This is a genomic window from Sphingobium sp. TA15, from assembly GCF_037101235.1.
In the GTDB taxonomy this organism is placed as follows: domain Bacteria; phylum Pseudomonadota; class Alphaproteobacteria; order Sphingomonadales; family Sphingomonadaceae; genus Sphingobium; species Sphingobium indicum.
Map to the genome: position 1 here is coordinate 615635 of NZ_AP025355.1, position 55220 is coordinate 670854.

The window sequence follows — 55220 nt, forward strand, 5'->3', positions numbered from 1 at the left end:
CGCCAAGATATTTCCCGCCTGATTGTGGTAAAGCCGCATCAGAATGAACAGCGCGCGCTTGATCCGATCGCCCATAATCCGCTCTGCCTTCGCTTGCCCTGCATCCCCATTTCAGGCAGGGCACCCCCATGCCCGTCAGGGGCAATTGCCAGGATCACTATGCGGGTTGGGGTTAAAAAGCTGATAATTTCGACAAAATCCATTTCGTTCGATATAGGTGGATGGATAAGGTGAGCGACGATCTCGCCCCATTGCCGTCGCTGCTCAGCACCTATGCCGGCCCGGACGCGCCCCGTCATCGGTTGGTCTGGGCGCTCGATGCTCGCTTCTCGCGGCTCGTGGCGAGGACGAGCGAGCCTGTCATCGGGCAGATGCGCATGGCCTGGTGGAACGATGCCCTGACCGACGAAAGCGGCGTCAGGGGGCGGGGCGAACCCTTGATCGATGCGATGCGGGAGATAAAGGGCCTGCCGCCCTGCGGGCTTTCGCAATGGCTTGACGGCTGGGAAGCGTTGATCGGGGAGGTGGACCTTCCCGGCTATGCGGAGGGGCGGGGCGGCGGGCTGTTCCGCGCTCTGGCGGGGCGGGAGGATATGCCGCCATGGCTCGACCGGGCGGGAGCGGCCTGGGCCTTGTGGGATCTGTCAGGACATTGTGCGGACCGGCAGGTTGCGGAAAAGGCAATCGATCTGGCGCGGGGATATATAACCGGCGGCGGCGGGTTGCCCTGGCCGAAGGAATGGCGCCCGTTGCGGATCGCCTGTCAGCTTGCGCGTCACGACATCGAAAAGGGCCGCTGCGCGCCGGCGGGATTGACCCCGGCGCTATATTGGCGATTGGTGCGCGTCGCGCTGCTGGGGCGATAGGGGGATAGTGTGGAGCGAGTTCTGGGGGGTGCGATAGCGGCATTGCTGCTCGCGGCGGGCGGACTGTTCTGGTGGCAGGGACAGGCGAACAATGAACCCGTGCCCCAGCCTTTGGTCGGATCGCCCCCGCCGCCCGCTGTCGACGCCCTGCCGGAAGGCGATCCGGACGCTTCGGGGGAGGCGCCGCCCATGCCCGGCGAAGCGTCGCCGCAAAGCCGCGAGCAGAAGCGATTTGCCCGTTACGACCGCAATCGCGACGGCGTCATCTCGCGGGTCGAGATGATGGGCAGCCGCGTCAGGGCGTTCAAGGCGCTGGACCGCGACAATGACAATCTCCTCTCCTTCGAGGAGTGGGCGGTGACGACGTCGGACCGCTTCGCCAGGGCGGACGCCAATGGCGACGGCAGGCTGACACCCGCCGAATTCGCGACGACCGCCCCGAAACGCGCGGCCGCGCCGAAATGCCGATGCTGACGCGTCAGGCCGGCTGAAGTTCGCCCAGCCAGGCGCCCAGCGCGGCGCGGGCGCGGGCGGTCATCGCTTCCTTGCGCTGTTTCTTCTTCACATCCTGCAGCGGCGGGAAGAGGCCGAAATTGACGTTCATCGGCTGATAATCCGCCGTCTCGACATTGCCGGTCACATGGCCGAGCAGCGCGCCCAGCGCCGTTTCGGGCGGCAGCGGGGCGAGCGGCCTGCCCAATATCTCGGCCGCGGCGAAGCGTCCGGCGAGCAGCCCGATGGCCGCGCTCTCGACATAGCCTTCGCAGCCCGTCACTTGGCCTGCAAAGCGGATATGCGGCGCGCTTTTCAGGCGCAGCGTGCCATCCAGCAGCTTGGGGCTCTGGATGAAGGTGTTGCGGTGAAGCCCGCCGAGCCGGGCGAACTCCGCCTTCTCCAGACCCGGAATGGTGCGGAACAATTCGACCTGCGCGCCATGCTTCAGCTTGGTCTGGAAGCCGACCATGTTCCACAGCGTGCCCGAAGCATTGTCCTGCCGCAACTGCACCACGGCATAGGGCCAGCGGCCGGTGCGCGGATCGTCCAGGCCCATCGGCTTCATCGGCCCGTGACGCAGCGTTTCCGGGCCGCGTGACGCCATCACCTCGATCGGCATGCAGCCTTCGAAATAGGGCGTGTCCTTTTCCCACTCCTTGAAGTCGGTCTTTTCGCCGTCCAGCAGTCCCTGGACGAAGGCCTGATACTGATCCCTGTTCATGGGGCAGTTGATGTAATCCTTGCCCTCGCCGCCGCCGGGGCCGATCTTGTCCCAGCGATTGGCCATCCAGCATTTGTCCATGTCGATGCTGTCATGATGCACGACCGGCGCGATGGCGTCGAAAAAGGCGAGATGGTCGATCCCCGCCGCCTGCCCGATGCTGGCGGCCAGCGCGGGAGCGGTCAGCGGGCCGGTGGCGACGATGGTCATGCCCTCTGTGGGCAACGCGTCGATGCGTTCCCGCACGATCTCCACATTGGGATGGCTGGCCAGCGCGCGGGTGACGCCGTCGGAGAAAATATGCCGGTCCACCGCCAGCGCCGATCCTGCGGGCACCTTGGCCGGTTCCGCCTGCGCCATGATCAGCGATCCCAGCCGCCGCATCTCCTGATGCAGCAGGCCCACGGCATTCTTGTCCGCATCGTCGGATCGGAAGCTGTTGGAGCAGACCAGTTCGGCCAGCCCATCCGTCTGGTGCGCGGGGGTCATGTCGCCGCTTCCGCGCATTTCCGACAGGCGGACCTTCACGCCCGCCTGCGCCAATTGCCATGCCGCTTCCGTGCCCGCGAGTCCGCCGCCGATGATATGAACCTGATGCATGGGGCGACCCATGGTCCCCCGCGGCGCGCAGGTCAACCGCTGTCAGGCGACGGCCAGATCCGCTTTGCCCTGATAGGCGGCCTCGTCCAATATCCCCTCCCGCTTGGCGACGATGGTGGCGACCAGCACCTGCCCCGCGACATTGACGGCGGTGCGCCCCATGTCGAGGATCGGGTCTATGGCCAGCAGCAGGCCCGCGCCCTCCAGCGGCAGGCCGAGCGTGGAAAGCGTCAGGGTCAGCATCACGATGGCGCCGGTCAGGCCAGCCGTCGCGGCCGATCCCACCACGGATACGAAGGCGATCAGCGCATAGTCCGCCGCATGAAGGGGTATGCCGTAGAAACCGGCGACGAATATCGCGGCCAGCGCCGGATAGATGGACGCGCAACCGTCCATCTTCGTGGTCGATGCCAGCGGAATGGCGAAGGCGGCATAGCCCTTTTCCACCCCCATCCGCTCGGTCACGGTTTCGGTGACGGGCAGGGTGCCGACCGAGGATCGCGACACGAAGCCAAGCTGGATGGCGGGCCATGCCTTGGCGAAGAAGGGCAGGGGGCTAAGGCCGTTGGCGGCGAGCAGCAGCGGATAGACCACCAGCAGCACCAATGCGAGACCCAGATACACCGCCCCCGCAAAGCCGCCGAGCTGGGCCAGCGCGCTCCAGCCATAGGTCGCGACGGCGCTGCCGATCAGGGCGGCCGAACCGATGGGCGTCAGGCGGATGATCCAGCCCAATATCGCCCGCACCACGGCGAGCAGCGAACGGACGAAGGCCAGGAAAGGTTCGGCTTTCTCCCCGACCTTCAGCGTCGCAAGGCCGATGGCGATGGAAACGACCAGCAATTGCAGGATGTTGAAGGACAGGCTGGTGGTCGCCCCCGTATCCGTGACCTTGGTGCTGGCGGACAGGGCGAAGCTGTTGCCGGGGACCAGGCCTTTCAGGAAATCGAGCCAGCCGCCCACGGAATCCGGCTTGGCAGTTGCCAGCGCCTGTCCGTGGAGGCCGGAACCCGGCTGGACGATCAACCCGATGGCCAGGCCGATGACGACCGCTATCAGCGCCGTGATCGCGAACCAGAGCAGCGTCTGCCCCGCCAGCCGGGCGGCGTTATCTAGAGCGCGCAGATTGGCGATGGAGGCGATGATGGCCGCGAACACCAGCGGCGGCACCACGGCCTTGAGCAACGAGACGAAGATCGATCCCGTCGTCTTGAGCGCGGTCGCCAGCCAGTTGAGATCGCCGTTCGGTCCCGAACCCATGGATCGCGCCAGCAGGCCAAGCGCGAGGCCGACAACCATGCCGACCAGAACCTGAAATCCGAAACTGCGATAGTTGAGGGCCATGGGCATTTCCTTCGGGCGACCGGCGCGCGATATGGGGAGCTGCTCCGCCAGATGCGCGCAAGCAATTCTTTATGGGGGTGAATGCGGATAAGGACGCCCTCTTTCCGCGGCTTGACGGCCAAACGAATTGGCGGCCGCGATCCGCTATGCCACAGAATGGACCGAAATCCAGCAGGAGATGCGATTTGACGAATTGGTGGGCGGTTCCGATGGCCCTGATCCTGCCCGCGCTAATCCTGCCCCGCGCCGCGCAGGCCGCCGGCGATCCGGCACTGGCCAAGGATGTGCTCGTCCGATCCATCGCCTTTCGCACGGTGGAGGGGCAGGGGCAGGTGCCCCGTCTGGCCGCTTATTATGCGTCGGTGCTGCGGCAGGCGGGCTTTGCGGCCGCGGAGGTCGAGATCATGCCGATGGGCGAAACGGCCAGCCTGGCCGCGACCATCCGGGGCAGCGATCCGCGGCTCAAGCCCCTGCTGCTGATCGGCCATATGGACGTGGTGGCGGCCAATCCGGCGGACTGGACGCGCGATCCCTTCGTGCCGGTGGAGGAGGGCGGTTATATTTTCGGGCGCGGCGCGGAGGACAATAAATATGACGTCGCCATGATGGTGGCGATGCTTGCGGGCCTGCGCAAAGAGGGCTGGCGACCCCGGCGGACCGTCACGCTGCTGCTGTCGGGCGATGAGGAAACCCATATGCGCACCGGCAGGGCGCTGGCGGAGAAATACAGGGATGCAGAATTGCTGCTGAACGGCGACGGCGGCGGCGGGCTGCTGGACGAGGGCGGGCGGGCCGTGCTGTACCAGTTGCAGGCGGGCGAAAAGACCTATGCGGATTTCGAGATCGCCTTCACCGATGCGGGCGGCCACAGCAGCGCGCCGACGCCGGGCAATCCCATCCATCGCATGGCGCGGGCCATCGGCCGGATCGCGGCCTATCGCTTCGCGCCGATGCGCAATGAACTGACGAGGGCATCCCTGCTGCTGTCGGCCGATCGGATCGGCGGCGCGGCGGGCGCGGCGATGCGGCGCTATGCGGAGACGGGGGACAGGAAATCGGCCGATCTTCTGTCCGACTATCCCGAATTCGTGGGACAGGTGCGGACGACCTGCGTCGCCACCATGGCGCAGGCGGGCCATGCGCTCAACGCCTTGCCGCAGAGCGCGAAGGTCGACGTCAACTGCCGCATCTTTCCCGGCGTCGCCATCGATGCGGTGAAGGCGGAACTCGCGCAGGTGATCGACGATCCGGGCGCGAAGATCGCCACGCTGGACGATCCGCAGGCCAGCAGCGCCTCCCCCCTGCGCAAGGACGTGGTGGATGCGGTGAGGGCGGCCGTGGCGGCGCGCCATCCGGATATTCCGGTGATCCCCTCCATGTCGGCGGGGGCGACGGACAGCCTTCATTTCCGGGCGCTGGGGGTGCCGAGCTATGGCGTGTCCAGCCTGTTCCAGCGGGGCGAGGACGGCTTTGCCCATGGGCTGGACGAGCGGGTGCCGGTGGCGGGAATTCCGGCGGCGCTCGACCAGTGGGAAAGGGTGGTGAAGGCTTTGGCGGGATAATCGCCCCAATGCGCGACGTGCTCCTGCGCAGGCAGGAGCCCAGTCCAAACGGCGAAACTGGGCTCCTGCCTGCGCAGGAGCACGTCGCTATTTCACCGCCCCGCCGCGATGCTGTTCGCGGCGGAGAGGACCGCCTGGACCGAGGCGGTCGCGACGTCGGTGTCGGTGCCGATGCCGAAGATGGTCCGGCCATCGGGCGTGCGGCATTCGACATAGGCGGCGGCCGCGACGTCCGTGCCCGCGCCGATGGCATGTTCGCTATAGTCCGCGACCTCCAGATCGACGCCCAGTTCGTCGCGCAGCGCGGCCAGCACCGAGGAGATGAGGCCGTTGCCGCGCCCAGAAATGCTCCGTTCGCCGCCCTTGTGCGTGATCTTGCCGGTGAAGATGCGGTCGCCCGCCGCGCCGCTCTCATGATAGTCGATCAGGCTGTAGGGCTGCTCGCCCGCCAGGCGATAATGGGTCTCGAACGCGGCCCATATGTCGGCGGCGTTGAGTTCGCGGCTGCTTTCGTCGGCCAGCGCCTGCACCACCTTGGAGAAATCGGCCTGCATCCGCTTGGGCAGTTTCAGCCCCTTGTCCTGTTGCAGCACCCAGGCGACGCCGCCCTTGCCGGACTGGCTGTTCACGCGGATCACGGCCTCATAGTCGCGGCCCAGATCCTTGGGGTCGATGGGCAGATAGGGCACGTCCCAGATCTGGTCGTTGCGCGCTTCCTGCGCGGCGAAGCCCTTTTTGATCGCATCCTGATGGCTGCCGGAAAAGGCGGTGAACACCAGTTCGCCCGCATAGGGATGGCGCGGGTGGACGGGCAACTGGTTGCAATATTCGACGGTCTGGATGACCTCGTCGATGTCGCTGAAATCCAGCCCCGGATTGATGCCCTGCGTGTACATGTTGAGCGCCACCGTCACCAGGTCGCAATTGCCGGTGCGCTCGCCATTGCCGAACAGGCAGCCTTCGATGCGGTCCGCGCCCGCCATCAGGCCCAGTTCCGCCGCCGCGACGCCGGTTCCCCGGTCATTATGGGTGTGCAGCGAGATCACCACGCTGTCGCGCCGGGAGATGTTGCGGCAGATCCATTCGATCTGGTCAGCGTAGATATTGGGCGTCGCGCATTCGACCGTGGCCGGCAGGTTCAGGATCAGCGGCTTTTCCGGGGTCGGCTGCAATATGTCGATCACCGCCTCGCAGCATTCCAGGCTGAAATCCAGTTCCGCGGTGGAGAAGGTTTCCGGGCTATATTCGAAATGCCAGTCGGTGTCGGGTTGCTTCGCCGCATTGTCGCGCAGCAGCTTGGCGGCGGTGACGGCGATTTCCCGGATCTGCGGCCGGTCCATCTGGAAGACGATGTTGCGCCATGCCGGGGATACGGCGTTGTAGACGTGGACGATGGCCTTCTTCGCGCCGCGCAGGGATTCGAAGGTGGTGGCGATCAGGTCTTCGCGGGCCTGCGTCAGCACCTGCGGGAAGACGTCGTCGGGGATCGCGCCGTCGCGGACCAGGCCGGAAATGAAGTCGAACTCGGTCGCGCCCGCGCTGGGGAAGCCGACCTCGATCTCCTTGACGCCGACCTTCAGCAGCAGGTCGAAGAAGCGGCGCTTCTTTTCCGCGTTCATCGGGTCGATCAGCGACTGGTTGCCGTCGCGCATGTCGGTCGACAGCCAGCGCGGCGGCGCGGTGATGACCCGCGACGGCCATTGCCGATTCGGCAGGTCCACCTGAGGGAAGGGGCGGTATTTCAGCGAGGGATCGTTCAGCATCATGACGAAAATGGCTTCTCTGCATACGGGCGAGCCAGTTGGCGCCTGCCCGGTGGTACGACTATCTGCTTGATTATGCCCTTAGGCGGATTGCCGCGTCGTTCAAGCGAAGAGCAGCACAAAAACCACGCCTAAGGGCGTGTAAGTCGTAGCAGGGGAAGAAGCGCGCGCTGCATGATGGGCCGCTTTACCCGGAGTTGGGGGAAAGCGCAAGGTTGGCGTCGTTTGCGGATGGGTGGGGGAGCAGGCCGGGCCATTCCTTCTCCCTTGAGGGAGAAGGATACGGAGCCTTGCTGAGCGGCGCGAAGCTAGGCGCAGTTGGATGAGGGGGAGCGGGCCTGTGGCCCGGGCGATCCGAAGGATCGCAACCCCCTCACCCAGCTACGACTAGGCAGCAAGCTGCCAAGTCTGCGCAGCCTCGGCCAGAGGCACGTGACTCTGGCCGACCCTCAAGGGAGAGGGATATTGGGAGCACTTACTTCTGGAACGCCGCGACGATCTTCAGTTCCACCGCGTCGCCGACCATCGGGACGCCATAGCCCATGCCGAAATCGCTGCGCTTGATCGTGGTCGTCGCGACGAAGCCGACATTTTCCTTGCCGCCCATCATCGCCGGAGCCTTGCCCGCGCCGTAGAATTCGGTGTCCAGCGTCACCGGCTTGGTGATGCCCTTGATGGTCAGGTTGCCGCTGATCTCCGCCTGGGTGCCCTGCACCTTCACGCCGGTCGACACGAAGGTCGCCTTGGGGAATTTGGCGGAATCGAAGAATTCCGGCTTCATCAGATGCTCGTCCAGCTTGGCGATGCCGGTCTTGAGGTTGGCGATCGGAACCTCGACCGAGACCTTGGCGGCGGAGGGGTTTTTCGGGTCGAGCGTCAGCGTGCCGGTCGATTCGGACAGGACGCCCAGATTGTTGGAAAAGCCCATATGATCATAGGCGAAGAGAATCTGGGTGTGGCCGGGGTCGATGGTATAGGCGCCGCCGGTGACGCGCGCGGCGTCCTTCGCGCCGGGCGCGGCGGGCATTTGCTGGGCGATGACGGCGCTGCCGCCGGCCAGGGCGATCAGGGCGGCGGCGGGGATCAGATATTTGCGCATGGGGATGCTCTCTCCGAAACGTTCAAGGGACGCCGCCACGATAGGCGACGTCCCTCGATTGTTCCAGAGCCGTAACCGGAAACAATGGGTTACCGTTACGCTATGTCGGCGTGGCCGTCAGTTCCTGTCCTTGTCGACCAGCTTGTTCGCGCCGATCCAGGGCATCATGGCGCGCAGCTTGGCGCCGGTTTCCTCGATCGGGTGGCGCTGGGCGGCGATGCGGCTGGCCTTCAATTCCGGCTGGCCGGCGCGGTTGTCGAGCACGAAGTCCTTGACGAAGCGGCCCGACTGGATGTCGGCCAGAACGCGCTTCATTTCCTTCTTCGTTTCTTCGGTGATGATGCGCGGGCCGGTCTTGATATCGCCATATTCGGCGGTGTTCGAGATCGAATAGCGCATGTTGGCGATGCCGCCTTCATACATCAGGTCGACGATCAGCTTCAGTTCGTGCAGGCATTCGAAATAGGCCATTTCGGGGGCGTAGCCCGCCTCGACCAGCGTTTCGAAGCCCGCTTGGACCAGCGCGGTCGCGCCGCCGCACAGCACGGCCTGCTCGCCGAACAGGTCGGTTTCGCATTCCTCGCGGAAATTGGTTTCGATGATGCCGCTGCGGCCGCCGCCGACGCCCGAAGCGTAGGACAGGGCGATGTCATGCGCGTTGCCGGTCGCGTCCTGATGAACGGCGATCAGGCAGGGCACGCCGCCGCCCTTCACATATTCGCCGCGAACGGTGTGGCCCGGACCCTTGGGCGCGATCATGATGACGTCGACATCCTTGCGCGGCTCGATCAGGCCGAAATGGACGTTGAGGCCGTGCGCGAAGGCCAGCGCCGCGCCGGGGCGCAGATTGGCGTGGATGTCGGCGGCGTAGATGGCGGCCTGATGCTCGTCGGGCGCCAGGATCATCAGCACGTCGGCCCATGCGGCGGCTTCCGCGTTCGGCAGCACCTTGAAGCCCGCGCCTTCGGCCTTCTTGGCGCTGGGCGAGCCGGGGCGCAGCGCGATGGCGACTTCGGCGACGCCGCTGTCGCGCAGATTCTGCGCATGGGCGTGACCCTGCGAACCGTAACCGAGGATGGCGACCTTCTTGCCCTTGATCAGGCCGATGTCGGCGTCGCGGTCGTAATAAACCTTCATTTGACGTTCCTTCTTTCAGTTCGGGTGGCGCCTTGCGGAGCCGAGATTGGCGGTGAGGGGGACCACCTGCGCGCGGGGGAGGGGCTGCTGGCCCTCACCCTCCCACCGCTGCGCGGCGGGCCCCTCCCTCTCCCACAAGGGGAGAGGGGTAATTTCTTCAGTTCGACTCCTTGCCGCGGATCAGGCCGACGACGCCGGTGCGGCCGACCTCGACCAGGCCGATCTGGCGCATCAGGCCGACGAAATTGTCGATCTTGTCCGTCGTGCCGGTGATCTCGAAGATGAAGCTCTCTATCGTGGTGTCCACCACCTTCGCCCGGAACACGTCGGCCAGGCGCAGCGCCTCTATCCGGTTCTCGCCCGTTCCTGCGACCTTGACCAGCGCCAGTTCGCGCTCGACGAAGGGGCCGTTGTCGGTCAGGTCCGTCACCTTGTGCACCGGCACCAGCCGTTCCAGTTGGGCGATGATCTGGTCGATCACCTTGGGCGGGCCGCTGGTGACGATGGTGATGCGGCTGATCGCATGGTCCGGGGTGATGTCGGCCACCGTCAGGCTGTCGATATTATAGCCGCGCGCGGTGAACAGGCCCGCGATGCGCGCCAATATGCCCGCCTCGTTCGAAACCGTCAGCGACAGGACGTGCCGCTCGCTAATCTCTTCCTGAATGTGCATCAGATCGTTCCGTTGTCCGCTTCTTCGCCGTCATGGCGTTGCGAGATCATGCCCGTGAAGGCGTAGTGCCAACTGCCGTCGTCGCGATGGGCGAGGCGCACGGGGAAGCCCGCGATGGCATCGAACATCCGCGCCAGATGCTCGCCCACATAGCGGGGGCTGACCAGCAGGCGGCCGATATGGCGTTCGTGAAAATCGAAGCCATGATCCAGATGCACTTCCCAGGCCTCATTCTCCGGATCGGCATGGTCCACGGTCCAGCCGGTCAGCTCGGCGGTGCCGGCCAGCCGTTCGAAATCGAAGGGTTCGCTCACATGGATGCGGAGCTTCAGATGTTGCGTCACGCTCCCATCCTTTACACCAGCGCCTTCGCTTCGTCCGACATGATGCCTTCGACCTGGCTGGGGTCGAGCAGCATGTCGGTATGCGCCGCGCCCGACGGGATCATCGGGAAGCAGTTGGTGAGCTTCGCCACGCGGCAATCGACCAGCACCGGGCCGGGCGTGTCGATCATCTGACGGATGCCGGCCTCCAGTTCCTGCGGCCCCTCGATGCGGATGCCGGTCCAGCCATAGGCCTCCGCCAGCTTCACGAAGTCGGGCAGGCTGTCCGAATAGCTGTTGGAATAGCGGCTTTCATAGGTCAGTTCCTGCCACTGGCGGACCATGCCCATATATTCATTGTTGAGGATGAAGATCTTGACCGGCAGGCGGTACTGGCTGGCCGTGCCCATTTCCTGGATGTTCATCTGGATCGACGCATCGCCCGCGACGCAGACGACCAGGCTGTCGGGATTGCCCAGTTGCGCGCCGATGGCGGCCGGGAAGCCGTAGCCCATGGTACCGAGGCCCCCGGAGGTCAGCCATTTATTGGGCGCGTCGAAGCCGAAATGCTGGGCCGCCCACATCTGGTGCTGGCCGACTTCGGTGGAGATGATGACGTCCTTGGCCGAGCGCGACGCCTTGTAAAGCTGGGCGATGGCCTCCTGCGGCATGATCTCTTCGCGGCTGTCGGGATAGGCGAGGCTGTTGCGCGCGCGCCAGCCGTCGATCCGCGCCCACCATTCGCCAAGGTCCGCCGCCTTGTGGCCGCGATCCTTCCAGAGCGCGATCATGTCCGCCAGCGCGCTGGCGACGTCCGCGATGACGGCCAAGTCGACGTCGACCGTCTTGTTGATCGAGCTGCGGTCGATGTCGATGTGGATCTTCTGCGAATCCGGCGAGAAGGCGTCCAGACGGCCGGTCACGCGATCGTCGAAGCGGGCGCCGACGCAGACGATCAGGTCCGCCTTGTTCATCGCCCAATTGGCTTCATAGGTGCCGTGCATGCCCAGCATGCCGACCCACTGATCGGAAGAAGCGGGGAAGGCGCCCAGGCCCATCAGCGTCGAGGTGACGGGCGCGCCGGTCAGCGCCGCGATCTCGCGCAGCAGGGCGGATGCTTCGGGGCCGGAGTTGATGACGCCGCCGCCGGTGTAGAAGATCGGGCGCTCGGCCGCCGCCAGCATCTCGACCGCGCTGGCGATGGCGGCAGGGTCCGCCTTCGTCTGGGGGCGGTAGCTGGCATGTTCGAACGCCTGCGGCTTGCTGTAGGGCGCGGTCGCGATCTGGACATTCTTCGGAATGTCGATGACGACCGGGCCGGGGCGGCCGGTGATGGCGATATGGAACGCCTCATGGACGACGCTGGCCAGCTTGTTCGGCGACTTCACCAGATAGTTGTGCTTGGTGCAGTGGCGGGTGATGCCGACCGTGTCCGCTTCCTGGAAGGCGTCGGTGCCGATCAGATGCGTGGGAACCTGGCCGGTGATGACGACCATCGGGATGGAATCCATCAGCGCGTCGGTGATGCCGGTGACGGCATTGGTCGCGCCGGGGCCGGAGGTGACGAGCACGACGCCGGGCTTGCCGGTGGAGCGGGCATAACCCTCCGCCATATGGGTCGCGCCCTGTTCGTGGCGGACCAGGACGTGGCGGATCTTCGGATGATTGAAGAGTGCGTCATAAATGGGCAGCACCGCGCCGCCCGGATAACCGAACACGACCTCGACCCCCAGGTCGATCAGGCACTCAACCAATATGTCCGCGCCGCTCTTTTCGGCCACGATGGATCCTTCCGTTGGATAATTGCTGCGCCCTCTGCTCCAGAAGCGGAGCGATGGCAAGGCGGCTGCGTCTATTGGACATAAAATGGCAAGTCAAGAGTTATTGTTGTAATTTTATTGCCAATTCGTCCAATATTTCAGCATCAATCTGTCTGTTCTCGCATGGCCATTCCGGGGGCGGCTGGCGCGAAAACCAGGTATATTGGCGTTTGGCATATTGGCGGGTGGCGATGCGGCCGCGTTTCAGCATCGTGTCGCGGTCGATCTGTCCCGCCAGCCAGGCGGCGATTTCGGGCACGCCGATGGCGCGCATGACGGGAAGGTCGGGGGAAAGGTTGCGGGCGAGCAGGGCCTCGACTTCCGCCGCGGCGCCGCCGTCCAGCATCTGCCCGAAGCGCAGGTCGCAGCGGGCGATCAGCCAGTCGCGGGGAGGGAGGAGGATCAGGGGCGAGAGGGCGATGCCGTCGGCGATGCCGCCGCTTTTATGCTGCTGCCATTGGGCGAGGGGCTTGCCGGTGGAGCGGACCACCTCCAGCGCGCGGGCGACGCGGGTGGTGTCGGCGGGGGCTAGGCGGGCGGCGGCTTCGGGGTCTTCTTTTGCGAGGGCGTCGTGGGCGTCGGCCACGGCAAGGGCGCGGACGGCGGCGCGGATGGCGGGGTCTATGTCCGGAACCGGGGCGATGCCGTCCAGCAGGGTGCGGAGATAGAGGCCGGTGCCGCCGACCAATATGGGCAGGCGGCCGGCCTTATGCGCCTTGTCGATTTCGGCTTTGGCTTCGGCGGCCCAGCGGGCGGCGGTGCAGGCCTCTGCCCCGTCGATATGGCCGAACAGGCGGTGCGGAACGCCGTCCATCTCCTCATCCGACGGCCGGGCGGAGAGGATCCGGAGGTCGGCATAGACCTGGCTGGCGTCGGCGTTGATGACGATGCCGCCGGTTGCCTGGGCCAGGCGAACCGCAAGCGCGCTCTTGCCGCTGGCGGTAGGCCCGGCAATAAGCGCGACGCGGGGGCGGGATTCGCCCTTCGATGTGGCAGGAGTATCCATGTTCGTTGCGACCTTAGTGGCAAGCGGGGCCTTGAGTCAGGAAGATATTGCCGATGCCGTCGGACGCTTGGCGACGGCGGGATGCGCGCCCGTCGATAGCAAGTGGCTGGACGAGGGCAAGGCGGCGGATATTTTCTTCGGGTTCGATCCGGTCGCGGCGCGGGCGGTGCTGACCGGCATCGGCGAGCGGGTGGACGTGATCGTCCAGTTGGCCGAGGGGCGCGAGAAGAAGCTGCTGATCGCGGACATGGATTCCACCATGATCACCGTCGAGTGCATCGACGAACTGGCCGACTATGCCGGGATCAAGCCGCAGATCGCCGAGATCACCGAGCGGGCGATGCGCGGCGAACTGGATTTCGCGGGCGCTCTGCATGAGCGTGTGGCCCTGCTGAAGGGGCTGGCGGACGCGGCCATCGACCAGTGCCGCGAGGAACGGGTCGTCATCATGGGCGGCGCCAGGGAACTGGTGCGGACGATGAAGGCGCGGGGCGCGACGACTTTGCTGGTGTCGGGCGGCTTCACGCGCTTCACCGGGCCGGTGGCGGAGGAAATCGGCTTCGACGCGGCGGTCGCCAATGTGCTGGAGATTGCGGACGGGGCCTTGCTGGGCACGGTGACGGTGCCCATCGTCGACGCGGCGCGCAAGCGGGCGGAACTGGAGGCGGCGATCGAGGGCGGCATCGATCGCGCCCTGACGCTGGCGGTGGGCGACGGAGCCAATGATATTCCGATGATCCAGGGGGCGGGACTGGGCGTCGCCTATCATGCCAAGCCCAAGACCCGCGAAGCTGCGGCGGCGGAGATCGTGCATGGCGATTTGTCCGTGCTGCTCTACGCGCAGGGCATCGCTTCGGCGGAGTGGGTCGTGCGTTGATCCTGGCGCGCCCAGAATGACCGCGACTGGCCATTTTCAGACTCTCTTTTCAATTGTCCGGCCCTGAATCCAGATGATTGGCTCAGGATCGGCGTAACCCAATGGCCACAGCTTCCCTAAAAAACATCCTATTTCTCCACCACCTCCACAATTCCGGCTGTCCTATTCCACGCCAGCCCGCCTATCCCGCATCGCTCTTTGAAACGTCCGACCAATCGCCTCACCGCGCATACGCGCGCCCAGGCACGCGCGCGCATACACTGTGAACTTCGGGGTGAAACGCTCGACGGCGAACAGGAAAAAAGACCAGGAAACCGCAGTTTCCCGGCCTTTCATAGTTCACTCAGCTTCTTGAAAGGCAGCCCCTCTCAGGCTCGCGCCAGCAGCCCCTCGACCAGCCCCTCGAACAGCCGCCGGCCATCGGTCGCGCCATGCGCCGCCTCGATCACGCGCTCCGGATGCGGCATCATGCCCAGCACATTGCCGGTCTCGTTCAAAATGCCCGCGATGTTCCGCGCCGACCCGTTGACGCTCTCCGCATAGCGCAGCGCCACGCGGCCTTCGCCCTCCAGCCTGTCGAGCGTCGCCGCGTCGGCGAAATAATTGCCGTCATGATGCGCCACAGGAAAGCTGATCGCCTCGCCCGCTTCATAGCGGCTGGTGAAGGCGCTCTGCGCATTCTCCACCGTCAGCGCGACGTCGCGGCAGACGAAATGCCCGCCCGCGTTGCGCAGCAGCGCGCCGGGCAGCAGCCCGCTCTCCGTCAGCACCTGGAAACCGTTGCAGATGCCCAGCACATAAGCGCCGCGATCCGCCGCCCTTGCCACCGCCTGCATCACCGGCGAGCGTGCCGCCATCGCGCCGGAGCGCAGATAGTCGCCATAAGAAAAGCCGCCCGGCACCCCGATCAGGTCGATATCGTCCGGCAGTTCGGTGTCGCGGTGCCAGATCATGGCGGGCTTCGCGCCGGTCGCCGCCTCGAACGCCACGGCGAGGTCGCGGTCGCAATTGCTGCCGGGGAAGACGATGACGGCGCTCTTCATGGCTCAGGCCTTTTCGATGCGGTAGTTTTCGATCACCGTGTTCGCCAGCAGCTTGCGGCACATGGCGTCGATATCCTCGTCGCTGGTGCCGTCGGCCAGGTCCAGCTCGATCAGCTTGCCCGCGCGCACGTCGTTGACGCCGCCGAAGCCAAGGCCTTCCAGCGCATGATGGATCGCCTTGCCCTGCGGATCGAGGACACCGCCCTTGAGGGTGACGAAGATGCGGGCTTTCATGGGGCAGGGAACTCCGTAATCAGGCTTTCGCGCACCCCCTAATCCCCTCGGCTGCCGCAGGCAAGGCATTATGCTTTCCCGATCGGCGGCGTTGCTTTAGGCGGGCGCCATGAATCAGGAATATCTCTATTATGCCTGCGCCGTCGCCGCCGTGATCCTGTCCGGGCTCGCCAAGGGCGGGTTCGCCGGGGTGGGGGCGCTGGCCATGCCGATCATGGCGCTGGGGGTGGACCCGGTGAAGGGGGCGGCGATCCTGCTGCCCATCCTGATCCTGCAGGACGCCGTCAGCGTCTGGTCGTTCCGCCATAGCTGGGACCGGCACATAGCGAAGGTCATGCTGCCGGGCATGGCGATGGGGGTCGCCATCGGCTATGTCTTCGCGGCCCAGGTGTCCGAAGTCGCGGTGCTGGGCGTGCTGGGCCTGATTTCGGCGCTGTTCGGGCTTCAGCGGCTGTGGATCGAGCGCGGCGGCGCGATGGTGCTGCCGTCCAATTCGCCAAGCTGGATCGGCATGTTGTTCGGCGTGGCGAGCGGCTTCACCAGCCAGATCGCCCATGCGGGGTCGCCGCCCTTCCAGATGTGGGTGCTGCCCAAGCGTCTGCCCCGCGACACGCTGGTCGGGACGACGGCGGTCACCTTCGCCACGATGAACTGGATGAAGGTGCCCGCCTATGCCGCCCTGGGGCAGTTCACCCGGACCAATTTGCTGGCGACCGCGACGCTGATTCCGGTGGCCGTCGCGGCGACCCTGGCGGGCGTGGTGCTGGTGCGGCGCGTGGATCCGGCGCGCTTCTACACGCTCATCTACGTGCTGATGGTATTGCTGGGCATCAAGCTGCTGGTGGACGCGCTGCTCGCCTGAGCAACGCGCCGAATTTCGTCAGTCCTTGCTGCGCTTCTTGCGGTGGGTGTCCAGGTCGAGGACGGTCGTATCGACGCCCTCAGGCATCAGGCCCAGACGGCGGGCGACTTCCTGATAGGCCTCGACTTCGCCGCCCAGGTCGCGGCGGAAACGGTCCTTGTCCAGCTTCTCGCCGGTGGCCATGTCCCACAGGCGGCAGCCGTCCGGGCTGATCTCGTCGGCCAGGATGACGCGGCTGTAATCGCCGTCCCACAGGCGGCCGAATTCCAGCTTGAAGTCGATCAGGCGGATGCCGATGCCCGCGAACAGGCCGCACATGAAGTCGTTGATGCGGATCGCCATGTCGGCGATGTCGTGCATCTCGTCCTGGCTGGCCCAGCCGAAGCAGGCGATATGCTCTTCCGACACCAGCGGGTCGCCCAGCGCGTCGTCCTTGTAGCAATATTCGATCAGCGTGCGGGGAAGCTGCGTCCCTTCCTCGATCCCCAGCTTCTTGCTGAGCGAACCGGCGGCGACGTTGCGCACCACGACTTCGATCGGCACGATCTCGACCTGGCGGACAAGCTGCTCGCGCATGTTGAGGCGGCGGATGAAGTGGGTGGGAACGCCGATCTGGCCGAGCAGGGTGAAGATATGCTCGGAAATCCGGTTGTTGAGCACGCCCTTGCCCGAAATCGTGCCCTTCTTCTGGGCGTTGAAGGCGGTCGCGTCATCCTTGAAATATTGGATGATCGTGCCCGGCTCCGGGCCTTCGTAAAGGATCTTTGCCTTGCCTTCGTAGATCTGGCGGCGACGGGCCATGCGCGGTTCCTGTCTTCCCAAGAATGAATGTGCCCCGGCAAACGCGAATCGGGAAGGATCAGCGGGTGCCGGGGCTGCTTGGGCTGGCCCTTAGACCAAAGTGGGCAAGGGTGCAAATGGATGGGGATAGCTACAGCACGTCCCCGAACATGAACCAGATCAGCGCCAGCCACGCCAAAAGGCCGACCGCCCCCAATATGACGCCCGATCTGGCGCGAATGGCGGCAAGGGCGCCGCCCGCTTCTTCCTCATCATCATCCATCTGTCCGACAGTAGCGGCGCCGGCGGGAAAGTTAAGCCGGTTGCGCCTCCGGTTTCACTTCGCCGTCGCGCTGGACCGCCATAAGCCGCTCCGTGAAGCGCTGACGCCACCAGCTTATGTCCTGCTGCTCCACGCTGTCCATCATGGCGCGCCAGCGGCGCTTGCGCTCGTCCAGGGGCATGGAAAGGGCGCGGGTGATGGCGTCTGACATCTCCTCCGGGCTGTAGGGATTGATCAGCAGCGCGTCCTTGAGCTGCTGGGCCGCGCCGGCGAAGCGCGACAGGATGAGGACGCCGGGATCGTCGGGATCCTGCGCCGCCACATATTCCTTGGCGACCAGGTTCATGCCGTCGCGCAGCGGCGTGACCAGCCCGATCTTCGCGGCGCGGTAGATGCCGGCCAGCTTGTCGCGCGGATAGCCCTGGTTGACGTAACGGATCGGCGTCCAGTCGACGTCGCTATATTCGCCGTTGATGCGGCCTGCCAGCGCGTCGAGCGTGGCGCGGATCTGCTGATAGCTTTCCACCTCCCCGCGGGAGGGCGGCGCGATCTGCGTCAGCACGACGTTGCGATGCTGTTCGGGATGATCCTTGAGGAAGCGGGCATAGCCGTTGAACCGTTCCTCCAGCCCCTTGCTGTAGTCCAGGCGGTCCACGCCCACGATCATGGGACGGTCCTGAAGCGAACGGCGGACCTTCTCATACATGTCCTTGGCGGCGTCGCTGACGGCGGCGCTGGCATATTCCTGCGCGTTGATGCCGATGGGGCAGGCGATCGCCTGGATCGTCCGGTTTCCCAGCGTCACGAAATCGCCGTCGACCGTTCCGCCCATCTCCCGCTCCACATAGTGGCGGAAGGATTCCAGCCATTCCTCCGTATGGAACCCCACGACGTCATAGGCGAACAGCGTCTGCACCAGCTTGCTGTGGTGGGGCAGCGACACCAGCAGCCGGGTCGGCGGCCAGGGGATGTGCAGGAAGAAGCCCATGCGATTGTCATGGCCCCGATCGCGCAGCATCCGACCCAGCGGGATCATGTGATAATCCTGGACCCAGATGATGTCCTCCGGCTCGATCAGCGGGCTGGTCGTGTCCGCGAAACGCTGGTTGACGCGGTTGTACCCGCCCTCGAAATCGCGGGCATATTCGGCCAGATCGATGCGGAAATGGAACAGCGGCCAGAGCGTCTTGTTGGCATAGCCGTTATAATATTCGTCGACGTCCTGCTCTTCCAGGTCGATGGTCGCGGTCTTGACCCCTTCATCCTCCGAAAAGCCGATCTGTCCGGTGAAATTCTCCGTGACCTCGCCCGACCAGCCGACCCAGATGCCCCGGCTTTCCCGGAGGGCCTGGGAAAGCGCGACGGCCAGGCCGCCCTGGTTGCCGGTCTTGGTCGGGCGACTGACCCGGTTGGAAATGACTATCAGGCGGCTCATGCCAAGCGCCTCCATGCCAAGCGCCTCATCGCATCACGCTCCACGGTTTGCTCAAGAGCACGGCGCAATTGATGATGCCGACCAATGAGTAGGTTTGGGGATAGTTCCCCCACAATTCCCCGGTGGCGGGGTCGATGTCTTCGGAAAGCAGCCCGGCGGCGGTGCGGCGGGACAGCATCTCCTCGAAGAGGGCGCGGGCCTCCTCGCTGCGGCCGGTCCGATGCAGGGCCTCTATCAGCCAGAAGGTGCAGACGTTGAAGGCGGTGACCGGCTCCCCGAAATCGTCCGGCGCGCTGTAGCGCAGCATGTTGTTGCCCCGGCGAAGATCCTGCTCCAGGGCCTTCAGCGTGCCGACGAACATGGGATTGTCCGCCGCCAGGAAGCGCAGGTCCAGCAACTGGAGCAGCGAGGCATCCCGCGCGTCGTCCTCGAAAGTGGCGGAGATAGCGTTGCTGTCGGTTCGCCAGGCGGATTGCAGAATGCGGGCCTTCATGACCTCCGCCCGCTCGCGCCAATGGACTTCGCGGTCCGGCAGGCCCAGGGCCGCCGCCGCATGGGCGAGGCGGTCGCACGCCGCCCAGCACATCACCGCGCTATAGCTGTGGACATGGGCGCGGGTGCGCAATTCCCACAGGCCGGCGTCGGGCTGGTCATAGACCTGCCAGGCGCGCTCGCCCACGGCCTCCAGCGCCTCGAAATCCGACAGCCCCGCCATGCGCAGCAGGCGCTGGTCGATGAAGCCCTGCACGGAGGAGAGGACGATCTGGCCATAGGCGTCATGCTGCACCTGGGAATAGGCGGCATTGCCGACGCGCACCGGCCCCATGCCGCGATAGCCGGGCAGGTTTTGCGCCTCCCGCTCCTCCAGCGTGGCGTTGCCGCGCACGTCGTAGAGCGGCTGGATATGGCCGCCCCGCGCACCGTCGACGATGTTGCGGAGGTAGACGAGATAGCTTTCCAGAACGTCCAGCGCGCCCAGCCGGTTCAGCGCCTCTACCGTATAATAGGCGTCCCTGATCCAGCAATAGCGATAGTCCCAGTTGCGGCCGCTGTCCGCATGTTCGGGGATGCTGGTGGTCAGCGCGGCGACGATGGCGCCGGTTTCCTCATGCTGGCACAGCTTGAGCGTGATGGCGGAGCGGATCACCGCCTCCTGCCACTCGGCTGGAATGGCGAGGCCGCGCACCCAGATCTGCCATTCGTGGATCGTGTCGTCCAGCATCCGCTCCACTGCGGGGCGCAGGGCGTCGGAAAAGCTCTCGTCCGGACCCAGGAAGAAATGCATGTCATGTTCCAGCCGGAACCAGCTTTCCTGGGAGATGAGGCCGATGGGCGCATTGGTGGAAACGCGCATCGCCATATAGGACAGCACCAGCCGGATATGGTTTGATCCGTAGCTGATCGGCACCTTTTCCGAATGCCAGGAGGTGGTGGGGCGCAACCTGACGCGAACGCGCGGGCTGCCGGACACGGGCCGCACCACGCGGGCGAACGCGACCGGGCGGTACATCCGGCCCAGATGCTTGTGGCGGGGGCAGAAATCGTAAAGCTCTATCGCATTGCCCTGCGCGTCGGTCTGGCGGGTCACGAGCACGGGGGTGTTGCGGACATAATGCTGCTCGATCCGGACGCAGTGTTCCAGCTCTATGGCCCAGAAGCCCCGCGCATCCGGTTCATCCCAGGCGGCATCGTCCAGCAGGGCCGAGAATACCGGATCGCCATCGACGCGGGGGACGCAGGCCCATATCATCCGCCCGGCCCGGTCGATCAGCGCCGAAGCCTGGCAATTGCCGATGGGCCACAGGTCGAGAGTGCGCTCATTCCCGCCGGGAAGGTCGTTTTTCTGCGTCTCTATCGGTCTGTCCCCCTTGTTCGTGCACGACGGGGGCGCCGGACCATCGGATCAGTCGGTGCCAGCGACCCCCTGAGCCAGATAATGCCTGACGGCGGCAACCTGTTCCAAAGAGAATGCGGCGAGCGTCGCCCGGGGCACGCCGACGAGAATGCCGGCGCCGCCCAGATCGCGCGCCACGGCAAAGCCCTCCTCATCGGTGACGTCGTCGCCGATGAACAACGGCGTGCCGCCGGCCATGGGCGCGCGGCGCATCAGCGCGCGGACGGCGCTGCCCTTGTCGGCGCCGCCGGGACGCAGTTCGTAGAGCATCTTGCCCGGCTGGAGCGCGAGGTCGAGCCGGTCCGCCAGGCCGGCGGCGAGGTCGCCCGCCTGCCGGCCCCATTGGGGCGCGCCGCGGAAATGCAGGCCGACGCTGATCGTCTTGCGCTCGACAAGGACGCCGGGCTTACCGGACGCGAAGGTCTGGAAGGCGGCTTCCGCCTCGTTGATCGCGGGCAGGCGGGCGGGCGCCTCTATGGGGCGGCCGGGTTCCGCCAGTTCCAGCCCATGGGTTCCGGCGAGCAGGAACTGCCCGAAGCCGAAGTCGCGCAGGGTGGCGACGGATCGGCCGCTCACGATGGCAAGCCGCCCGTCGAGCCGGTCGCGCAGGCGGCCGAGCAGAGCGAGCAGGTCGTCATCGACCTCCACGCCGTCGGGCGTGTCGGCTATGGGGGCCAGCGTGCCGTCGAAATCGAGGAACAGCGCGGCCCCGGTCAGCAGCCGGGGCGGCGGAGGGGGAAGATCGGGAACAGGGGAAAGACGGGAATCGGACACGCGCGCAAGTTGGCGCGTGGCGCGGATTGTGCAAGCCCCGTTGAACCCTGTTCGCGATTTTTGCGGGGCTTCACCGCCGTTCCTCCGCCCAGGGCGCCGACCAGGCGATGCGGTGGAGCGCGCGGAAGGCCTGCATGATGGCGGCGATCAGATCCGGGCGATCCTGGGCGGTTTCATGGGCGCGGGGGGACAGCCGGGCGTCCTTCGACATATGCATGACAGTTCCTTTCCATGAACGTTGTGGAGAATGAATGGCGTTTTTCGGGATTTCCTATCGCGCTTTTTCAGGGGGTCGGCCAACAAAAGGGTGGACGGGAATCATAAGGCTGGCTTATCCATGGCGCATGAGACCATTGCCGCCCCTGTCCGCCGTCCGCGTGTTCGAAGCCGCCGCACGGCTGGAGAATTTCACCGCCGCCGCGCAGGAATTGGGGATGACCCAGGCGGCGGTCAGCTATCAGGTGAAGTTGCTGGAGGAGCGGCTGGGCATCAGCCTGTTCCAGCGGGCGGGACGGAAAGTGGCATTGACCGACAGGGGGCGGGAGATCGCGACGGTCGTGTCCCGCGCCTTCGACCAGATGCGGGAGGGGTTCGCCGCGCTGACGCAGGACCATATGACGATCCTGACGATCAGTTGCACCAACAGCTTCGCGCATCTCTGGCTCGCCCAGCGGATCGGGACGTTCCAGATGCGCCAGCCGGGGCTGGCGGTGCGGATCGATGCGACCGACCGGGTGGTGGACCTGGCCCGCGACGGCGTGGACGTGGCGGTGCGGGGCGGGCGGGGCGAATGGCCGGGGCTGGAGGCGAAGCTGCTGACCCACAACCGGCTGGCGCCGCTTTGCAGCCCGGCCTGGCTGGCGGCGAACGGGCCCATTGCCGATGCGCAGGCGCTGCACGCCCTGCCGCGCCTGTCGCCGGACGACATGTGGTGGCATGAATGGTTCGCCGCCATGGGGGTGGAGGCGGACGGCAAGGGGCTGCCGCCCGCGATCGCGCTCGATTCCCAGGTGATGGAGGGCCGCGCCGCCATGGCGGGGCAGGGGGTGGCCATCGTCAATCCCTTCCTGTGGAAGGCGGAGGTGGAGGCCGGATTGCTGGTGGAGGCCGTGCCGTCCTATGTCCGGGAGCGGGCGAGCTATTGGGTGGTCTATCCGCCCCATGTGCGCAATACGGCCAAGGTGAAGGCGTTTCGCGACTGGATCGGCGCGGAGTTTGCGCGGGAGATCGCGGCGGACCCGGAAGGGCGGTTTTTGCCGCGGTGAAGCGCGTTGATGTTGCGTGTTCCTGCTAAGGCGGGAAACCGGTTCTGCCCTGGGCCGCTTGGACAAATTCGGGATGTGGGGGATGGTCATTTCCGGACATCAATTCCTCCCTACGCGAAGCGTGGGGAGGGGGACCAGCCGCAGGCTGGTGGAGGGGAAATGGCGTGACCTGCGTATCTTCCCCTCCACCACCGCTTTCAGCGGCGGTCCCCCTCCCCATCGATCGATGGGGAGGAATAGGATAGGTCCGCTTTCCACCCAAATCACTCAGTCGGCGGGGCTGGAATTTGTCCACACTGCCTGGGGCGAACTGGACTCCTGCCTTCGCGGGAGCAGGGTGGGATTAAACCCCGTTTCCGTTTTGTCGCGGCGCTGCTATTCCCCGTCGGGATGACCGATTTTCGCGACCCGTTCGACGCTATCAAGGATCACCCGTTCGACGACGCGCTGTCGCAGCGCTACCTCGTCTATGCACTCTCCACCATCACGGCGCGGTCGTTGCCCGATTTGCGCGACGGGTTGAAGCCGGTGCACCGGCGGCTGCTGTGGGCGATGCGGCTGCTCAAGATGGAGCCGGGCGGGGCTTCGCCCGACGTGCTGGTCGCCAATCCGGCGCGCAACACCACGTCCTACAAGAAATGCGCCCGCGTCGTCGGCGACGTCATCGGCAAATATCACCCGCATGGCGACGCGTCGGTCTATGACGCGATGGTGCGGCTGGCGCAGGACTTCTCGCTGCGCACGCCGCTGGTCGACGGGCAGGGCAATTTCGGCAATATCGACGGCGATAATGCGGCGGCGATGCGTTATACCGAAGCGCGGCTGACGCAGGCGGCGGCCGACCTGATGGCGGGGCTGGACGAGGGCACCGTCGAATTCCGTCCCACCTATAATGGCGAGGACCAGGAGCCGGAGGTCTTTCCCGGCCTGTTCCCCAATCTGCTGGCCAATGGCGCCAGCGGCATCGCGGTCGGCATGGCGACCAGCATCCCGCCGCACAATGTCGCCGAACTGATCGACGCGGCCAGCCTGCTGATCGACAATCCGGACGCCGAACATGCCGAGCTGATGCGGATCGTGCGCGGGCCGGACTTTCCGACCGGCGGCGTGCTGGTGGACAGTCCTTCCATCATTTCAGAGGCTTATGCGACGGGGCGTGGATCGTTTCGAACCCGCGCCCGCTGGCACAAGGAGGATGGCGGGCGCGGCACATGGGTCGCGGTGGTCACGCAAATCCCCTTCCAGGTGCAGAAGTCCAAGCTGATCGAGCAGATCGCGGCGCTGATCAACGACAGGAAGCTGCCGATACTGGCCGATGTGCGGGACGAGAGCGACGAACTGATCCGCATCGTCATCGAACCCCGCGCCCGCACCGTCGACCCGGACGTGCTGATGGACAGCCTGTTCCGGCTGACCGACCTGGAAAACCGCTTCCCGCTGAACCTGAACGTGCTGGACGCGACGCGCACGCCCAGGGTGCTGGGGTTGAAGCCGGTCCTGATCGAATGGCTGAAGCACCAGATCGACGTGCTGGTGAAGCGCGCCCAGCACCGGCTGGACAAGATCGCGGCGCGGCTGGAGCTGCTGGACGGCTATATCATCGCCTATCTGAACCTGGACCGGGTGATAGAGATCATCCGGACCGAGGATGAGCCGAAAGAGGTGATGATGGCCGAGTTCGGCCTGAACGACCGGCAGGCCGAGGCGATCCTGAACATGCGGCTGCGCAGCCTGCGCAAGCTGGAGGAGATGGAACTGCGGCGCGAGCATTCCGAACTGCTGAAGGAACGGGATGACCTCATCAAGCTGGTCGAAAGCCCGGCGCGGCAGCGCACGCGGCTGAAGAAGGATCTGGCCGACCTGCGCAAGCGCTATTCGCCCGACAGCGATTTCGGCAGGCGGCGCACGCTGGTCGAGGAAGCGGCGCCGGCGCGGGAAATCCCGCTGGAGGCGATGATCGAGAAGGAACCGATCACCGTGATCCTGTCCGAGCGCGGCTGGATCAGGGCGATGAGCGGGCATCGCGACCTGGCCTCCGCCGATACGCTGAAATTCAAGGAAGGCGACGGTCCGATGATCGCCTTCCACGCGCAGACCACCGACAAGCTGCTGCTGGCGACGGAGACCGGGCGCATCTTCACCCTGGGCGCGGACAAGCTGCCGGGCGGGCGCGGTTTCGGCGATCCGGTGCGGTCGCTGGTCGACATGGACGGCACCGGCCAGATCGTCGCGCTGATGCCTGCGCGGACCGGCGGCGAACTGCTGCTGGCGTCATCCGACGGGCGGGGCTTCGTGGCGGCGGTGGCCGACGTGATCGCGGAAACCCGCAAGGGCAAGCAGGTGGTCAATGTCCGCACCGGCGCGAAGCTGAGCGTCGTGCATCCCATCGCGCCCGATGCCGACAGCGTCGCCGTGGTGGGCGAGAATCGCAAGCTGCTGGTCTTTTCCCTGATCGAAATGCCGCGCATGGCGCGGGGGCAGGGCGTGCAGATGCAGCGATACCGCGACGGCGGCCTGTCGGACGCCATCGCCTTCCGCCTGTCGGACGGGCTTAGCTGGGCCATGGGCGGCGGGACGGGGCGGGTGCGCACGGAAGCGGACATGACGCCATGGCGCGTCGCCAGGGGCGCGGCCGGGCGGATGCCGCCCACCGGCTTCCCCCGCGATAACCGTTTCTGAGAAACGGATTTTTCGCTATCATCGCATCGGAATCCCGGGAATGTCGTTTCCCGAATATTTACCCTTTGGCCCTATCGCCGGGGCCATGGAATCCATGTCGATGCGCGATCGGCCCACAGAAACGCCGGACGTCGAGCTTCTTTCGGGGCATGATGGCGCGCATCCTTCGCCGATGCTGCCGATGCCCGACTGGATGGCGGCATTGCCCTTTCCCGCCACCATATTATCGTTCGAGAACAAGCGATTGTCCATGGTGGGGGCCAATGCGGCCTTCGCGCACAGCTTCGATTGCATCCTGTCGGGCAAGGCCGAACGGTCCCACGCGGCCGAATGGCGCAAGCGAATCGTGGAGAGCATCCTGTCCGGCCGCGATTCGGAAGGATTCGAATTGCGTCGCGACGGGGCGCTGGGACCGGAATATTTCTATTGCACGGTCGGCCGCCTGCCGAAACGGGACGGCAAGCCCGACCTTTTCCTGTTCACGGCGCTCGACCGCACCAGCGACCGGACCATCGAGAAGAATCTGAGGCGGGAATTGCTGTCCGACGGGTTGACGGCGCTGCCCAACCGGACGGGTTTCGGCGAAGAGATCGAAGACCGGCTGACCAACGCGCCCTGGCCGGAAAATGCGCAGTTCGGCGTCATCGCCATCGATCTCAGCCGGTTCAGCCGGGTCAATGAATCGCTGGGGCCGATGGCCGGCGACGAATTGCTGATCACCGTCGCCAAGCGGTTGAAGTCGGGCCTGCGCCAGGGCGATGTGCTGGCGCGCATCGGCGGCAATGATTTCGCGATCTTCGCCCGTCTTAACAACGGCTTGTCCGACGCCCTTCACATCGTTCAGCGCATTCGCGATGCGCTGAGCTATCCGATCAGGCTGAGCGATCTGCAGATCAGGGTCGATTGCGCGATCGGCTGCGCCCTGTCGACCAGCCTGACCGAAGATCCCGAGGACGTGGTGCGCAAGGCGCAGGCCGCAGTGAAGATCGCCAAGCGCAGCGGCAAGGTGGAAATCTATCGCAACGGCGTGCTCAAGGAGGCGCAGCGGCGCTTCTCCGTCGAGAGCCGGTTGCGCGACGCGCTGGCGCAGGGCGGGCTGACCCTGGCCTTCCAGCCGCTCATCCACCTCCAGACCGGGGAAGTCACGGGTTTCGAGGCGCTGGCGCGGTGGGAGGACGAGGAACTGGGCCATGTCTCGCCCGCCGAATTCATCGCCGTGGCGGAGGAAAGCGGGCTGATCACCTCCCTGGGGCGCTGGGCGGCCTATGAGGCGGCGCAGGCGCTCAGCCGGTGGGACGCGAAATTCGGCCAGCCGGCGCCGTTGGGCGTCAATGTGAACCTGTCCCCCATTCAGATGGCGCGGGACGATGTCGCCTCCATGTTCGAGGAGGCGCTGCGCTATTCGGGCATTTCGGGCAAGCGCATGACCGCGGAACTGACCGAAAGCGCCATCATCGCCGATCCGGAAAAGGCCCGGAAGCTGCTGTTCGCGCTCAAGGATCTGCACATGCCGATCGCCATGGACGATTTCGGCACCGGCTATTCCAACCTGGCGAGCCTGCACAGCCTGCCCATCGACATATTGAAGATCGACCGCAGTTTCGTGACCTCCATGCTGGAGGACCGGGACAAGGAGATCATGGTGCGCACCATCCTGTCGCTGGCCGAATCGCTGGGGCTGCACGTGACGGCCGAGGGGATCGAGACGCAGGAACTGGCCCATGCGTTGCAGAATCTGGGCTGCTGGCAGGGGCAGGGCTATTATTTCGCGCGGCCGATGCCCGAAGCCGACGCCTATGACTATTGGCGGGCGCGCTGGAACTTCGAAACGGTCTGATCCGCGATTTCCGACAGGCGGGCTTCGTCGGGAAAGCCCTCCGCCACCCAGATGTCCTGAACTTCCGCCAGCGCCTTCGCCACGTCCGGGCCGGGTTGCAGGCCCCGCTCGATCAGGGCGCCGCCGCCCAGCGGCAGGCGCGGCGGCGTCCATCCTACGAGCAGCTTCATGTCGTTGAGCGGCGCCGATGGATCGATCAGCATGCGGTCGATGGCCCCTTCCACGCCGATCCGGAAGGCGAGGGCGCGGGGCGGAGCGGAGGCTGCGCCCTCCAGCGCGGTGGCCAGGCGCTTTCGGGCCTTGTTGGACAATTTGAGCCGGGCGCCGACCTGGTCGGCGACGCGGGGGTCCGGGGGAAGCAGGGCCGCCAGGCGGCGCAGGGCCGCCGGGGCGGTGCCGGAGGCGGCCTCGCGATCGATCAGCGCGGACAGGCGGGCCAGCCCGCCATGGTCGACCTCCGGAAGGACGGGCAGCAATATGCCGCCGTCGACCATGAGCCGGAGCGAGGCCAGCGGGCGGGGCAGGGCGAGCAGCTTGAGCAGCTCGTCCGCTATGCGTTCGCGGGAGAGGGCCATCAGGCTGTTGGCGGCCTCCCGGCAGGCGGCATAGGCCTCATCATCGGGTTCGTCATGGCCGAAGCGGGCGAGGAAGCGGAAATAGCGCAGGATGCGCAGATGATCCTCCGCGATGCGGGCGCCGGCGTCGCCGATGAAGCGGACGCGATGCGCGCGAAGGTCGGCGACGCCGCCGAAGAAGTCCGTGATGGCGTGGGTCAGCGGGTCGGCATAGAGCGCGTTGATGGTAAAATCGCGCCGGGCGGCGTCTTTGCGCCAGTCGTCGGTATAGGCGATGGTGGCGCGGCGGCCGTCCGTGCTGACGTCGCGGCGCAGGGTCGTGATCTCCACCGGCCAGCCGTTGATCACCGCCGTGATCGTGCCATGGTCGATGCCGGTGGGCACGGCCTTTATGCCGGCGGCCTTGAGGCGGTCGATGACGGATTGCGGCTCCAGCACGGTGGCGATGTCCAGGTCGTTGACCGGCAGGCCCAGAAGGCCGTCGCGCACCGCGCCGCCGACGAAGCGGGCGAGGCCCTGTTCCGCGCCAAGCGCCCTCAGCAGCGCGTCCAGGCCGGGGCGGTGGCGCCAGTCGGCGTCAGGCAGCAGGCTGGTCATGGCCTAGCCTGCGCGACAGATTGGCGAGGATCGCGGCGGTGATGCCCCAGATGCGCCGTCCTTCCCAGAATATTTCGTAATAATGCCTTTCAACGCCCTGAAATTCGATCGATCTTCTGATCCGGTTGGCGGGGTTCAGGGCGTAGGAGAGGGGGAGTTCGAACAGGTCGGCGACCTCGGCCTCCTGCGGGAAGAGGGGGAGGTCGGGCGGGATCACGCCCAGCACGGGGACGATGTCGAAGCCGGTGAAGGTGTGATAGCGGTCCGACGTGCCGATGATGTCGACCAGGTCGGGCAGGAGGCCGATCTCCTCCTGCGCTTCCCGCAGGGCGCCGGCGATTTCGTCGGGGTCGTCGTCGTCGACCCGCCCGCCGGGAAAGGCGACCTGGCCCGCATGCTTGCGCAGCCCGGTCGAACGCTGGGTCAGGATCAGGCCGGGTTCGGGGCGGTCGGTGATCGCGACCAGCACGGCGGCGGGAAACAGCATGATGTCGCCGTCGATGCGGGGATCGCGGGTGTCGGCGGCCAGGACGCCGACCTCCCGCTCATGCCCTTCCCGGAGGGCGGTCCGCAGCCGTTCCGCCAGGGTCATGCCGATCCGTCCAGCGCGAAGAAGGCGCCGTTGCTCCAGAGACCGATGGGTTCGGCGCCTTCGTCCAGCGCCAGGTTCATCAGTTCATAATAGACGCTGCGGGCGATCAGCGCCTCCAGCCCGCCGCGGACGTGGAGATAGGGATGCGGCCCGTCCGGCGTTTCGCGCAGGATGAGGGCGTTGTCCGGCCCGGCGGCGACCAGGTCGCCCGTGTTGAGCCCGAAGGCGAGGCTGCGCGTCCGGCCTTTGCCCTCGCTCTTGAGCTCGACGGCGACGAAGGGCGCGTCCTCCACCTCGATCGACAGTTTTTCGACGGGCGTGACCAGCACGTGGCTGCCGTCCGGTTCGCGGCGCAGGATGGTGGAAAAGAGGCGGACCATGGCCTCCCGCCCGATGGGCGAGCCTTGATGGAACCAGGTGCCGTCGCGGGCGATGCGCATGTCGCTGTCGCCGCAATGGTCGGGGTTCCATTTCTCCACGGGCGGCAGGCGCTTTTCCTGGAGCAGCCGCGCGATGTCCGTCAGGGAAAGACTGGCGAGATCGGGGGGCGGCTCCATCGGCATAGGGCGGAGATAGGGGGCGGCGCGCCCGAAGGCAAAAGGGAAATTTCAGGCCCGGACGGTGGCGCGCGGACCCAGCATGCCCGTGCCGCCCAGGGGCCGCCCGTCGACCGACAGCGCCAGCAGGCGGCGCGGCTCGAACGGGCCGGGGCAGTCCCAGCCGCCGGTCGCTTCCGCCGAAAAGCCCCAGAAGCGGCCATAATATTCCGGATCGCCGATCATCATCAGCGGATCGCTGCGCTGCGCGCGGGCGGCCGCCACGACGGCGTCCATCAGGGCGCGGCCATGGCCCGTCCCCTGGACGGCGGGGTCGACGGCGACGGGACCGACCATGATGAGCGGCGTCCGCCCGCCGTCCGCATGGGCGAGGGCGACGGGCCAGCTTTGCAGCGAGCCGATGAGCCTGCCCCGCTCATCCTCCATGCCGAAGGACAGTTGGGGCAGCCAGGGCATGCCGTCGCGAATCAGATAGGCTGTGCGGCCGTGCCGGTCAGCGCCGAAGGCGGCGTCGAGCAACCGCTCTATCGCGTCCCGCGACATCATGTTGAGGGGCACTATCACAGACACGTCTTGCCGATCCGTCCTCAATGGCGCATGGACGCGCCGAGAGCGGCGGGCTTTAGCGCGTGGCTCGCAAAATAAAAGTCTAAAACTGGCCCACTCCCGCAGCAGGGACCGGCCGAACGTGGCGAGCTATGAACAGCGGATTTGACGATTTCCTGACGTTGGAGGTGAACAATCTGGACGTGGATGTCCTGACCGGCATCTATTCGGAGGAGACGCACCTGCCGCAACCGCTGCGCATATCGATCAGGGCGCGGTTGAAGGTCGCGGATCATTACGATCCCGACACGCCGCTGTCCCGGTCCAAAAATTACATGGACCTCAAGCATGCGGCGACCACGGCCTTGCCCGAAGGACAGCATTTCACCCTGATCGAGGCGGTGGCCGACCATATCGTCGAGACGATCTTCCTCCAGGACGACAAGGTGACGCATGTCGAGGTGAAGATCGTGAAGCTCGCCCTCAGCGAGAAGGGCGAGGAGATCGGGATCACCATGGGGCGCGGGCGGCGGTAGGTTCCTGATCTTTTGGGCGTGCTCGTTTCGATCGGAGCGCTTCCTGCTCCTGCGCAGGCAGGAGCCCAGTTCAAACGGCGGAACTAGGCTCCTGCCTGCGCAGGAGCACGGTGAGCTTATCCCTTGATCAGCCCGATTTCGCGCAGCCGCTCGGTCAGATAATCATGCGCGGTGATCGGCGGGTCGCGTCTGGGGTGGTCCGCATCCACGCATTGGGGCAGCGCGTCGATCAGGAAATCCGGCCGCAGGTGCAGGAAGAAGGGCATGGAATAGCGCGAATAGCCGCGCCGTTCCGGCGGCGGGTTGACGACCCGGTGGCTGGTCGATGGCAGGCGGTGGTTGGTCAGCCGCTGGAGCATGTCGCCCACATTGATGGCGAGCGCGCCGGGCGGCGGAACCACGGGCAGCCAGTTGCCGTCCCGATCCTTCAGTTCCAGCCCACCTTCCTCCGCGCCCAGCAGCAGGGTGATGAGGTTGATGTCCTCATGCGCGCCGGCGCGGATGCCCGGCGCCTGCGGCGAGACGGGCGGATAGTGGAGCAGCCGCAGGATCGAATTGCCGTTTTCGACAGGCTTGTCGAACCAGCGCTCCTCCAGCCCCAGATAGAGCGCGATGGCGGAGAGCAGGTCGGCGCCGACGCGGTCGAATTCGGCATAGAGGCGCGAGAACGTCTCGCGGAATTCCGGCAGTTCCTCCGGCCAGACATTGGGCGGCATGCTCCGCGCCAGCGGATCGCCTTCGGGGAGGTCGCGGCCGACATGCCAGAATTCCTTGAGGTCGTTCTCGCTCGCGCCCTTGGCGATCTCCACGCCGAAGGCGGTGTAGCCGCGCTGGCCGCCATTATACCGGGCGTCGTAGCGGCGCTTGACCTCCTCCGGCAGGGCGAAGAACCGGCGGGCGAGCGCCCAGCCACGGTCGATCAGCGCCTGGTCCATGCCATGGTCCTTCACCATGGCGAAGCCGAAGCGCTGGAAGGAACCGCCGAAGGCGGCGGCGAAGTCGGCCCGGGCCATGTTGGCCAGGGACAGGACGGGCACTTGTCCCGGCACCGATTGCGACACGCGATTTCTCCGAAATTCAATTGGATCGGGCTGGCGCGCCGTCGTGGCGGCGCGGGTCATGCGCGCATCCTTGATCGTCCTTCGCGGCTGATGCAAGGATAAGCCATGAACTATTGGCTGATGAAATCGGAACCCGACGCCTTTTCCTATGACGACCTGGTCGAAAAGGGGAGGGCGGAGTGGGACGGCGTGCGCAATCACGCCGCGCAGGGCCATATGAGGGCGATGCGCAAGGGCGACCTTTCCATCTTCTACCACAGCAATATCGGGGTCGAGGCGGTCGGCATCATGGAGATCGTCGGGGAGGCAGCGCCCGACAGCACGGATGAGACGGGCAAGTGGATCGCCGTCCATGTGGCGCCCAAGGAAAAGTTCGAAAAGCCCGTGACGCTGAAGACGATGAAGGCCGATCCGAAGCTGGCTGATATGGCGATGATACGCCAATCCCGCCTTTCCGTGTCCCCGCTGACGGCGGCGGAATTCAGGCATATCGTCGATTTATCAAAGGGTTGAGAAACGGTTGCGGGAAATGCAATCGTTTCTCCTTTGTTTGCGATTGTCGTTTTCCCCGCGCGCTTCATAAACCGGCGCCAACAGAAAAGAATATTCCAGAGGTGTTTGATCGGCATTCACAAGGAGTTTACTCATGCGAATGCTGTCCAAGTTTCTAATGTCCGCCCTGGTCGTCGTCGGCGCCGCCAATGCCGCGGCCCATGCCGAAGAGGCCGCCAAGCAGAAGTTCACGCACGAAGGTTACACCTATGTGTATGACGTCAAGGACACCAAGACCGGCAAGGTGATTTCCGGCCGTCGCTATCCCGACGCCGTCGCCTTCAACCTTTCGGTCAAGAATGGCCGCGTTTCGGGCGTTTCCGGCGGCCAGGCCGTGGATTTCAAGGTCGATGACGCGCGCGGCGCCGCCGCCGAATAAGCCTGCGGGCGCGTTGAACAGGAAAAGGGGCGGCTTCCCATCGGAAGCCGCCCCTTTTCGCGCCTGTCAGCGGCAGCGACGCTTGCTGTCGATTTCCTTGCCGAGCAGCGCGCCGCCGGCCGCGCCCAGGATCGTGCCGGTGGCGCGGTCGCCCCGCGTGTCGATGGCGCGCCCGACCAGCGCGCCGCCCACGCCGCCGACGATCAGGCCGGTCGTGCCGTTGGACTTGCGGCAGTACATGCGGCCGTCGCGGCCGCGCCATTCGCGATATTCATAATGGCGGCGGGCGTTGGCGCCGTCCGTGGGAACGGCCATCGAGGCGGGAATGGCCAGCGAGACGGCGGCCATGGCCATAAGGGCTTTACGCATTTTATCTCCTCCAAAAGGCGTGCTTTGATCGTTCAACCCGCGCATATTGATGGAGGTTGCATGAACCTGCGACAACGGCGCATCATGTTGTTTTCCATATGATAATTTTCGAGGCGAAGCGATGGACGGTTGCGACGAGGGGACGGCGGAGGCGCTGATCCGGGCGCTGGACCTGGCCCCGCATCCGGAGGGGGGATGGTTTCGGGAGACCTGGCGGGCGGCGGCCGAACCGGGCGAGCGGGCCGGCGGGACGGCGATCTATTTCCTGCTGGAGGCGCATCAGCGGTCGCACTGGCACCGGGTCGACGCCGACGAGCACTGGTTCTGGCATGGCGGGGCGCCGATAGGGCTTTCCATCGCGGAAGAGGGCGGGGCCGTGCGGAACCTGCTGCTGGGCGGGGACGTGCTGGCGGGGCAGAGTCCGCAGGCGATGGTTCCGGCGGGTCACTGGCAGGCGGCGCGGCCCATGGGCGGCTGGAGCCTGGTCAGTTGCACGGTGGTGCCGGGATTTGAATTTTCGGGCTTCGCGCTGGCGCCGGAGGGCTGGTCGCCGGGCGGCTGAACCGTGGCGAAAATTTATCCACATTTATCCACAGCTTTAGCGCGAGGCGCCCTTCCAGCTGCGAGATTCCGCTTTGAGCGACTCGCTTTTGGTGAGAGCATCATCTTATCGGAAAGACCGGGAGACAGAGAAATCTGGATGCCAAAGTCGATGAGAAATCAGTGACTTGAAGGAATTTTCGAGCGTTGGGAAAGAAGCATGGACCGGAAGGAAGATGCGGAAAATCCGACGGTTCTCAATGGATGATGCCGGGTACGCGCGAAAGTGAACGTCGGGCATCGGGCAAAGAGGACAGGCTGCGGGAGAAAGGCCGACCGGCCGGACGAACGGAGCCGAAACGATAGCAAAGCCTTTGAGGCGGACCTATCGAACGCCGAGTCCGATGATCGCATCTTGAAAGAGAAGCGGATCGGGAGACGCGACGGAAGTGGGGACCGGCAGAGATGCCGGCCCCCATTTTGCTTTTCGGGCTGGATGGAATGGCATCAGTGGGTGCGGCGGGCGATCCAGAGCGTGGCGCAAAGCGACAGCGCCAGCCCCGACCCCAGCCAGAGCAGGAGAATGACCGCCATGGCCGCGCGGCTTTGGGGACGGTCCGACAGGCGGCGCGCTTCGGCCCGGAACTGCGCCATCAGCGGCGGGGGGATGAGGCGGATCGCCAGCGCTATGCCGAGCGGCAGGATGATGAGATCGTCCAGATAGCCCAGGATCGGGATGAAGTCCGGGATGAGGTCGACCGGGCTGAGCGCGAAACCGGCGACGCCCGCCGCGACGAGCTTTGCGAGCAGAGGCGTGCGGCTGTCGCGGGCGGCGATCCACAGGGCCATGATGTCGAGCTTCAGCGCGCTGGCCCAGCTTTTCAGGCGTTGACATGCCATCGGGCGACTATAGCGCGGATGGCGCGGGAATGTCATGGTGCCGGCTGAGGGGATCGAACCCCCGACCTTCGGTTTACAAAACCGCTGCACTACCGCTGTGCTAAGCCGGCATGTCCGCGTCGGACGGGGAGCGCCTTACTATCAGATGATGCCGAACGTCCAGCCCTCTGTTGCGGCGATTTTCCGATCGAGCGGCGCCGGGTTCCACAGGCCGGGGCGCGGGGCCATGCGGCGCAGCCAGGCGGCGGTCAGGATCGCGTCGGCGCCGTGATCGTCGGGGGGAAGGCCCTCATGCGGTTGCGATTCGACGGCAAGGAGGGCGTCGTTCAGCGCAGGCAGGTCGCGCATCTTCGCCCTGCCCCTGGGGCGTCCGGCGGCGCGGGCGGCGATGCTGGTATAGATTTCCACGATCAGCGAGCCGCTTTCGGGCGGCGGGTCGAAGGGCCAGATGGGGACATGGGGATGGACGCGGTGGAGCAGGCGCATCCCTGAAAAGCTGGCCTTGGCGACCTGCGCCGCGCCGATGGCGTCATAGACGGTGGAGGGCTTGCCGCCGCCTTGCGCGTTGTAGTGCGCCTCGCAGGCGCGGTTGTGCATATAGTCCGCCTTGATGCCGTCGGCCTTGCCGAAATAGAAATGCCGGCGGTGGGTGCGTTCCAGCAGGCTGGCCGCGCCCAGGTCTTCGTCCGCGCAGATGCTCTCGACATAGGCCCAGAAGGCGGGGCCGGTGACGGGCACCTCGTCGCCGGGCAGATAGCCCTGGCGCGCGACATAGGGCGGGGCGAAGCTGAAATCGAAGCCGAACAGCGTCGGGGCTTCGGCCGCCGCGTGGACAAGCCAGTCCGCGACGGCGCTGCGCGACCAGAGGCCGCCGCCGTCCGGATGCTGGAGCCGGGGCGCCGCATCGCCGGCCTCGCACAGGGCGACGGCTATGCCCTTGTGACGCGAACCCTTTGCGCCGGACCAGTCGATGACGGCGTAGCGGACGAAGCGGGGCGTCATTTCGGGCGGCGTTCGGCCCTCAGGCGCTCCCAATAGGCCATGCGTTCGGCGATGCGCGCTTCGAAGCCGCGTTCGGTGGGGGCGTAGAAGCTCTGGGGCTGCATCTCTTCGGGCCAGTAATTGTCGCCGGAAAAGCCGTCCTGCGCGTCATGGTCGTACTGATAGCCCTTGCCGTAGCCGATGCTTTTCATGAGCCTGGTCGGGGCGTTCAGGATATTTTGCGGCGGCATCAGCGATCCGGTCTCGCGGGCGGACCTCCAGGCGGATTTCATGGCGCTGTAGGCGGCGTTGGATTTGGGCGCGGTGGCGCAATAGAGGCAGGCCTGGACGATGGCGAGTTCGCCTTCGGGGGAGCCGAGAAATTCATAGCTGTCCTTGGCGGCGAGGCATTGGACCAGCGCCTGCGGGTCGGCGAGGCCGATGTCCTCCGCGGCGAAGCGGACCAGGCGGCGCAGGACGTAGAGCGGCTCCTCCCCCGCGGTGAGCATGCGGGCGAGATAATAGAGCGCGGCCTGCGGGTCGGAACCGCGCAGGCTTTTGTGCAGCGCGGAGATGAGGTTGTAATGCCCCTCCCGGTCCTTGTCGTAGACCGCGACGCGGCGGTGGAGCAGGGCGGAAAGGCCCGCCGGATCGAGCGGCTGCGGGAGGTCGATGGAATATAGCGTTTCGACCTGGTTCAGCAGGAAGCGTCCGTCGCCGTCGGCGCTGGCGAGCAGGGCTTCGCGGGCGGCGGCGTCGAGCGGCAGGGGGCGGCCGGTCAGCGCTTCGGCGCGGTCGAGCAACTGTTCCAGCGCGCTCGCGTCCAGCCGGCGCAGGATCAGCACCTGCGCGCGGGAGAGGAGCGCGGCGTTGAGTTCGAAGCTGGGATTTTCCGTGGTCGCGCCCACCAGCGTGACGGTGCCGTCCTCCACGAAGGGGAGGAAGCCGTCCTGCTGCGCCCGGTTGAAGCGGTGGATCTCATCCACGAACAGCAGGGTCTTCTCGCCCCGCCGGGCATGGTCCTTCGCGGCGGCAAAGACCTTCTTGAGGTCGGCCACGCCGGAGAAGACGGCGGAGATCGGTTCGAAACGCATGCCCACCGCGTCGGCCAGCAGGCGGGAGATGGTGGTCTTGCCCGTGCCCGGCGGACCCCAGAGGATGATCGAGGAGAGGCGGCCGGCGGCGACCATGCGGCCGATCGCCCCCTCCGGCCCGGTCAGATGGTCCTGGCCGACGACCTCCGCCAGCGCGCGCGGGCGCAGCCTGTCGGCCAGCGGCGCGTCGGCTGGGACAGGGGGGATGTCGTCAGGAGCGAAAAGATCGGCCATTGTCCCGGATATAGGAAGGCTTTGGCTTTCAGGGAACAGGGCTGGACCGCACCAGCGCGCCATGTTCGCGTTGGCGGATGATGCGGATATAGGTGTCGACCAGCGCCTGGTTCACCTGGTCCCAGCCATAGCGTTCCGCTTGCCCCATGGAGGCTGCCCCGGCGGCGGCGCGGGCGGCGGGATCGGTGCAATAGGCGGCCAGCGCGTCGGCGAAGGCGGTGATCGCTCCGGGGCGGATCAGGCGGCCGGTGACGCCGTCGGCGACCAGGCTCTCGCTGCCGGTGGCGCGGGCGGCGACGGTGGGCAGGCCGCATGCCATCGCCTCCAGCGTGACGTTGCCGAAGGTTTCCGTGACGCTGGGGTTGAACAGCATGTCCATGCCCGCGACGGCCCGGCCAAGGTCCGCGCCCTTCTGAAATCCGGTGAAGACCGCGTTGGGCAGGCGGTTCGCGAACCATTGCCGCGCCGGGCCTTCGCCGACGATCAGCACCTTGTGCCGCACATTCTTCGCCGCCAGATGATCGATCGTGTCGGAAAAGACGTCGAGGCCCTTTTCCATCACCAGCCGGCCGATGAAGCCGATCACCGGATCGTCGTCCGCGATGCCGAGCGACCGGCGCCAGGCCATGTCGCGGCGGCCCGGATGGAAGATGTCCCGGTCTATGCCCCGCGTCCAGATGCCCACATCATAGCTCATCCGCTGTTCGCGCAGGAGCTGCGCCATCGATTCGGACGGCGCGACGATGGCGTCGCAGCGGCGGTAGAAGCGGCGGAGCAGCGATTCGATCACCGGCTCCAGAAAGGCGAGGCCGTAATAGCGCGGGTATGTTTCGAAGCGCGTGTGGACGGATGCGACCGCCGGCAGGCCGTGGCGGCGTGCCCAGGCGACGGCGCGATGGCCCAGCGGATCGGGGCTGGAAACGTGGACGAGGTTGGGGCGAAAGGCCCTCAGGTCGCGGCGCACCGCGCCCGACATGCGGTAGGGAATCCGATATTCGCGCCGGCCCGGCACCGGCACTGAAGGCGCGCTGACCAGGTCGCCCGCCGGTTCGAAGGCCGGGCTGTCCGTGGTGGGCGAATAGACGCGCACCGCCGCCCCCTGCCGCAGCAGATAGGCGACGAAGCGGTTGAGCGCCTGGTTCGCGCCATCGCGCACATAATTGTAATTGCCGCTGAAGAGTGCGACGCGAAGCCCCGTGACATCCATCCGCCGCCCTTAACGCAGGCAAGCGCAAAACCCAAGGGAACCGGGACGCCGTTCGGGATTTTTGCATGGCGGCGGCAATGACGGCCGGCCGGCGCGGTTGTTTCCCAAAGGAAGAGGATGCGTGATGACCGGGAGCTTTCGCAAAGGAGCGAGGGTCAAGTGGAACCGGGGGCAGGGCGTCGGCCGCGGGAGAATATCGGAACGGTTCGAGCGGCAGGTGGAGCGCCGCATCGAGGGCGCGGTCGTCAGGCGCAACGGTTCCAGCCGCGATCCCGCCTATCTGGTGGCCGCCGATAGCGGATGCGAAGTGCTGAAGCTGGGTTCGGAGCTTTCGCCGGCCTGAGTCCTTTTCCCGCCGAGCGGCCTTTTCCCGGCCATGGCTTCCGTGGCAAGGAAGGGCATGGCCGCTTGCTCCATGACCGTCGACGCCTTGCTGACCGGCATGCCCGTCCCCTTTCGCGACGGCGAGCATAGCGCGATCGCGAAGCGGCCGGTGTCGGGCGCGGTGCGGATCGGCTGGCTGGGCCTGGAAGGCGACGGCGTGGCCGACAGCGTGCATCACGGCGGCTGGGACAAGGCGATCCACCTCTACCCGCAGGACCATTATGGCTGGTGGCGCGAGCGCAAGCCGGGCCATCCCCTGCTGGCGAAGCCGGGCGCCTTTGGCGAGAATATCGCGTCTCGCGGGATGACGGAGGAGGACATCTGCCTTGGCGACCGCTTCGCGCTGGGCGGCGCGGTGGTGGAGGTGAGCCATGGACGGCAGCCCTGCTGGAAGATCGACCATCGTTTCGGCGCGCGCGACGTGATGGCGACCATCGTCAGGACGGCGCGATGCGGCATCTATTTCCGCGTCCTTCGGGAGGGGGAGGCGGAAGCCGGGACGCAGATGGAATTGCTGGAGCGGCCCTTGCCCCAATGGCCGATTGCGCGGGTGTTCCGGCTGTTGATCGGGGGCGGGCACAAGGGCGATCCGGACGCCGTGCGGGCGCTGGCGGACATGCCGGTGCTGGCCGAGGCATGGCGGGAGCGGGCGCGGAAACTGGCCTGACGGCGGAAGGGCGCGGCGCGGCGGCCGGAATCAGCCCCCGGTCTTCCCCCGCGCAAAGGCGACGAGCGATCCGAAGGTTTCGAACGTGTCGCCGTCTATATCCTCGTCCTCGATCAGGATGCCGAAGCGGTCCTCCATCTCGGTGAGCAGGCCCGCGACGGCCATGGAATCCAGTTCGGGCAGAGCGCCGAACAGCGGCGTGTCGGCATCGAAGGCGTCCACCCGGTCCTGCGACAGGGCCAGCACGTCGCGCAGCAGGGCGCGCATCATCGTTTCGATATCCATGGTCCGGTCGACCGGCTGTGCATTGTCCGCCCGCATGATGGGCGCCTACCTAGTCGTTCCGCCGCTAACCTACAAGCGCGGAAATGGCGGCGCGCGCAGCCGGGAGCCATATCGACGCCCTTCTGGGATTGAAGAAATCGAGCCGGTGGAGCGTTTCCCGCTCCTCCATCCAGTCGGTCTTGTAGCCGTTGTCGCCGGTTCCATAGTCGATCGTCGCGACATGATCCCGATCGATGGCGTGGGCGAACATCGCATGGCTGAGCAGGCTGCCGGGGGAGGCGCCGTCGAACCCCTGGTCATGGGCCAGCTTGTGGATCAGGGCGACGCCGTTCTCCACCGTCCATAGCTGGGTCGCCACCGGCTGGTCCTCCAGCCGCGCAAAGCCCAGGCGCAGCGTGCCGGCGGCGCTTTCCCGCCGGGCCAACGCATGAAGAAAGCGCAGATCGGCCTCCGGCTTCTTCCAGCTTCGCGCCTGCACGGCGGCATAGTCGCGCCACAGCGCGTCGGTCAGCCGGTCCGCGATGCTGAGGGTGAAGCGGCTCGCGCGCTTCTTGCGCGCGATCAGCGTGCGCAGGCGGCCGGGCCGCTGCGCCCAATAATCCGCGAAGGTCCGGCCATTGAGGTGCAATATGTGCCGCCCGCCCATCGGCCGCCGGACGCTGAACCAGCCGGCGCGGCGAAAGGCGTCGAGCAGCATGTCCGACGCGCCGGTGACGGGATAGAGGTCGATCTGGGCGCTGTCGTTCAACAGGGATTGGGCGATGACTTCGACCAGGCGGCGGCGCACGGCCTGGTCGGGAGGGCCGAGGAAGATCGGCGCCCAGTGGAAGCTGTACCAGTTGGCGAGCGCGCTGAGCCGTCCCGCGCCGGGCGAGAGCAGGAAAAGCCATGCCTGGCATTCCCCCTCCAGCGCCTGGAATATGCGGACGTCCGTCGCGGGAAAGCAGTGCGCGTGGAGCGATTCGAACCAGTCGATGCGGTCGAACAGCGACGGCGTGCAGGCGCGGTCGAGCGCCGGGCCCAGGGCCTGGCGCGCATCTGCGACGCTGCGATATTCCCTTGCGACCAGCAAACCATTATCTCCCCGTCGACAGCATCGCCTTTAGGAAAAAAGTCTGGAGATGGAGTTAAGCGATTCCCCCGCGCCCAGGGCGGCCCCCATGATCGATGGCGCGCAGGTGCGGCCGATCGACCATCTGCTGCTGCGCGGCGACCCGGAACGGCCCGCGCTGGACGGGCGGTCGGGCACGCAAAGCTATGCCGAACTGGAAGCGACATTGGGGCGGCTGGCGGCATGGCTGGCCGGATTCGGGCTGGAAAAGGGGGCGCGAGTCGCAAGCTGGGTCGCCAAGGGCCCGGTCGCTGCGCTGATGCCGCTCGCCGCGCCCCGCGCCGGGCTGGTCCATGTGCCGGTCAACCCGCTGCTCAAGCATGCGCAGGTCGCGCATATATTGGCGGACAGCGGCGCGTCGCTGCTGATCGGGACGGCCAGCCGCCTGGCGACGCTGGCGCCGGGCGACGTGCCGGAACGATGCGACCTGCACCGGGAGGACGATGCGGCCTGCGCGATGAGCGGCGGGGAGGCGCTGGCGCCGTCCCATGCCGCGCCTGACGAACTGGCCGCGATCCTCTACACCAGCGGATCGACCGGGCGGCCCAAGGGCGTGATGCTGAGCCACGCCAATCTCTGGCTGGGCGCTGTATCGGTGGCGGAATATCTGAAGCTGGCGGCGAAGGACCGGACGCTTTGCCTGCTCCCCTTCAGCTTCGATTATGGGCAGAACCAATTGTTTTCGACCTGGTTCTCGGGGGGATGCGCCTGTCCGCTCGACTATCTGACGCCGCGCGACGTGGTGAAGGCGGTGGATCGGTGGGACATCACCACCCTGGCGGGGGTGCCGCCGCTCTGGGTGCAGTTGACCGAGCTGGACTGGCCCGCCGACGTGGCGGCGAAGCTCAGGCGGCTCACCAACAGCGGAGGGGCGCTGACCCGGCCGCTGGCGGCGAAGTTGCGGGCGCTGTTTGCGCGGGCGGACCTCTACCCCATGTATGGGCTGACGGAGGCGTTCCGCTCCACCTATCTGCCGCCCGCGCTGGTGGACAGCCATCCCGACAGCATGGGATCGGCTATTCCCCATGCGGAGATACTGGTCGTTCGTCCGGACGGTTCGGTGGCGGGCGACGACGAGGCGGGCGAACTGGTGCATTGCGGGCCGCTGGTGGCCAAGGGCTATTGGCGCGATCCGGCGCGCACGGCGGAGCGGTTCAGGCCTGCGCCCGCGGCCTCCCGCTATGGCGGCATGGCGGTGTGGTCGGGCGACACCGTCCGCCGGGATGCGCGGGGACTGCTTTATTTCGTCGGACGCGACGACGCCATGATCAAGTCCGCCGGCAACCGCATCAGCCCCACGGAGGTCGAGGAAGCCGCCGTCGCGGTGGAGGGGATTGGCGAAGCGGTGGCGCTGGGCGTCCGGGACGATCGGCTGGGGCAGGCGGTGCTGTTGTTGTTGCGCGGCGCTTCGCCGGAGCTAAAGGCGCAGGTGGAGGCGCGGCTTCGGCAGGAGCTTCCCAATTTCATGCAACCGCGAGAGATCGTCATGCTGTCCGAATTTCCCCGCAATCCCAATGGCAAGATCGACCGCGTGGCGCTGGCGAAGGAATTTGCGGCATGAAGCCGATGGGACCGATCCCGCCCTTCTTCGCGGGCGAGGAGGGCATGTTGCTGATCGGCGGCTGCGGCGCGGCGAGCCTGGTCGAGGAGGCCGGGGACACGCCGCTGTTCGTCTATGACATGGGCATCGTCGAGGGGCAGGCGCGGGCCTTTCGCGACGCCATGCCCGCGGCGCTGTCGCTCCATTATGCGGTGAAGGCCAATCCCCATGCCCTCCTGCTGGAGCGGATGGCGAAGCTGGTGGACGGATTCGACGTGGCGTCGGGCGGGGAACTGGCGCGGGCGCTGGAGGCGGGGATGGACGCTGCCCATATCAGCTTCGCCGGGCCGGGAAAGCGCGACGATGAACTGATCGTCGCCATAGACAGCGGCGCGACGATCAACCTGGAGTCGGAGGGCGAGGCGCGGCGGGCCATCGCGCTCGCGGAGCGGCGCGGCAGGACGCCGAAGCTGGCGGTGCGGGTGAACCCGGATTTCGACCTGAAAGGGTCCGGCATGCGCATGGGCGGCGGCGCCAAGCCCTTCGGCGTGGACGCGGAGCGCGCGGCGGCGCTGGCGCGCCGGGTGATCGAGGCCGGGGGCGAGTGGCGCGGCTGGCATATCTTCGCCGGCAGCCAGGCGCTGGGGGCGCAGGCGCTGATCGAGACGCAGGCGGCGACGGTCGATCTCGCCGCCCGCCTGTCCGAAGCGGTGGGGGCGGCGCCGCCGCTGGTCAATCTGGGCGGCGGCTTCGGCATTCCCTATTTCCCCGGCGACGAACGGCTGGACATCCGGCCCATCGGGGATGCGCTGGGCGGGATGCTCGACCGGCGGGCGGACATATTGCAGGACAGCGCCTTCGCCATGGAACTGGGCCGCTGGCTGGTGGGGGAGGCGGGCGTTTACCTGACCCGCATCGTCGATGTGAAGAAGAGCCAGGGCGAAACCTTCGTCGTCGTCGACGGCGGGCTGCACCATCAACTCGCGGCGAGCGGCAATTTCGGCACGGTGGTGCGCCGCAACTATCCCATCGCCGTCGCCAATCGCTTCGGAGAAGCCTCGGCGGAGGATGCCGTGACGGTCGTGGGTTGCCTCTGCACGCCCATCGACAGGCTGGGCGACAAGGTCGCGCTGCCGCCGGTGGAGGAGGGCGACCTGGTCGCGATCTTCCTGGCGGGGGCCTATGGCGCCTCGGCCAGTCCGGCTGCCTTTCTGGGTCACCCGGCGCCTCGGGAACTGCTGATCGGCTGATTTTAATCAACTGATTTGCCAATAACTTAACTCCTAACGCTATTTTTACCCTTTGGGGGCAAGAAGGCCGTCGAAGCTGAATGCTCGACGGTTGCCGGCGCCTCCCCTTGGCGGTTGTCGGCGCGGCCGCGAAAAGGGGTGAATCTATGCGTTTCCTGTCACTTTCCCGCGCGTTGATCGGCGTGTCCCTGCCGGCTCTGGCTCTTTCGGGCTGCGCTTCGGGCGGGGGCGCGCCCAACCTGCCGCCGGCGTCCTTCGTTTCGACGCAGGAGGGGCCGGGCGAGGAATATGTGATCGGCCCGCTCGACGACCTAACCATCTTCGTCTGGCGCAATCCCGACCTGGGCGCGAAGGTGCAGGTGCGGCCCGACGGGCGCATCACCACGCCGCTGATTTCCGACATGCCGGCGGTGGGCAAGACGCCCCGGCAACTGGCCGACGACCTGAAGGTGGCGCTGGGCAAATATATCGAAAATCCGCTGGTGTCGGTGATCGTCAACAATTTTTCCGGCACCTTCAGCCAGCAGGTGCGGATCGTCGGCGCGACCGAAAAGCCCGCCTCCATCCCCTATCGCGCCAATATGACGCTGCTCGACGCGATGATCTCCGTCGGCGGCCTTTCCGAATATGCGGCGGGCAACAGGGCGAAGCTGGTCCGCTTCAACAAGGAAACCGGCAAGCAGCAGGAATATCAGGTCCGCATCGGCGACCTGCTGAAGCGCGGGGACAGCAAGGCGAATGTCATGCTGGCGCCCGGCGACGTCATCATCATTCCCGAAAGCATGTTCTGACATGGCGGCGCTGGTCGACGAACTGCTGGTCATCCTGCATGGCCTCTGGCTCCGCCGCTGGCTGGCGCTGGCCGTGGCCTGGGGCGTGTGCCTGGCTGGCTGGCTGGGCGTGGCGCTCATCCCCAACAGCTATGAATCCAAGGCGCGTGTCTATGTGAACACCCAGTCGCTGCTGGAGGACAAGGTGGGCATCACCCAGGTCCAGGCGCAGCAGGACCTGGACCGCCTGCGCCAGACCCTGGCCAGCACCGCCAATCTGGAGCGGGTGGTGAAGGAGACCGACCTCAACCGCACGGTCGACGGGCCGCGCGACCTGGCGGCGAAGATCACCAAGCTGCGCGAGACGATCACCGTCATGGCGCAGCTAGACCCCAGCATGATCGACATCAGCGCCACATGGGCCAATTCGGGCCTGTCGGACGGCGCCAATGCGCGCATTTCGCAGCAGATCGTGCAGAAGCTGGTAGACATATTCCAGGAAACCAACCTGTCCTCCGACAAGGTGGAGACGAGCCAGAGCCTTGCCTTCCTGGACCAGCAACTGGCGGCGCGGGGCAAGCAGCTTGCCGCCGCCGAACAGCGCCGCGTGGAATTCGAGCAGCGCTATGCGGGCATGCTGCCGGGCGCAGGCTCCATCGGCCAGCGCATGGACGCCGCCCGGTCGGAGATCAACAGCATCGAATCGCAGCTTGTGCAGGCGCAGAGCGCATTGGCGGCGATGAACGGGCAATTGGCGGGCACGCCGCAGACGCTGCCGGGCGTGGGCGCTTCGGGCGCTCCTTCTGCCCTGGCGCAGGCGCAGGCGGACCTTGCCTCCATGCGGGCGCGGGGCTTCACCAACAGCCATCCGGACGTGATCGCGGCCCAGCGGCAGGTGGACCTGCTGCGCGGGCAGGGCGGCGGCGGCGGGGCGGGCACGCCCAACCCGGCCTATCTTTCGATCCGGTCGATGCAGGCGGAACGCGCCGCGACGGTGCAGGGGCTTTCCGCCCGCAAGGCGCAGTTGCAGGCGGACCTGAACGCCATGGCATCCCGCCAGACGGACGAACCGGGTCTTGCCGCCGAGCAGGAACGGCTGGACCGCGACTATCAGGTGCTCAAGACCCAATATGACAAGATGCTGGCCGACCGCGAGGAAATCCGCCTGCGCGGCGACGTGAAGTCGGAGACCGGATCGGTCCAGTTCCGCATCGTCAATCCCCCTAGCCTGCCGACCGCTCCGGCCGCGCCCAACCGGCCGCTGCTGCTGTTGGGCGTGCTGGTCCTGGGGCTGGGCGCGGGCGTGGGCACGGCCTTTGCCGCGGCGCAGCTGAAGGGCGGCTTCCCCAATGCGGCGCGGCTGGAAAAGGCGCTGGGCGCCTGCGTGATCGGATCGATCAGCCAGACCGTCAACGCGGCGCAACTTGCGGCGGAAAGGCAGCGGATGAAGTGGTTTGCGGGCGCCAGCGGCGGCCTTGCGGCGCTGTGCCTGTTGCTGATCGTCATCGAATTCGTCCAGCGCGGGCTGGCCTGAGGAGGGACCGGAGATGAACAAGCACAAGTCCCTTTCCGGCGGATCGCTGATCGAGCGGGCGACCGAAATCTACGATTTCAGCGCGGCCCTGCGCGGGCGCGCCGCGCCGGCGGTGGAGGTGCCGGAGGGCGAGCCGGTGGTGGAGATCGCGCAACCCGCGCCCGCCGCCGCCGAAACGCCTGTCCCCGCCCATCGCGCGCCGGACTGGATGGGGCCGGTGCAGCCGATCGACCGCATCGCGCTGGTCGAGGCGGGCTATCTGCTGCCCGACGGTCCCGTCACCGCGATGAGCGAGGAGTTCCGGTTGCTCAAGCGCGACCTGCTGGCCGAACTGGCGGGCAATGCGCGGGGCAACCGGGTGCTGGTCTGTTCCGCCCATAGCGGGGAGGGAAAGAGCTTCTGCGCGATCAACCTGGCGCTCAGCCTGGCGGCGGAGAAGGATCGCGAAATCCTGCTGGTCGACGCCGATTTCGGCAAGCCCGGCATTCCGCAGGCGCTGGGCCTGACGGCGGGGCCGGGCCTGATGGACGCGCTGGCCGATCCGGCGGTGGCCATAGAGGATTGCGTGCTGCGCACCGACATTCCCTCGCTCTCCGTCCTTCCGGCCGGGCAGCGGAGCAACAACGACACCGAATATCTCGCCTCCGCGCGGACGGAAATGCTGCTGGACCGGCTGACCGAGGGGCGGCCCGACCGCATCGTCCTGTTCGATTCGCCGCCCTTGCTGGCGGCGTCTCCGGCGGCGGTGCTGGCCGGTCATGCCGCCCTCGCGCTGCTGGTCGTGCGGGCGGACAGGACGACCGAAGGCGCGCTGCGCGACGCGGCCGGGCTGCTCAAGGGCGCGTCCAAGGTGAAGCTGCTCCTCAACGGCGTGAACTTCGCCACCGGCGGGCGCCGTTTCGGCGGCTATTATGCCCAGGGCCATGACGGGGAGCATGCGGGCTGATGATCTCTCGCATCGCCCTTATTCTCGCGGCCGTCGCCCTGGCCTCGCCCGCCCTTGCGCAGGACGGGGAACGCAAGGTCGACGTCGCGCCCTATCTGGGCATCGACCAGGTCGTGGTCGCGCCGATCCAGGGCGGCGGCGACGTGCTGACCTATACCAACGTCATCGCGGGCGTGACCGCCAGCATCCAGACGCGGCGGCTGGAGGCCTCCGCCGACCTGCAATATGCGCACAGCTTCGGCTGGGGCGGCGACCTTAGCGACCAGGACGTCATCAGCGGCATCGTCAGCGGCCAATATGGCCTGGCGCGCGGGCTGACGCTGAACGCGGGCGGCCTTGCGGCGCGGGTGCGGACGGACGGGCTGTCGGGCGCGTCGGTGCGCAACGACGGCTATAGCAGCCAGGTCTATGCCGGCTATGTCGGGCCGTCCTATGTCACGCGGCTGGGCGATCTGGACATCGGCCTGTCCTATCGCCTCGGCTATGCGCGGCTGGAGGATGACGTGAATGTCGACTTCCCCGGCGCGCCGCTGGGGAACGGATTTGCCGAGTCCACCACCCATGACCTGATGGGATCGGTGGGCGTGGGGCCGGGCGTGTGGATGCCGCTGGGCCTCGTCGCCAGCGCGGGCTATGGCCGGGAGGATGCGAGCCAGCTCGACCAGCGGTTCGAGGACGAATGGGCGCGGCTCGACGCCACCCTGCCTGTATCCCCGACGCTCGCCCTGATCGGCGGCGTGGGTTACGAGAAGATCGAGATCAGCCAGCGTTCGCCCCTGCTGGACGGCAACGGCGTGCCGGTTATCTCCTCCAGCGGCCGCTACGTCACCGACGAAGGATCGCCGCGCCAGCTGATCTACGATTTCGACGACATCATCTGGGATGTCGGCGTGCTGTGGCGGCCGACCCATCGCACCTCGCTGACCGCGCGGGTGGGCGAACGCTATGGCGGCATGACCTATTCGGGCAGCTTCATCTGGCAGGGGCGCGACAAGTCCTTCGCGCTGGTGGTGTTCGACGGCATCGACAGCTTCGGGCGGGTCATCACATCCGACGTGGCGGCGCTTTCGGGCAGCGACCTCGACATCGTGCGCAACCCCTTCACTGGCGATTTCACCGGCTGCGCCTTCTCCACCACCGGCGGCGGGCAGTGCTTCAACGACGCGCTGGCCGGGGTCACGGGGGTGAATTTCCGCTATCGCGGCGTCGCGGCCCAGTTCGCGGCCGAACGCGGGCCATGGGGGATGGGCATCGGCGCCGGCTATTCGCAGCGCAAGTTCGTGACGCCTTCGGGCGAGACCGTGCTGGTGCGCGGTTCGCGGGACCAGAACTGGTACGGCAACGCCTCGCTCACCTATCGCGTCGACAGCCGGTCGAGCATCGATACGGCGGTCTACGCCAATTATTTCGACGCCAGCGGCAACCGGCTGGACGTGCTGAACCTGGGCGCCTTCGCCAGCTATTACCGGCTGGTCACGCGCAATTTGCAGGCGTCGGCTTCGGTCGGCCTCGACAGCGCCAAGGCGGACGATCTGGACGCCGTCATCAACGCCATGGGCCAGTTGGGCCTTCGCTACACATTTTAAGCCAATGCCCGGTCGGGTGGAGAGATGGACATGTACGATCAGTTCTACGGATTGCAGGGACGCCCGTTCCAGCTGACGCCGGACCCGCATTTCTATTTCGAGAGCGCGACGCACCGCAAGGCGCTGTCCTACCTGGGCTATGGCCTGGCGCAGGGGGAGGGCTTCATCGTCATCACCGGCGACATCGGCGCGGGCAAGACGACGCTGGTCGGGCACCTCATGAACACCATCGACCCTTCGCGGCTGACGGCGGTGAAGATCGTGTCCACGCAGGTCGAGGGCGACGACATGCTGCGCCTGGCCGCGCAGAGCTTCGGCCTGGCGGTCGACGGGAGCCCCAAGGCGCAGATCTTGAAGCAGATCGAGGGCTGGCTCCACGCGCAGGCGCGGGCGGGCAAGCGGTCGCTGCTGATCGTGGACGAGGCGCAGAACCTGCCGATCTCCGCTATCGAGGAACTGCGCATGCTCTCCAACTTCCAGTTGGGCGGGCAGTCGCTGTTGCAGATATTCCTGCTGGGCCAGCCGGAGTTTCGCGACCTGCTGAAGTCGCCGGAACTGGAGCAGCTTCGCCAGCGCGTGATCGCCACCCATCATCTGGACCCGATGATGCGGCGGGAGGTCGAACCCTATATCCTGCATCGCCTGTCGCTGGTCGGCTGGCAGGGCGATCCGCAATTCACGCCGGAGGCCTTCGCCGCCATCTATGCCGCGACCGGCGGCGTGCCGCGCCGGATCAACGTGCTGGTGAGCCGCGTGCTGCTGTTGGGCGCGCTGGACCGGCTTTCGGTGATCGATGCCGAGGTGGTCTATGCCGTGGTGAGCGACATGGGCGCGGACGCCGACGTGACGCCGGAACCGATGGGGCCCAGCGTGCTGGACGATGCGGAGGAACTGGCGGACATGCCCGCCGCAGCACCCCTTGTGGCCGATCCGGCTGTTTCGGAGGAGGTTGCGTCCCTGCGCGCCGAGGTCGAGGCGTTGAGGGCGGCCAGGCCCGATCCGGCCGCGGACCTGCTGGAGGAGATCGCCTCCCTGCGGGCGGAGATCGACACGCTTCGGGCCGAGAACGACTTTGCCCGCAGCGCGCCGAGCGTCGATCCCGAAGCGCTCAAGGACTGCTTCACCCTGGTCGAGGAGCGGCTTTCCACGCTGGAGTTCCGCGTCACGGAGCAGGACACGGCGCTGCGCCGGGTGCTGACGCTGCTGGTCGAATGGGTCGAGCGCGAGGAAAAGCTGGGCGAGGCGCAGCAAAGCGCCGCCGCCTGACCGGACCCATGCTGAACGCCCTATCCGTCGACGTCGAGGACTGGTTCCAGGTCGGCGCCTTCGAGCGCACGATCCGGCGCGAGGATTGGGCGGGCCTGGCCCATCGCGTCGAGGGCAACACCGATGCGGTGCTGGCGCTGTTCGAGGAGGCGGGGGTCAAGGCGACCTTCTTCACGCTCGGCTGGGTGGCGGAACGCTATCCGGCGCTGATGCGGCGCATCGTCGATGCGGGGCATGAGGTCGCCAGCCACGGCTATGACCATAAGCGGGTCTTCACCTTCGACGGGGCGCAGTTTCGCGCCGACCTGCGCCGGTCGCGGGCGATATTGGAGGATGCGACCGGGCAGGCGGTGACCGGCTATCGCGCGCCCAGCTTTTCCATCGACCGGCGCAATCCCTGGGCGCATGAGGTGCTGGCGGAGGAGGGCTATGCCTATTCCAGCAGCGTCGCGCCGGTCCGGCACGATCATTATGGCTGGCCCGAAAGCCCGCGCTTCGCCTGGCGGCCGGTCGAGGGATCGCCGCTGGTCGAACTGCCCGTGACCACCGCGAGGTTCGCGGGCCGGACGCTGGCGGCGGGAGGCGGCGGCTTCTTCCGGCTGCTGCCCTATGGTTTTTCGCGCTGGGCGATCCGGCAGGTGAACCAGCGGGACGGGCGACCGGCGATCATCTATTTCCATCCCTGGGAGATCGACGCCGAACAGCCCCGCGTCCAGGGCGCGCCCCTGCGATCGCGGGTGCGGCATTACAGCAACCTGTCGGTCATGGCGGCCAAGCTGCGCCGCCTGACGCGGGATTTTTCCTGGACCCGCGTGGATGCGCTGGCGGCGCAAGAAGCGGAGCGGGCGGCATGATGGCGGGGGAGATGCTCGTCACCAGACTGAACCTTGCCGATCCGGCGCAGCGGGATGCCGCGGACGGCTTCGTGATGGCGCATCCGCAGGGGACGCCCTTCCACCGGCCGGCCTGGTTGACGGGCGTGGAGCGGGGGACGGGCAACCGGGCGCATATGCTGGCCGCCGTCGCGCCTTCGGGGGAGATTGCGGGGTTGCTGCCGCTGCATCATGTGCGCAGCGCCCTGTTCGGGCAGGCCCTGGTGTCGTCGGGTTTTGCCGTCGACGGCGGGATTCTCGCCAGCGACCCGGCGGCGGTGCCCGCGCTGGCCGCCGCCTGCCAGGGCATGGCGCGGGACGGCGGCATCGCGTCTGTGGAGATTCGCGGCGGTCCGGCGCCGGGCGAGGGCTGGACGCTGCATGAGGGCAGCCATGTCGGCTTCGCCCGCCCCATCGCGGCGGACGACGAGGCGGAACTGCTGGCCGTGCCGCGCAAGCATCGGGCGGAATTGCGCAAGGCGCTGGCCAATGGCGCGCTGCGCGTCGAGATCGGCCGGGATGCGCGGCATCGACGGGCGCATTACCGCGTCTATTCGGAAAGCGTGCGCAATCTCGGCACGCCGGTCTTCCCGGCGCGGCTGTTCCGGGAGGTGCTGGCGGCCTTTGGCGAAGATGCGGACATATTGGTGGTCCATGAGGGCGAGCGGCCAGTCTCGGCGGTGCTGACCCTCTATCACCAAGGGCGGGTCATGCCCTTCTGGGGCGGCGGCATCGCGGATGCGCGGCGGCTGCGGTCCAATGAACTCATGTACTACCGGCTGATGGGCCATGGCCGGGCGCGGGGCATGCGCGTCTTCGACTTCGGCCGGTCCAGGACGGGCAGCGGCCAGGCGGCGTGGAAAAGGAGCTTCGGCTTCGACCCCGCGCCGCTTTCCTATCATGGCTGGTCGGCCACGGGCGAGCGGCGGGACGTCAATCCCGACAGCCCGCGCCACCAGCGGCGGATCGACCTCTGGAAGAAGCTGCCCCTGCCGGTCGCGAACCTCATCGGACCGTTCATCGCGCGGGGGCTGGGGTGAGGGGGGAGATACTCTTCCTCTGCCATCGCATCCCCTTTCCGCCGGATCGGGGCGACAAGATCCGGTCCTATCACCTGCTGGAGCGGATGGCGGAGATCGCGCCGGTCCATGTCGGCTGCTTTGCCGACGATGCGCGGGACATGGGCTTTGCGCCGGACATGGCGAAGATGACCGCCAGCCAATGCGTGCTGATGCGCGACCGTTCGCGCATCGCGGCGGGCCTGAAAGGGCTGGCGAAGGGGCAGCCCCTGCTGGTTTCGCTGTTCGATCATCCCGGCCTGCATCGCTGGGTCGCGAAGACGCTGGCGGAACGTCCCATCGCGGCAGTCGCCGCCTATTCGGCGCAAATGGCGCATTTCGTGCCCGCGCTGCCGGAGGGGGTGCGCTTCGTCATGGATTTCGTGGATTTCGATTCGGCCAAATATGCGGCCTATGGCGCGCAAGGCTCCGGTCCCATGGCCTGGATCAACCGGCGGGAGGGGCGCGCGCTGCTGGATTTCGAGCGGAAGGTCGCGGAGCGGGCCGACCTCTGCGCCTTCGTCAGCGAAGCGGAGGCGGCGCTGTTCCGGCGGGCGAGCGGGCTGGGGCCTGACCGCATCGTCGGCATCGACAATGGCGTGGCGCTGGATTTTTTCGATCCCTTGGCGGATTTCCCCGCCGTGGATCGGCCGGACGGGCGGCTGCTCGTCTTCACCGGGCAGATGGATTATCGCCCCAATGCCGAGGCGGTGGAGAGCTTCGCCCGCGAAACCCTGCCCGCCATCCGCGCCCGCCGTCCGGATGCGATCTTCGCCATTGTCGGGCGCAATCCCGCGAAATCGGTGCAGGCGCTGGCGGCCCTGCCCGGCGTGGTCGTTACCGGCGCCGTGCCCGACGTGCGCGGCTGGCTGGCGGCGGCGGACGCGGTGGTGGCGCCGCTGCGGATCGCGCGCGGCATCCAGAACAAGGTGCTGGAGGCGATGGCCATGGCGCGGCCCGTGGTCGCATCGCCGCAGGCCGCCGAGGGGATAGACGCCCGCGACGGCGAGCATCTGCTGATCGCCGCCGACCCCGCGCAGGAGGCGGAGAAGGTGCTTGCCCTGCTATCCGACCCGGAGCGCGCCGCGCGGCTTGGCCATGCGGCGCGATGCCGGATGGAGGAGCGCTACCGCTGGTCGGCGACGCTGGCGGCGCTGCCGGACATGCTGTTCGGATCGCCCGGCGTCGGCGGCATGAGGGCCGCCTGATGGAAGACGCGCTTCCCATGCGGCCGGAGGTGAAGCTGTCGGGCTGGCGCGGTCATCTGACCGCGCTCGCCATCGTCGCCTGCACGATCCTGGCGCTGTTCCACCGCGACCTGCTGGGCATGGTCGCGATCTGGTGGAACGCGTCGACCTATGGCCATTGCCTGTTCGTTCCGATCCTGGTCGCTTGGCTGGTGCAGCAGCGCCTTCCGGGCCTGCGCCGGCTGGAGCCTTCCGCCTGGGCGCCGGGGCTGCTCTGGCTGGGGCTGGGCGCTTTCGCCTGGATGCTGGGCGCGGCGGCGGGCGTCGCCGTGGTCCGCCATGGCGCGCTGGTGATGATGTTGCAGGGTTCGGTGATCGCCCTGCTGGGACCGGCCGTGGCGCGGGCGCTGCTGTTTCCCCTGTTCTACGCCTTTTTCATGGTGCCCTTCGGCGAGGAGATCGTCGCGCCCCTGCAACTGGCGACGGCGCATATCAGCATGATCCTGCTCGGCCTGACCGGCGTTCCCGCGCAGATGCAGGGCATATTCATCACCACGCCCAACGGCTATTTCGAGGTGGCGGAGGCCTGTTCCGGCGCGAAGTTCGTGATCGCCATGACCGCCTATGGCCTGCTGGTCTGCAATGTCTGCTTCACCAGCTGGAGGCGGCGGGTCGCCTTCATGGTCGGCACGCTCTCCCTGTCCATATTGGCGAACGGCGTGCGGGCCTTCGCCACCATCTTCGTCGCGGAAGTGACCACCATCGATGCGGCGGCGGGCTTCGACCATGTGGTTTATGGCTGGCTGTTCTTCGCCGTCATCCTGATCGTGGTGATGGCGATCGCCTGGCCCTTTTTCGACCGGCAGCCCGGCGACCCCTGGTTCGATCCCGAAGATCTGCGGCATAAGGGCCATTCTGCGACGGGCGCCGTCGCGGGCGTCGCGCTGGCGATGATCGTGGCCGCGCCGCTCTGGCTGGCGGCGAGCGCGGCGGCGGGCCAGCCCCTGCCCGGCGCGCCCGCGATGCCGCAGGTCAAGGGTTGGGTCCGAAGCGACGAGCCGCCGCTTCGGCCCTGGCGGCCGCGCTTCGACGGCGCCGATCATCTGGCCATGGCGCGATATGGCGATGCCAAGGGGCAGGTCGTCGATCTCGCCATTGCGACGTTCGACCGGCAGGACGAGGGGCGCGAACTGGTCGGCTTCGGCCAGGGCGCGGCGGGAGCCGACAGCGGATGGACCTGGTCGCAGCCCGCCCCCGCGCCCGGCGATGCGCGGGGCGAGCAGATCACCGGCCCCGGCCGCGTGGTGCGCCATGTCGTCAGCTTCTACGTCGTCGGCGGGGGCAGGCCCACCGGCAGCGCCCATCTGGTCAAGCTGGCGACGATGAAGGCGCGCCTGCTGGGCGGTGACCGGCGCGCCGCCGCCATCATGGTTTCGGCGGAGGAACGGGCGGGGCGTTCCGCCGATGCGGCCATCGCCGCCTTCCTGCATGATCTGGGCGATGTGAAGGATTTGGCTGACCGCAGCCTTGGAACCCGCTAAGACCCTTCGCATGTGCGGAATTGCGGGCATTTTCCATCTAGAAACGGCCAAGCCGGTCGATCCGGCGCGGGTCGGGCTGATGCTGGACGCCATGCCGTGGCGCGGGCCGGACGACAGCGGCGTGTGGACCGCGCCGGGGGTGGGGCTGGGCCATCTGCGCCTGTCGATCATCGACCTGGGCAGCGGCACCCAGCCCATGCTGACGGAGGATGACAGCCTGGCCGTCGTGTTCAACGGCGAAATCTACAATTTCATGGAGGTCAGGGCGGAACTGGAGGCCAAGGGCCATGTCTTCCGCACGCAGAGCGACACGGAGGTCATCCTGCACGGCTATCGCCAATGGGGCGAGGCCTGCGTCGAGAAGTTCAACGGCATGTTCGCCTTCGCCCTGTTCGATGCGCGGGCGCAGGCGCTGTGGCTGGTGCGCGACAGGCTGGGGGTGAAGCCGCTGCATTATGCGCTGCTGTCCGACGGCAGCCTGATCTTCGGGTCGGAACTCAAGAGCCTGCTCGCCCATCCGTTGCTGCGCCGGGCGCCGGACCTGTCGGCGGTCGAGGATTATCTCGCCTATGGCTATGTGCCCGACGACGCCTGCATGGTGGCGGGCGTGCGCAAGCTGGGCGCGGGCGAGACGCTGCGCATCGTGCGCGGGCGGCCGCTGCCGCAGCCGCAGCGCTATTGGGACGTCAGCTTCGCCGACCGCAGCCGGGCGAGGCCGGAGGCGCTGGAGGAGGAAATGGTCGCGCTGATGCGGCAGGCGGTGCGGTCCCGCATGGTGGCGGACGTGCCTTTGGGCGCGTTCCTGTCGGGCGGGGTGGACAGCAGCAGCGTGGTCGCGCTGATGGCGGAGGCGTCGAAACAGGCGGTCAAGACCTGCACCATCGGCTTCGACGTCAGGGAACTGGACGAGACCGCCTATGCCGACAGGGTGGCGCGGCGCTTCGCCACCGACCATCGCACCCGCATCGTGTCGCCCGACGATTATGGGCTGATCGACACGCTGGCGCTGCATTTCGACGAGCCCTTTGCCGATGCCTCCGCGCTGCCGACCTACCGGGTGTGCGAACTGGCGCGGGAGAAGGTGACGGTGGCGCTTTCCGGCGACGGCGCGGACGAGGCCTTTGCCGGCTA

56 protein-coding genes and 1 tRNA gene (2 of these 57 running past the window's edge) are annotated in these 55220 nt (G+C 66.8%); 26 read left to right on the forward strand and 31 right to left on the reverse strand.

All coding sequences use genetic code 11. From position 1 onward, the window contains the following. Positions 1-75: the beginning of a Tad domain-containing protein gene (locus Sj15T_RS03085; RefSeq protein ID WP_013039831.1), read on the reverse strand. Its footprint begins 2241 nt before the window's first position; 75 of the gene's 2316 nt are visible here — the first part of the coding sequence; it begins with the start codon at positions 73-75; its stop codon lies beyond the left edge, outside the window. 146 nt (positions 76-221) lie between these two features. Between Sj15T_RS03085 and Sj15T_RS03090 the strand changes: the two genes are divergently transcribed. Then, positions 222-866 (forward strand): hypothetical protein, encoded by a 645-nt coding sequence (locus Sj15T_RS03090; RefSeq protein ID WP_013039832.1) that lies wholly within the window; start codon positions 222-224, stop codon positions 864-866. Positions 867-875: 9 nt separating this feature from the next. Beyond that, positions 876-1340 carry an EF-hand domain-containing protein gene (locus Sj15T_RS03095; protein ID WP_013039833.1) on the forward strand — a complete coding sequence of 155 codons (465 nt, stop codon included), beginning with the start codon at positions 876-878 and terminating at the stop codon, positions 1338-1340. A 4-nt stretch (positions 1341-1344) separates the two neighbouring features. Here Sj15T_RS03095 and trmFO read toward each other — a convergent pair whose 3' ends face one another. Both trmFO and Sj15T_RS03105 read right to left on the reverse strand, forming a co-directional pair. Continuing rightward, the gene (trmFO, locus tag Sj15T_RS03100) at positions 1345-2682 is read right to left on the reverse strand and encodes a methylenetetrahydrofolate--tRNA-(uracil(54)-C(5))-methyltransferase (FADH(2)-oxidizing) TrmFO (RefSeq protein ID WP_013039834.1); all 1338 of its coding nucleotides are present in this window, start codon (positions 2680-2682) and stop codon (positions 1345-1347) included. A gap of 42 nt (positions 2683-2724) precedes the next feature. Further along, entirely contained in the window at positions 2725-4026 is a 1302-nt protein-coding gene (locus Sj15T_RS03105) for a dicarboxylate/amino acid:cation symporter (RefSeq protein ID WP_013039835.1), read from the reverse strand. 209 nt (positions 4027-4235) lie between these two features. On the opposite strand from Sj15T_RS03105, the gene Sj15T_RS03110 reads away from it, so the two are divergent. Next, the gene (locus Sj15T_RS03110) at positions 4236-5588 is read left to right on the forward strand and encodes a M20/M25/M40 family metallo-hydrolase (protein WP_013039836.1); all 1353 of its coding nucleotides are present in this window, start codon (positions 4236-4238) and stop codon (positions 5586-5588) included. Between the two features lie 92 nt (positions 5589-5680). Here Sj15T_RS03110 and leuA read toward each other — a convergent pair whose 3' ends face one another. From leuA to miaA, 7 genes are all read right to left on the reverse strand, one after another. Further along, positions 5681-7354, reverse strand: coding sequence for a 2-isopropylmalate synthase (leuA, locus tag Sj15T_RS03115; RefSeq protein ID WP_013039837.1), 1674 nt, complete (start codon positions 7352-7354; stop codon positions 5681-5683). 472 nt (positions 7355-7826) lie between these two features. Then, the gene (locus Sj15T_RS03120; RefSeq protein WP_013039838.1) at positions 7827-8450 is read right to left on the reverse strand and encodes a YceI family protein; all 624 of its coding nucleotides are present in this window, start codon (positions 8448-8450) and stop codon (positions 7827-7829) included. A 117-nt stretch (positions 8451-8567) separates the two neighbouring features. Further along, positions 8568-9587, reverse strand: coding sequence for a ketol-acid reductoisomerase (ilvC, locus tag Sj15T_RS03125; protein ID WP_013039839.1), 1020 nt, complete (start codon positions 9585-9587; stop codon positions 8568-8570). Positions 9588-9744: 157 nt separating this feature from the next. Next, on the reverse strand, positions 9745-10260 hold the full coding sequence (gene ilvN, locus Sj15T_RS03130; protein ID WP_007682086.1) for an acetolactate synthase small subunit: 516 nt from the start codon (positions 10258-10260) through the stop codon (positions 9745-9747). Continuing rightward, positions 10260-10604, reverse strand: a complete 345-nt coding sequence (locus Sj15T_RS03135; RefSeq protein ID WP_007682087.1) for a hypothetical protein — start codon at positions 10602-10604, stop codon at positions 10260-10262. The genes ilvN and Sj15T_RS03135 overlap by 1 nt, the downstream gene beginning before the upstream one ends. An 11-nt stretch (positions 10605-10615) precedes the next feature. Further along, positions 10616-12364, reverse strand: a complete 1749-nt coding sequence (locus Sj15T_RS03140) for an acetolactate synthase 3 large subunit (RefSeq protein ID WP_013039840.1) — start codon at positions 12362-12364, stop codon at positions 10616-10618. A 100-nt stretch (positions 12365-12464) separates the two neighbouring features. Beyond that, complete coding sequence (gene miaA, locus Sj15T_RS03145; protein ID WP_013039841.1) at positions 12465-13409, reverse strand: tRNA (adenosine(37)-N6)-dimethylallyltransferase MiaA; 945 nt, start codon at positions 13407-13409, stop codon at positions 12465-12467. Here miaA and serB point away from each other — a divergent pair. Beyond that, the gene (serB, locus tag Sj15T_RS03150; RefSeq protein ID WP_013039842.1) at positions 13408-14286 is read left to right on the forward strand and encodes a phosphoserine phosphatase SerB; all 879 of its coding nucleotides are present in this window, start codon (positions 13408-13410) and stop codon (positions 14284-14286) included. The two genes, miaA and serB, sit on opposite strands and share 2 nt — an antisense overlap. Before the next feature lie 368 nt (positions 14287-14654). Here serB and purQ read toward each other — a convergent pair whose 3' ends face one another. Together purQ and purS are read right to left on the reverse strand one after the other, a co-directional pair. Then, a complete protein-coding gene (gene purQ / locus Sj15T_RS03155) occupies positions 14655-15329 on the reverse strand; it encodes a phosphoribosylformylglycinamidine synthase subunit PurQ (RefSeq protein WP_007682099.1) in 675 nt (224 codons plus the stop codon). A 3-nt stretch (positions 15330-15332) separates the two neighbouring features. Continuing rightward, positions 15333-15563, reverse strand: a complete 231-nt coding sequence (gene purS, locus Sj15T_RS03160) for a phosphoribosylformylglycinamidine synthase subunit PurS (protein WP_007682101.1) — start codon at positions 15561-15563, stop codon at positions 15333-15335. Positions 15564-15672: 109 nt separating this feature from the next. Between purS and Sj15T_RS03165 the strand changes: the two genes are divergently transcribed. Next, the gene (locus Sj15T_RS03165) at positions 15673-16425 is read left to right on the forward strand and encodes a sulfite exporter TauE/SafE family protein (RefSeq protein ID WP_013039843.1); all 753 of its coding nucleotides are present in this window, start codon (positions 15673-15675) and stop codon (positions 16423-16425) included. Positions 16426-16443: 18 nt separating this feature from the next. On the opposite strand, the gene purC is transcribed toward Sj15T_RS03165, so the two are convergent. The 6 genes from purC to Sj15T_RS03195 form a co-directional block, all read right to left on the reverse strand. After that, a complete protein-coding gene (purC, locus tag Sj15T_RS03170) occupies positions 16444-17226 on the reverse strand; it encodes a phosphoribosylaminoimidazolesuccinocarboxamide synthase (protein WP_007682103.1) in 783 nt (260 codons plus the stop codon). Between the two features lie 130 nt (positions 17227-17356). Continuing rightward, entirely contained in the window at positions 17357-17488 is a 132-nt protein-coding gene (locus Sj15T_RS03175) for a hypothetical protein (protein WP_007682106.1), read from the reverse strand. A gap of 31 nt (positions 17489-17519) precedes the next feature. Beyond that, positions 17520-18923, reverse strand: a complete 1404-nt coding sequence (otsA, locus tag Sj15T_RS03180) for an alpha,alpha-trehalose-phosphate synthase (UDP-forming) (protein WP_025161097.1) — start codon at positions 18921-18923, stop codon at positions 17520-17522. A 25-nt stretch (positions 18924-18948) separates the two neighbouring features. Beyond that, positions 18949-20727, reverse strand: coding sequence for a glycoside hydrolase family 15 protein (locus Sj15T_RS03185; protein WP_269076463.1), 1779 nt, complete (start codon positions 20725-20727; stop codon positions 18949-18951). Between the two features lie 99 nt (positions 20728-20826). Continuing rightward, positions 20827-21591, reverse strand: a complete 765-nt coding sequence (gene otsB / locus Sj15T_RS03190) for a trehalose-phosphatase (RefSeq protein ID WP_013039846.1) — start codon at positions 21589-21591, stop codon at positions 20827-20829. 70 nt (positions 21592-21661) lie between these two features. After that, entirely contained in the window at positions 21662-21808 is a 147-nt protein-coding gene (locus tag Sj15T_RS03195) for a hypothetical protein (RefSeq protein ID WP_013039847.1), read from the reverse strand. Positions 21809-21935: 127 nt separating this feature from the next. On the opposite strand from Sj15T_RS03195, the gene Sj15T_RS03200 reads away from it, so the two are divergent. The 3 genes from Sj15T_RS03200 (at position 21936) to Sj15T_RS03210 (ending at position 27372) form a co-directional block, all read left to right on the forward strand. Then, on the forward strand, positions 21936-22856 hold the full coding sequence (locus Sj15T_RS03200; RefSeq protein ID WP_193377929.1) for a LysR substrate-binding domain-containing protein: 921 nt from the start codon (positions 21936-21938) through the stop codon (positions 22854-22856). Between the two features lie 390 nt (positions 22857-23246). After that, the gene (gene parC / locus Sj15T_RS03205) at positions 23247-25535 is read left to right on the forward strand and encodes a DNA topoisomerase IV subunit A (protein WP_007682815.1); all 2289 of its coding nucleotides are present in this window, start codon (positions 23247-23249) and stop codon (positions 25533-25535) included. An 85-nt stretch (positions 25536-25620) separates the two neighbouring features. Continuing rightward, positions 25621-27372, forward strand: a complete 1752-nt coding sequence (locus Sj15T_RS03210) for a bifunctional diguanylate cyclase/phosphodiesterase (protein WP_041385832.1) — start codon at positions 25621-25623, stop codon at positions 27370-27372. Here Sj15T_RS03210 and Sj15T_RS03215 read toward each other — a convergent pair. Genes Sj15T_RS03215 through Sj15T_RS03230 form a run of 4 tightly spaced genes read right to left on the reverse strand, consistent with a single transcriptional unit; the run spans position 27336 to position 30263 of the window. Then, on the reverse strand, positions 27336-28544 hold the full coding sequence (locus Sj15T_RS03215; protein ID WP_013039851.1) for a CCA tRNA nucleotidyltransferase: 1209 nt from the start codon (positions 28542-28544) through the stop codon (positions 27336-27338). The two genes, Sj15T_RS03210 and Sj15T_RS03215, sit on opposite strands and share 37 nt — an antisense overlap. Further along, a complete protein-coding gene (locus Sj15T_RS03220) occupies positions 28525-29136 on the reverse strand; it encodes a CoA pyrophosphatase (RefSeq protein ID WP_007682820.1) in 612 nt (203 codons plus the stop codon). Before Sj15T_RS03220 ends, Sj15T_RS03215 begins: the two co-directional genes overlap by 20 nt. Further along, positions 29133-29699, reverse strand: a complete 567-nt coding sequence (locus Sj15T_RS03225; protein ID WP_013039852.1) for a DUF1285 domain-containing protein — start codon at positions 29697-29699, stop codon at positions 29133-29135. The genes Sj15T_RS03220 and Sj15T_RS03225 overlap by 4 nt, the downstream gene beginning before the upstream one ends. A gap of 45 nt (positions 29700-29744) precedes the next feature. Beyond that, positions 29745-30263, reverse strand: a complete 519-nt coding sequence (locus Sj15T_RS03230) for an N-acetyltransferase (RefSeq protein WP_037493675.1) — start codon at positions 30261-30263, stop codon at positions 29745-29747. Between the two features lie 128 nt (positions 30264-30391). Between Sj15T_RS03230 and Sj15T_RS03235 the strand changes: the two genes are divergently transcribed. Beyond that, positions 30392-30775, forward strand: coding sequence for a dihydroneopterin aldolase (locus tag Sj15T_RS03235; RefSeq protein ID WP_013039854.1), 384 nt, complete (start codon positions 30392-30394; stop codon positions 30773-30775). A gap of 116 nt (positions 30776-30891) precedes the next feature. Here the strand turns inward: Sj15T_RS03235 and Sj15T_RS03240 are convergent, their stop codons facing one another. Then, positions 30892-31836, reverse strand: a complete 945-nt coding sequence (locus tag Sj15T_RS03240) for a 2-oxoglutarate and iron-dependent oxygenase domain-containing protein (protein ID WP_041386345.1) — start codon at positions 31834-31836, stop codon at positions 30892-30894. 105 nt (positions 31837-31941) lie between these two features. Here Sj15T_RS03240 and Sj15T_RS03245 point away from each other — a divergent pair, with 105 nt between their 5' ends. Then, on the forward strand, positions 31942-32349 hold the full coding sequence (locus Sj15T_RS03245) for an EVE domain-containing protein (RefSeq protein WP_013039856.1): 408 nt from the start codon (positions 31942-31944) through the stop codon (positions 32347-32349). Positions 32350-32482: 133 nt separating this feature from the next. Continuing rightward, on the forward strand, positions 32483-32767 hold the full coding sequence (locus tag Sj15T_RS03250) for a hypothetical protein (RefSeq protein WP_013039857.1): 285 nt from the start codon (positions 32483-32485) through the stop codon (positions 32765-32767). 66 nt (positions 32768-32833) lie between these two features. Here Sj15T_RS03250 and Sj15T_RS03255 read toward each other — a convergent pair whose 3' ends face one another. Next, positions 32834-33136, reverse strand: coding sequence for a glycine zipper 2TM domain-containing protein (locus Sj15T_RS03255; RefSeq protein ID WP_025161093.1), 303 nt, complete (start codon positions 33134-33136; stop codon positions 32834-32836). A 121-nt stretch (positions 33137-33257) separates the two neighbouring features. Here Sj15T_RS03255 and Sj15T_RS03260 point away from each other — a divergent pair, with 121 nt between their 5' ends. After that, the gene (locus tag Sj15T_RS03260; RefSeq protein ID WP_013039858.1) at positions 33258-33698 is read left to right on the forward strand and encodes a cupin domain-containing protein; all 441 of its coding nucleotides are present in this window, start codon (positions 33258-33260) and stop codon (positions 33696-33698) included. Between the two features lie 485 nt (positions 33699-34183). Here the strand turns inward: Sj15T_RS03260 and Sj15T_RS03265 are convergent, their stop codons facing one another. From Sj15T_RS03265 to Sj15T_RS03285, 5 genes are all read right to left on the reverse strand, one after another. After that, positions 34184-34576 carry a YkvA family protein gene (locus tag Sj15T_RS03265; RefSeq protein ID WP_041385836.1) on the reverse strand — a complete coding sequence of 131 codons (393 nt, stop codon included), beginning with the start codon at positions 34574-34576 and terminating at the stop codon, positions 34184-34186. A gap of 35 nt (positions 34577-34611) precedes the next feature. Further along, positions 34612-34686 (reverse strand) — tRNA-Thr (locus tag Sj15T_RS03270). Between the two features lie 31 nt (positions 34687-34717). Further along, on the reverse strand, positions 34718-35578 hold the full coding sequence (locus Sj15T_RS03275) for a hypothetical protein (RefSeq protein ID WP_007682833.1): 861 nt from the start codon (positions 35576-35578) through the stop codon (positions 34718-34720). After that, the gene (locus Sj15T_RS03280; protein WP_013039861.1) at positions 35575-36885 is read right to left on the reverse strand and encodes a replication-associated recombination protein A; all 1311 of its coding nucleotides are present in this window, start codon (positions 36883-36885) and stop codon (positions 35575-35577) included. The genes Sj15T_RS03275 and Sj15T_RS03280 overlap by 4 nt, the downstream gene beginning before the upstream one ends. Before the next feature lie 28 nt (positions 36886-36913). Continuing rightward, positions 36914-38092, reverse strand: a complete 1179-nt coding sequence (locus Sj15T_RS03285; protein ID WP_013039862.1) for a glycosyltransferase family 1 protein — start codon at positions 38090-38092, stop codon at positions 36914-36916. 124 nt (positions 38093-38216) lie between these two features. Here Sj15T_RS03285 and Sj15T_RS03290 point away from each other — a divergent pair, with 124 nt between their 5' ends. Together Sj15T_RS03290 and Sj15T_RS03295 are read left to right on the forward strand one after the other, a co-directional pair. After that, the gene (locus tag Sj15T_RS03290) at positions 38217-38435 is read left to right on the forward strand and encodes a DUF2945 domain-containing protein (protein WP_007682839.1); all 219 of its coding nucleotides are present in this window, start codon (positions 38217-38219) and stop codon (positions 38433-38435) included. Positions 38436-38492: 57 nt separating this feature from the next. Then, positions 38493-39143 carry an MOSC domain-containing protein gene (locus Sj15T_RS03295; RefSeq protein WP_013039864.1) on the forward strand — a complete coding sequence of 217 codons (651 nt, stop codon included), beginning with the start codon at positions 38493-38495 and terminating at the stop codon, positions 39141-39143. Positions 39144-39173: 30 nt separating this feature from the next. On the opposite strand, the gene Sj15T_RS03300 is transcribed toward Sj15T_RS03295, so the two are convergent. Together Sj15T_RS03300 and Sj15T_RS03305 are read right to left on the reverse strand one after the other, a co-directional pair. After that, the gene (locus Sj15T_RS03300) at positions 39174-39464 is read right to left on the reverse strand and encodes an acyl carrier protein (RefSeq protein ID WP_013039865.1); all 291 of its coding nucleotides are present in this window, start codon (positions 39462-39464) and stop codon (positions 39174-39176) included. A 28-nt stretch (positions 39465-39492) separates the two neighbouring features. Next, positions 39493-40500 (reverse strand): GNAT family N-acetyltransferase, encoded by a 1008-nt coding sequence (locus Sj15T_RS03305; RefSeq protein ID WP_013039866.1) that lies wholly within the window; start codon positions 40498-40500, stop codon positions 39493-39495. An 88-nt stretch (positions 40501-40588) separates the two neighbouring features. Here Sj15T_RS03305 and Sj15T_RS03310 point away from each other — a divergent pair, with 88 nt between their 5' ends. The 12 genes from Sj15T_RS03310 to Sj15T_RS03365 form a co-directional block, all read left to right on the forward strand. After that, the gene (locus Sj15T_RS03310; protein WP_041385838.1) at positions 40589-42100 is read left to right on the forward strand and encodes an acyl-CoA ligase (AMP-forming), exosortase A system-associated; all 1512 of its coding nucleotides are present in this window, start codon (positions 40589-40591) and stop codon (positions 42098-42100) included. Then, positions 42097-43329: a pyridoxal-dependent decarboxylase, exosortase A system-associated gene (locus tag Sj15T_RS03315; protein ID WP_013039868.1), complete on the forward strand. Its 1233-nt coding sequence runs from the start codon at positions 42097-42099 to the stop codon at positions 43327-43329. The genes Sj15T_RS03310 and Sj15T_RS03315 overlap by 4 nt, the downstream gene beginning before the upstream one ends. A 146-nt stretch (positions 43330-43475) precedes the next feature. Further along, positions 43476-44120, forward strand: a complete 645-nt coding sequence (locus Sj15T_RS03320; RefSeq protein WP_007682845.1) for an XrtA/PEP-CTERM system exopolysaccharide export protein — start codon at positions 43476-43478, stop codon at positions 44118-44120. A gap of 1 nt (position 44121) precedes the next feature. Beyond that, positions 44122-45633, forward strand: a complete 1512-nt coding sequence (locus Sj15T_RS03325) for an XrtA system polysaccharide chain length determinant (protein ID WP_013039869.1) — start codon at positions 44122-44124, stop codon at positions 45631-45633. A gap of 13 nt (positions 45634-45646) precedes the next feature. Continuing rightward, entirely contained in the window at positions 45647-46579 is a 933-nt protein-coding gene (locus Sj15T_RS03330; RefSeq protein WP_013039870.1) for a P-loop NTPase, read from the forward strand. Beyond that, entirely contained in the window at positions 46579-48165 is a 1587-nt protein-coding gene (locus Sj15T_RS03335; RefSeq protein WP_013039871.1) for a hypothetical protein, read from the forward strand. The genes Sj15T_RS03330 and Sj15T_RS03335 overlap by 1 nt, the downstream gene beginning before the upstream one ends. Before the next feature lie 30 nt (positions 48166-48195). Next, a complete protein-coding gene (locus Sj15T_RS03340; RefSeq protein WP_041385840.1) occupies positions 48196-49431 on the forward strand; it encodes an XrtA/PEP-CTERM system-associated ATPase in 1236 nt (411 codons plus the stop codon). Positions 49432-49439: 8 nt separating this feature from the next. Further along, entirely contained in the window at positions 49440-50285 is an 846-nt protein-coding gene (locus Sj15T_RS03345; RefSeq protein WP_007687005.1) for an XrtA system polysaccharide deacetylase, read from the forward strand. Next, on the forward strand, positions 50282-51343 hold the full coding sequence (locus Sj15T_RS03350) for a FemAB family XrtA/PEP-CTERM system-associated protein (protein ID WP_013039873.1): 1062 nt from the start codon (positions 50282-50284) through the stop codon (positions 51341-51343). The genes Sj15T_RS03345 and Sj15T_RS03350 overlap by 4 nt, the downstream gene beginning before the upstream one ends. Further along, a complete protein-coding gene (locus Sj15T_RS03355) occupies positions 51340-52569 on the forward strand; it encodes a TIGR03087 family PEP-CTERM/XrtA system glycosyltransferase (RefSeq protein ID WP_013039874.1) in 1230 nt (409 codons plus the stop codon). Before Sj15T_RS03350 ends, Sj15T_RS03355 begins: the two co-directional genes overlap by 4 nt. Continuing rightward, entirely contained in the window at positions 52569-54089 is a 1521-nt protein-coding gene (locus Sj15T_RS03360) for an EpsI domain-containing exosortase (protein WP_013039875.1), read from the forward strand. Before Sj15T_RS03355 ends, Sj15T_RS03360 begins: the two co-directional genes overlap by 1 nt. A 10-nt stretch (positions 54090-54099) precedes the next feature. Further along, positions 54100-55220, forward strand: partial view of an XrtA/PEP-CTERM system amidotransferase gene (locus Sj15T_RS03365; protein ID WP_013039876.1) — the 5' portion only. It continues 775 nt past the right edge of the window; only the first 1121 of its 1896 coding nucleotides appear in the window; its start codon is at positions 54100-54102; the stop codon falls past the right edge of the window.

Coding starts and splice junctions, on each gene's coding strand:
- Sj15T_RS03245 (WP_013039856.1), top strand. CDS start 31,942: ATGAACTATTGGCTGATGAAATCGGAACCCGACGCCTTTTCCTATGAC.
- Sj15T_RS03280 (WP_013039861.1), bottom strand. CDS start 36,885: ATGGCCGATCTTTTCGCTCCTGACGACATCCCCCCTGTCCCAGCCGAC.
- Sj15T_RS03255 (WP_025161093.1), bottom strand. CDS start 33,136: ATGCGTAAAGCCCTTATGGCCATGGCCGCCGTCTCGCTGGCCATTCCC.
- serB (WP_013039842.1), top strand. CDS start 13,408: ATGTTCGTTGCGACCTTAGTGGCAAGCGGGGCCTTGAGTCAGGAAGAT.
- trmFO (WP_013039834.1), bottom strand. CDS start 2,682: ATGCATCAGGTTCATATCATCGGCGGCGGACTCGCGGGCACGGAAGCG.
- Sj15T_RS03330 (WP_013039870.1), top strand. CDS start 45,647: ATGAACAAGCACAAGTCCCTTTCCGGCGGATCGCTGATCGAGCGGGCG.
- Sj15T_RS03320 (WP_007682845.1), top strand. CDS start 43,476: ATGCGTTTCCTGTCACTTTCCCGCGCGTTGATCGGCGTGTCCCTGCCG.
- Sj15T_RS03260 (WP_013039858.1), top strand. CDS start 33,258: ATGGACGGTTGCGACGAGGGGACGGCGGAGGCGCTGATCCGGGCGCTG.
- Sj15T_RS03210 (WP_041385832.1), top strand. CDS start 25,621: ATGGAATCCATGTCGATGCGCGATCGGCCCACAGAAACGCCGGACGTC.
- Sj15T_RS03310 (WP_041385838.1), top strand. CDS start 40,589: ATGATCGATGGCGCGCAGGTGCGGCCGATCGACCATCTGCTGCTGCGC.
- Sj15T_RS03325 (WP_013039869.1), top strand. CDS start 44,122: ATGGCGGCGCTGGTCGACGAACTGCTGGTCATCCTGCATGGCCTCTGG.
- Sj15T_RS03340 (WP_041385840.1), top strand. CDS start 48,196: ATGTACGATCAGTTCTACGGATTGCAGGGACGCCCGTTCCAGCTGACG.
- Sj15T_RS03265 (WP_041385836.1), bottom strand. CDS start 34,576: ATGGCATGTCAACGCCTGAAAAGCTGGGCCAGCGCGCTGAAGCTCGAC.
- otsA (WP_025161097.1), bottom strand. CDS start 18,923: ATGAGCCGCCTGATAGTCATTTCCAACCGGGTCAGTCGCCCGACCAAG.
- Sj15T_RS03225 (WP_013039852.1), bottom strand. CDS start 29,699: ATGCCGATGGAGCCGCCCCCCGATCTCGCCAGTCTTTCCCTGACGGAC.
- parC (WP_007682815.1), top strand. CDS start 23,247: ATGACCGATTTTCGCGACCCGTTCGACGCTATCAAGGATCACCCGTTC.
- purS (WP_007682101.1), bottom strand. CDS start 15,563: ATGAAAGCCCGCATCTTCGTCACCCTCAAGGGCGGTGTCCTCGATCCG.
- leuA (WP_013039837.1), bottom strand. CDS start 7,354: ATGATGCTGAACGATCCCTCGCTGAAATACCGCCCCTTCCCTCAGGTG.
- Sj15T_RS03215 (WP_013039851.1), bottom strand. CDS start 28,544: ATGACCAGCCTGCTGCCTGACGCCGACTGGCGCCACCGCCCCGGCCTG.
- Sj15T_RS03275 (WP_007682833.1), bottom strand. CDS start 35,578: ATGACGCCCCGCTTCGTCCGCTACGCCGTCATCGACTGGTCCGGCGCA.
- Sj15T_RS03315 (WP_013039868.1), top strand. CDS start 42,097: ATGAAGCCGATGGGACCGATCCCGCCCTTCTTCGCGGGCGAGGAGGGC.
- Sj15T_RS03090 (WP_013039832.1), top strand. CDS start 222: ATGGATAAGGTGAGCGACGATCTCGCCCCATTGCCGTCGCTGCTCAGC.
- Sj15T_RS03250 (WP_013039857.1), top strand. CDS start 32,483: ATGCGAATGCTGTCCAAGTTTCTAATGTCCGCCCTGGTCGTCGTCGGC.
- Sj15T_RS03165 (WP_013039843.1), top strand. CDS start 15,673: ATGAATCAGGAATATCTCTATTATGCCTGCGCCGTCGCCGCCGTGATC.
- Sj15T_RS03200 (WP_193377929.1), top strand. CDS start 21,936: ATGAGACCATTGCCGCCCCTGTCCGCCGTCCGCGTGTTCGAAGCCGCC.
- Sj15T_RS03360 (WP_013039875.1), top strand. CDS start 52,569: ATGGAAGACGCGCTTCCCATGCGGCCGGAGGTGAAGCTGTCGGGCTGG.
- Sj15T_RS03195 (WP_013039847.1), bottom strand. CDS start 21,808: ATGCATATGTCGAAGGACGCCCGGCTGTCCCCCCGCGCCCATGAAACC.
- Sj15T_RS03110 (WP_013039836.1), top strand. CDS start 4,236: ATGGCCCTGATCCTGCCCGCGCTAATCCTGCCCCGCGCCGCGCAGGCC.
- Sj15T_RS03290 (WP_007682839.1), top strand. CDS start 38,217: ATGACCGGGAGCTTTCGCAAAGGAGCGAGGGTCAAGTGGAACCGGGGG.
- Sj15T_RS03295 (WP_013039864.1), top strand. CDS start 38,493: ATGGCCGCTTGCTCCATGACCGTCGACGCCTTGCTGACCGGCATGCCC.
- Sj15T_RS03105 (WP_013039835.1), bottom strand. CDS start 4,026: ATGGCCCTCAACTATCGCAGTTTCGGATTTCAGGTTCTGGTCGGCATG.
- Sj15T_RS03175 (WP_007682106.1), bottom strand. CDS start 17,488: ATGGATGATGATGAGGAAGAAGCGGGCGGCGCCCTTGCCGCCATTCGC.
- purC (WP_007682103.1), bottom strand. CDS start 17,226: ATGGCCCGTCGCCGCCAGATCTACGAAGGCAAGGCAAAGATCCTTTAC.
- Sj15T_RS03285 (WP_013039862.1), bottom strand. CDS start 38,092: ATGGATGTCACGGGGCTTCGCGTCGCACTCTTCAGCGGCAATTACAAT.
- ilvN (WP_007682086.1), bottom strand. CDS start 10,260: ATGCACATTCAGGAAGAGATTAGCGAGCGGCACGTCCTGTCGCTGACG.
- Sj15T_RS03220 (WP_007682820.1), bottom strand. CDS start 29,136: ATGACCCTGGCGGAACGGCTGCGGACCGCCCTCCGGGAAGGGCATGAG.
- purQ (WP_007682099.1), bottom strand. CDS start 15,329: ATGAAGAGCGCCGTCATCGTCTTCCCCGGCAGCAATTGCGACCGCGAC.
- Sj15T_RS03350 (WP_013039873.1), top strand. CDS start 50,282: ATGATGGCGGGGGAGATGCTCGTCACCAGACTGAACCTTGCCGATCCG.
- Sj15T_RS03120 (WP_013039838.1), bottom strand. CDS start 8,450: ATGCGCAAATATCTGATCCCCGCCGCCGCCCTGATCGCCCTGGCCGGC.
- Sj15T_RS03335 (WP_013039871.1), top strand. CDS start 46,579: ATGATCTCTCGCATCGCCCTTATTCTCGCGGCCGTCGCCCTGGCCTCG.
- ilvC (WP_013039839.1), bottom strand. CDS start 9,587: ATGAAGGTTTATTACGACCGCGACGCCGACATCGGCCTGATCAAGGGC.
- Sj15T_RS03300 (WP_013039865.1), bottom strand. CDS start 39,464: ATGCGGGCGGACAATGCACAGCCGGTCGACCGGACCATGGATATCGAA.
- miaA (WP_013039841.1), bottom strand. CDS start 13,409: ATGGATACTCCTGCCACATCGAAGGGCGAATCCCGCCCCCGCGTCGCG.
- Sj15T_RS03235 (WP_013039854.1), top strand. CDS start 30,392: ATGAACAGCGGATTTGACGATTTCCTGACGTTGGAGGTGAACAATCTG.
- Sj15T_RS03345 (WP_007687005.1), top strand. CDS start 49,440: ATGCTGAACGCCCTATCCGTCGACGTCGAGGACTGGTTCCAGGTCGGC.